This is a genomic window from Streptomyces sp. NEAU-YJ-81, assembly GCF_017592595.1.
GTDB lineage: Bacteria > Actinomycetota > Actinomycetes > Streptomycetales > Streptomycetaceae > Streptomyces > Streptomyces hygroscopicus_B.
The window spans coordinates 173,014-229,781 of record NZ_JAGFNO010000011.1 but is presented as its reverse complement, the minus strand read 5'-3'; the positions used below and the strand labels follow the sequence as shown (position 1 = coordinate 229,781).

General features: G+C 71.9%; 49 protein-coding genes and 1 riboswitch (2 of these 50 only partly in view). Of the genes, 26 read left to right on the top strand and 23 right to left on the bottom strand.

Annotated elements, in window-relative coordinates:
* The 3 genes from J5X86_RS50915 to J5X86_RS24505 all read right to left on the bottom strand — a co-directional run.
* On the bottom strand, positions 1-36 hold the beginning of the coding sequence (locus tag J5X86_RS50915; RefSeq protein WP_243981313.1) for a hypothetical protein. It extends 747 nt beyond the left edge of the window; 36 of the gene's 783 nt are visible here — the first part of the coding sequence; it begins with the start codon at positions 34-36; the stop codon falls past the left edge of the window.
* Positions 37-190: 154 nt separating this feature from the next.
* Entirely contained in the window at positions 191-1,006 is an 816-nt protein-coding gene (locus J5X86_RS24510) for a crotonase/enoyl-CoA hydratase family protein (RefSeq protein WP_308124708.1), read from the bottom strand.
* On the bottom strand, positions 1,003-2,649 hold the full coding sequence (locus J5X86_RS24505) for an acyl-CoA dehydrogenase family protein (RefSeq protein WP_208518899.1): 1,647 nt from the start codon (positions 2,647-2,649) through the stop codon (positions 1,003-1,005). The genes J5X86_RS24510 and J5X86_RS24505 overlap by 4 nt, the downstream gene beginning before the upstream one ends.
* 117 nt (positions 2,650-2,766) lie before the next feature.
* Here J5X86_RS24505 and J5X86_RS24500 point away from each other — a divergent pair, with 117 nt between their 5' ends.
* Positions 2,767-3,528 carry a PaaX family transcriptional regulator C-terminal domain-containing protein gene (locus tag J5X86_RS24500; protein WP_208518898.1) on the top strand — a complete coding sequence of 254 codons (762 nt, stop codon included), beginning with the start codon at positions 2,767-2,769 and terminating at the stop codon, positions 3,526-3,528.
* Between the two features lie 61 nt (positions 3,529-3,589).
* Here the strand turns inward: J5X86_RS24500 and J5X86_RS24495 are convergent, their stop codons facing one another.
* Positions 3,590-4,594 carry a LacI family DNA-binding transcriptional regulator gene (locus tag J5X86_RS24495; RefSeq protein WP_208518897.1) on the bottom strand — a complete coding sequence of 335 codons (1,005 nt, stop codon included), beginning with the start codon at positions 4,592-4,594 and terminating at the stop codon, positions 3,590-3,592.
* A 239-nt stretch (positions 4,595-4,833) separates the two neighbouring features.
* On the opposite strand from J5X86_RS24495, the gene J5X86_RS24490 reads away from it, so the two are divergent.
* The 5 genes from J5X86_RS24490 (at position 4,834) to J5X86_RS24470 (ending at position 8,879) form a co-directional block, all read left to right on the top strand.
* The gene (locus J5X86_RS24490; protein WP_078639040.1) at positions 4,834-5,256 is read left to right on the top strand and encodes a septal ring lytic transglycosylase RlpA family protein; all 423 of its coding nucleotides are present in this window, start codon (positions 4,834-4,836) and stop codon (positions 5,254-5,256) included.
* Between the two features lie 13 nt (positions 5,257-5,269).
* A complete protein-coding gene (locus J5X86_RS24485) occupies positions 5,270-5,965 on the top strand; it encodes a cell wall protein (protein ID WP_208518896.1) in 696 nt (231 codons plus the stop codon).
* The gene (locus J5X86_RS24480; RefSeq protein ID WP_208518895.1) at positions 5,962-6,885 is read left to right on the top strand and encodes a MauE/DoxX family redox-associated membrane protein; all 924 of its coding nucleotides are present in this window, start codon (positions 5,962-5,964) and stop codon (positions 6,883-6,885) included. Before J5X86_RS24485 ends, J5X86_RS24480 begins: the two co-directional genes overlap by 4 nt.
* Before the next feature lie 245 nt (positions 6,886-7,130).
* On the top strand, positions 7,131-7,991 hold the full coding sequence (locus tag J5X86_RS24475) for a ribonuclease BN (RefSeq protein ID WP_208518894.1): 861 nt from the start codon (positions 7,131-7,133) through the stop codon (positions 7,989-7,991).
* Positions 7,992-8,135: 144 nt separating this feature from the next.
* Positions 8,136-8,879, top strand: coding sequence for a Mut7-C ubiquitin/RNAse domain-containing protein (locus J5X86_RS24470; protein WP_208518893.1), 744 nt, complete (start codon positions 8,136-8,138; stop codon positions 8,877-8,879).
* A gap of 40 nt (positions 8,880-8,919) precedes the next feature.
* On the opposite strand, the gene J5X86_RS24465 is transcribed toward J5X86_RS24470, so the two are convergent.
* Positions 8,920-9,765, bottom strand: a complete 846-nt coding sequence (locus tag J5X86_RS24465) for a glutathione S-transferase C-terminal domain-containing protein (RefSeq protein ID WP_208518892.1) — start codon at positions 9,763-9,765, stop codon at positions 8,920-8,922.
* Between the two features lie 330 nt (positions 9,766-10,095).
* Positions 10,096-10,242: riboswitch (SAM riboswitch) on the bottom strand.
* Between the two features lie 86 nt (positions 10,243-10,328).
* The gene (locus tag J5X86_RS24460; protein WP_208518891.1) at positions 10,329-11,471 is read right to left on the bottom strand and encodes a PP2C family protein-serine/threonine phosphatase; all 1,143 of its coding nucleotides are present in this window, start codon (positions 11,469-11,471) and stop codon (positions 10,329-10,331) included.
* A gap of 83 nt (positions 11,472-11,554) precedes the next feature.
* On the opposite strand from J5X86_RS24460, the gene J5X86_RS24455 reads away from it, so the two are divergent.
* Positions 11,555-12,343 carry an Fpg/Nei family DNA glycosylase gene (locus tag J5X86_RS24455; RefSeq protein ID WP_208518890.1) on the top strand — a complete coding sequence of 263 codons (789 nt, stop codon included), beginning with the start codon at positions 11,555-11,557 and terminating at the stop codon, positions 12,341-12,343.
* A gap of 51 nt (positions 12,344-12,394) precedes the next feature.
* Here J5X86_RS24455 and J5X86_RS24450 read toward each other — a convergent pair whose 3' ends face one another.
* Together J5X86_RS24450 and J5X86_RS24445 are read right to left on the bottom strand one after the other, a co-directional pair.
* Positions 12,395-13,378, bottom strand: a complete 984-nt coding sequence (locus J5X86_RS24450) for a CU044_5270 family protein (RefSeq protein ID WP_208518889.1) — start codon at positions 13,376-13,378, stop codon at positions 12,395-12,397.
* Complete coding sequence (locus J5X86_RS24445) at positions 13,375-13,971, bottom strand: RNA polymerase sigma factor (RefSeq protein WP_208518888.1); 597 nt, start codon at positions 13,969-13,971, stop codon at positions 13,375-13,377. The genes J5X86_RS24450 and J5X86_RS24445 overlap by 4 nt, the downstream gene beginning before the upstream one ends.
* 104 nt (positions 13,972-14,075) lie before the next feature.
* Here J5X86_RS24445 and ctaD point away from each other — a divergent pair, with 104 nt between their 5' ends.
* Both ctaD and J5X86_RS24435 read left to right on the top strand, forming a co-directional pair.
* Positions 14,076-15,740: a cytochrome c oxidase subunit I gene (gene ctaD / locus J5X86_RS24440; RefSeq protein WP_208518887.1), complete on the top strand. Its 1,665-nt coding sequence runs from the start codon at positions 14,076-14,078 to the stop codon at positions 15,738-15,740.
* Between the two features lie 2 nt (positions 15,741-15,742).
* Positions 15,743-16,090, top strand: a complete 348-nt coding sequence (locus J5X86_RS24435) for a hypothetical protein (RefSeq protein ID WP_243981297.1) — start codon at positions 15,743-15,745, stop codon at positions 16,088-16,090.
* On the opposite strand, the gene J5X86_RS24430 is transcribed toward J5X86_RS24435, so the two are convergent.
* The 6 genes from J5X86_RS24430 to J5X86_RS24405 form a co-directional block, all read right to left on the bottom strand.
* The gene (locus tag J5X86_RS24430; protein ID WP_208518885.1) at positions 16,077-17,984 is read right to left on the bottom strand and encodes a transglycosylase domain-containing protein; all 1,908 of its coding nucleotides are present in this window, start codon (positions 17,982-17,984) and stop codon (positions 16,077-16,079) included. The genes J5X86_RS24435 and J5X86_RS24430 overlap by 14 nt on opposite strands.
* Before the next feature lie 138 nt (positions 17,985-18,122).
* The gene (locus tag J5X86_RS24425) at positions 18,123-19,391 is read right to left on the bottom strand and encodes a sensor histidine kinase KdpD (RefSeq protein ID WP_208518884.1); all 1,269 of its coding nucleotides are present in this window, start codon (positions 19,389-19,391) and stop codon (positions 18,123-18,125) included.
* Position 19,392: 1 nt separating this feature from the next.
* On the bottom strand, positions 19,393-20,166 hold the full coding sequence (gene cseB / locus J5X86_RS24420; protein WP_208518883.1) for a two-component system response regulator CseB: 774 nt from the start codon (positions 20,164-20,166) through the stop codon (positions 19,393-19,395).
* A complete protein-coding gene (locus J5X86_RS24415) occupies positions 20,163-20,945 on the bottom strand; it encodes a hypothetical protein (protein ID WP_208518882.1) in 783 nt (260 codons plus the stop codon). Before J5X86_RS24415 ends, cseB begins: the two co-directional genes overlap by 4 nt.
* Positions 20,946-21,092: 147 nt before the next feature.
* Positions 21,093-21,716: a LuxR C-terminal-related transcriptional regulator gene (locus J5X86_RS24410; protein ID WP_237298491.1), complete on the bottom strand. Its 624-nt coding sequence runs from the start codon at positions 21,714-21,716 to the stop codon at positions 21,093-21,095.
* Positions 21,717-22,015: 299 nt separating this feature from the next.
* Complete coding sequence (locus J5X86_RS24405; RefSeq protein WP_208518881.1) at positions 22,016-22,462, bottom strand: hypothetical protein; 447 nt, start codon at positions 22,460-22,462, stop codon at positions 22,016-22,018.
* Between the two features lie 10 nt (positions 22,463-22,472).
* On the opposite strand from J5X86_RS24405, the gene J5X86_RS24400 reads away from it, so the two are divergent.
* The 4 genes from J5X86_RS24400 (at position 22,473) to J5X86_RS24385 (ending at position 28,813) form a co-directional block, all read left to right on the top strand.
* Positions 22,473-22,763, top strand: coding sequence for a hypothetical protein (locus tag J5X86_RS24400; RefSeq protein WP_208518880.1), 291 nt, complete (start codon positions 22,473-22,475; stop codon positions 22,761-22,763).
* A 79-nt stretch (positions 22,764-22,842) separates the two neighbouring features.
* Positions 22,843-27,375, top strand: coding sequence for a cation-transporting P-type ATPase (locus tag J5X86_RS24395; RefSeq protein ID WP_208518879.1), 4,533 nt, complete (start codon positions 22,843-22,845; stop codon positions 27,373-27,375).
* Between the two features lie 92 nt (positions 27,376-27,467).
* Entirely contained in the window at positions 27,468-27,701 is a 234-nt protein-coding gene (locus J5X86_RS24390) for a DUF6296 family protein (protein WP_208518878.1), read from the top strand.
* Positions 27,702-27,811: 110 nt separating this feature from the next.
* The gene (locus J5X86_RS24385; protein ID WP_208518877.1) at positions 27,812-28,813 is read left to right on the top strand and encodes a sigma-70 family RNA polymerase sigma factor; all 1,002 of its coding nucleotides are present in this window, start codon (positions 27,812-27,814) and stop codon (positions 28,811-28,813) included.
* On the opposite strand, the gene J5X86_RS24380 is transcribed toward J5X86_RS24385, so the two are convergent.
* The 4 genes from J5X86_RS24380 to J5X86_RS24365 form a co-directional block, all read right to left on the bottom strand.
* Positions 28,712-29,164, bottom strand: a complete 453-nt coding sequence (locus tag J5X86_RS24380) for an STAS domain-containing protein (RefSeq protein ID WP_208518876.1) — start codon at positions 29,162-29,164, stop codon at positions 28,712-28,714. The two genes, J5X86_RS24385 and J5X86_RS24380, sit on opposite strands and share 102 nt — an antisense overlap.
* A 173-nt stretch (positions 29,165-29,337) precedes the next feature.
* Positions 29,338-30,039, bottom strand: coding sequence for a glycoside hydrolase family 75 protein (locus J5X86_RS24375; RefSeq protein ID WP_208518875.1), 702 nt, complete (start codon positions 30,037-30,039; stop codon positions 29,338-29,340).
* A gap of 147 nt (positions 30,040-30,186) precedes the next feature.
* On the bottom strand, positions 30,187-31,026 hold the full coding sequence (locus J5X86_RS24370) for a class II fructose-bisphosphate aldolase (RefSeq protein WP_059144588.1): 840 nt from the start codon (positions 31,024-31,026) through the stop codon (positions 30,187-30,189).
* Between the two features lie 95 nt (positions 31,027-31,121).
* Entirely contained in the window at positions 31,122-32,015 is an 894-nt protein-coding gene (locus tag J5X86_RS24365) for an SIS domain-containing protein (RefSeq protein WP_208518874.1), read from the bottom strand.
* Positions 32,016-32,142: 127 nt separating this feature from the next.
* Between J5X86_RS24365 and J5X86_RS24360 the strand changes: the two genes are divergently transcribed.
* Positions 32,143-32,928 carry a DeoR/GlpR family DNA-binding transcription regulator gene (locus J5X86_RS24360; RefSeq protein WP_208518873.1) on the top strand — a complete coding sequence of 262 codons (786 nt, stop codon included), beginning with the start codon at positions 32,143-32,145 and terminating at the stop codon, positions 32,926-32,928.
* A 12-nt stretch (positions 32,929-32,940) separates the two neighbouring features.
* Here the strand turns inward: J5X86_RS24360 and aroQ are convergent, their stop codons facing one another.
* Positions 32,941-33,414 carry a type II 3-dehydroquinate dehydratase gene (aroQ, locus tag J5X86_RS24355; RefSeq protein WP_208518872.1) on the bottom strand — a complete coding sequence of 158 codons (474 nt, stop codon included), beginning with the start codon at positions 33,412-33,414 and terminating at the stop codon, positions 32,941-32,943.
* Positions 33,415-33,491: 77 nt separating this feature from the next.
* Positions 33,492-35,297, bottom strand: a complete 1,806-nt coding sequence (locus tag J5X86_RS24350) for a coagulation factor 5/8 type domain-containing protein (RefSeq protein ID WP_208518871.1) — start codon at positions 35,295-35,297, stop codon at positions 33,492-33,494.
* 441 nt (positions 35,298-35,738) lie between these two features.
* Between J5X86_RS24350 and J5X86_RS24345 the strand changes: the two genes are divergently transcribed.
* The 3 genes from J5X86_RS24345 (at position 35,739) to J5X86_RS24335 (ending at position 39,799) form a co-directional block, all read left to right on the top strand.
* Positions 35,739-36,830, top strand: a complete 1,092-nt coding sequence (locus J5X86_RS24345; protein ID WP_208518870.1) for a DUF1996 domain-containing protein — start codon at positions 35,739-35,741, stop codon at positions 36,828-36,830.
* A gap of 84 nt (positions 36,831-36,914) precedes the next feature.
* Positions 36,915-38,663 (top strand): discoidin domain-containing protein, encoded by a 1,749-nt coding sequence (locus J5X86_RS24340; protein WP_208518869.1) that lies wholly within the window; start codon positions 36,915-36,917, stop codon positions 38,661-38,663.
* An 83-nt stretch (positions 38,664-38,746) separates the two neighbouring features.
* Positions 38,747-39,799, top strand: coding sequence for a LacI family DNA-binding transcriptional regulator (locus J5X86_RS24335; protein ID WP_208518868.1), 1,053 nt, complete (start codon positions 38,747-38,749; stop codon positions 39,797-39,799).
* A gap of 383 nt (positions 39,800-40,182) precedes the next feature.
* Here J5X86_RS24335 and J5X86_RS24330 read toward each other — a convergent pair whose 3' ends face one another.
* Entirely contained in the window at positions 40,183-41,490 is a 1,308-nt protein-coding gene (locus tag J5X86_RS24330) for an ROK family protein (RefSeq protein WP_208518867.1), read from the bottom strand.
* 183 nt (positions 41,491-41,673) lie between these two features.
* Here J5X86_RS24330 and J5X86_RS24325 point away from each other — a divergent pair, with 183 nt between their 5' ends.
* From J5X86_RS24325 to J5X86_RS24295, 7 genes are all read left to right on the top strand, one after another.
* Complete coding sequence (locus tag J5X86_RS24325) at positions 41,674-42,993, top strand: sugar ABC transporter substrate-binding protein (protein WP_208518866.1); 1,320 nt, start codon at positions 41,674-41,676, stop codon at positions 42,991-42,993.
* A 13-nt stretch (positions 42,994-43,006) separates the two neighbouring features.
* Complete coding sequence (locus J5X86_RS24320) at positions 43,007-44,005, top strand: carbohydrate ABC transporter permease (protein WP_119992965.1); 999 nt, start codon at positions 43,007-43,009, stop codon at positions 44,003-44,005.
* A complete protein-coding gene (locus J5X86_RS24315; RefSeq protein WP_208518865.1) occupies positions 43,998-44,894 on the top strand; it encodes a carbohydrate ABC transporter permease in 897 nt (298 codons plus the stop codon). The genes J5X86_RS24320 and J5X86_RS24315 overlap by 8 nt, the downstream gene beginning before the upstream one ends.
* A 29-nt stretch (positions 44,895-44,923) precedes the next feature.
* A complete protein-coding gene (locus tag J5X86_RS24310; protein ID WP_208518864.1) occupies positions 44,924-46,288 on the top strand; it encodes a GH1 family beta-glucosidase in 1,365 nt (454 codons plus the stop codon).
* 447 nt (positions 46,289-46,735) lie between these two features.
* Positions 46,736-48,634, top strand: a complete 1,899-nt coding sequence (locus tag J5X86_RS24305; RefSeq protein WP_208518863.1) for a discoidin domain-containing protein — start codon at positions 46,736-46,738, stop codon at positions 48,632-48,634.
* Between the two features lie 81 nt (positions 48,635-48,715).
* Positions 48,716-49,066: an L-rhamnose mutarotase gene (locus tag J5X86_RS24300; RefSeq protein ID WP_208518862.1), complete on the top strand. Its 351-nt coding sequence runs from the start codon at positions 48,716-48,718 to the stop codon at positions 49,064-49,066.
* Between the two features lie 346 nt (positions 49,067-49,412).
* Entirely contained in the window at positions 49,413-51,029 is a 1,617-nt protein-coding gene (locus tag J5X86_RS24295) for a S1 family peptidase (protein ID WP_308124707.1), read from the top strand.
* Between the two features lie 121 nt (positions 51,030-51,150).
* On the opposite strand, the gene J5X86_RS24290 is transcribed toward J5X86_RS24295, so the two are convergent.
* Together J5X86_RS24290 and polX are read right to left on the bottom strand one after the other, a co-directional pair.
* Positions 51,151-51,927 (bottom strand): uracil-DNA glycosylase, encoded by a 777-nt coding sequence (locus J5X86_RS24290; protein ID WP_208518860.1) that lies wholly within the window; start codon positions 51,925-51,927, stop codon positions 51,151-51,153.
* The gene (polX, locus tag J5X86_RS24285) at positions 51,924-53,669 is read right to left on the bottom strand and encodes a DNA polymerase/3'-5' exonuclease PolX (RefSeq protein ID WP_208518859.1); all 1,746 of its coding nucleotides are present in this window, start codon (positions 53,667-53,669) and stop codon (positions 51,924-51,926) included. Before polX ends, J5X86_RS24290 begins: the two co-directional genes overlap by 4 nt.
* A 131-nt stretch (positions 53,670-53,800) precedes the next feature.
* On the opposite strand from polX, the gene J5X86_RS24280 reads away from it, so the two are divergent.
* Both J5X86_RS24280 and J5X86_RS24275 read left to right on the top strand, forming a co-directional pair.
* Positions 53,801-54,955 carry a hypothetical protein gene (locus tag J5X86_RS24280; RefSeq protein WP_208518858.1) on the top strand — a complete coding sequence of 385 codons (1,155 nt, stop codon included), beginning with the start codon at positions 53,801-53,803 and terminating at the stop codon, positions 54,953-54,955.
* 373 nt (positions 54,956-55,328) lie between these two features.
* Positions 55,329-56,768 carry the 5' portion of an exo-beta-D-glucosaminidase gene (locus J5X86_RS24275; protein ID WP_208518857.1) on the top strand. 1,326 nt of this gene lie beyond the right edge of the window, so 1,440 of the gene's 2,766 nt are visible here — the first part of the coding sequence; the start codon lies at positions 55,329-55,331; its stop codon lies beyond the right edge, outside the window.

Here is a 56,768-nt window from a genome sequence, read left to right as displayed (position 1 = left end):
GACCCCCGCACGCCATACGCGCTGCCATCGCTTCACGAGGAGATGTTCCGCCGAACAGGCGCCCGCCAGCCGTGTGAACACCGGGATTCCCCCGAATAGGGGAATAGACCCGGACATTGGCGCTTCGAGGTTTACCGGAGGACATTCACCTCATGGCGTTCGGCTCGCCCTGCGGCGGCCCCGCCCCTGGTCACGGCGCGCCGAAGCTCCCATGCCGACCCGCGCCCGCCGCGAACCGCGCCGCGCCGTCCAGCCCCTCGGCCAGCGTGGCCTGACCGTGGCGCAGCTCCCGCGCCATGGCCTCGTCCTCCGGCAGCCCCTCCTGTTCCAGCAGCGAGGCCCGGTCCGAGCGCAGACACGTCTGCGGAAAGCCGGCGATCTGGGCCGCCAGCCGTTCCGCCTCCGCGCGCGCCCGTCCCGGTGGTACGAGGCGGTTGGCGAGTCCGATGGCGTACGCCTCGTCGGCCGGCACCGGCCGGCCCGTCAGCACCAGGTCCATCGCCCGGCTCGCGCCGATCAGCCGTGGCAGCCGTACCGTTCCGCCGTCGATCAGCGGGACGCCCCAGCGGCGGCAGAACACCCCGAAGACCGCGTCCTCCTCGGCGACGCGCAGATCGCACCAGAGCGCCAACTCCAGCCCGCCCGCCACGGCGTGGCCGCTGACCGCCGCGATCACCGGCTTGGACAGCCGCAGCCGGGTGGGTCCCATCGGTCCGTCGCCGTCCTCGGCCACCCGATTGCCGCGCGCTGTGCCGACCGCCTTCAGATCGGCGCCGGAGCAGAAGGTGCCACCCTCGCCCCACAGCACCGCGACCCGCGCCGCCGGGTCGGCGTCGAAGGCGCGGAAGGCGTCGGCCAGCGCCGTGGCGGTCGCGCCGTCGACGGCGTTGCGCACCTCGGGGCGGGAGAGCACGACCGTGGTGACCGGGCCCTCCCGCTCCGTGCGAACCGTAAGGGGCGCACCAGCCGCGTCCACGGCTTTCCCCGCGTCCTCCGTGGGCGTCACCGCGCGTCCTTCGGGCGGGCGCGCTCCAGGATCGGGCCGGTGTCCGTACCGGGCGGCAGGGTGCCGAAGGCATGCCCCCAGTCCCCGTCCAGCCGCGAGGCGCAGAACGCGTCGGCGACCGCCGGATGGCTGTACCGCACCAGCAGGCTGCCCTGCAGCACCAGCGTCATCTGCTCGGCCAGCCGGCGCGCCATCAGCTGCGCCCGCTCGGGGTCGGCGAGCTGCGGCAGCAGCCCGCGCAGCCGGTCCACGGCCGCGTCCAGCCGGGCGTCGGCCCCGGCCGCGGCGTCGACCTCGGCCAGGAACGCCTCCAGCGCGCCCGACTCCCGGCACAGCGCGCGCAGCACATCGAGCGCCGCGACATTCCCCGAGCCCTCCCAGATCGACAGCAGCGGCGCCTCGCGATACAGGCGCGGCATGCCGGACTCCTCCACATAGCCGTTGCCGCCCAGGCACTCCAGGGCCTCGGCGGCGTGGGTGGAGCCGCGCTTGCACACCCAGTACTTGCTCACCGCGAGCCCCAGCCTGCGTAGCGCCGCCTCGCCCTCGTCCGCCGCCTCCGCGCGGTCCAGGGCGGTCGCGAGCCGCATCGCGAGCGTCGTGGCCGCCTCCGACTCCACCGCCAGATCGGCGAGCACATTGCGCATCAGCGGCTGGTCGACCAGCTCGGCCCCGAACGCCCGGCGGTGCTCGGCGTGGTGCAGCGCCTGCCGCAGCCCGGCCCGCATGCCCGCCGCCGAGCCGATGACACAGTCCAGCCGGGTGACGTTGACCATCTCCACGATGGTCCGCACCCCGCGGCCCGGTTCGCCGACCCGCCAGGCCACGGCGGACTCGTACTCGATCTCGGCCGACGCGTTCGAGCGGTTGCCCAGCTTGTTCTTGAGCCGCATCAGCCGCAGCGGGTTGCGGCTGCCGTCCGGCAGTACCCGGGGCACCAGGAAGCAGGTGAGCCCCTCCTCCGTCTGGGCCAGCGTCAGGAAGACATCGCTCATCGGCGCGGAGGTGAACCACTTGTGGCCGGTGAGGACGTAGCCACCGGCACCGTCCGGTACGGCCTGGGTGGTGTTGGCGCGGACGTCCGAGCCGCCCTGCTTCTCCGTCATCGACATGCCCGCGATCAGGCCCCGCTTGGCGAGCGGTGGCCGCAGCCCGAAGTCGTAGGTGCGGGCGGCCAGCAGCGGTTCGTACACGGCGGCGAGCTCCGGTTCGGCGCGCAGCGCCGGGACCGCGGCGTACGTCATGGAGATCGGGCAGCCATGCCCGGGCTCGGCCTGCGCGAAGGCGTAGAACTTGGCCGCGCGCACCAGATGGGCGCCGGGGCGGGTCTCGCTCCAGGCCGCCGCGTGCTGGCCGCTCGCCACGGCGACGTCCATCAGCCGGTGGTAGGCGGGGTGGTACTCGACCTCGTCGATGCGATGGCCGTAGCGGTCGTGGGTGTGCAGCACCGGAGAGTGCTCCTCGGCCATCCGCGCCCAGTCCTGGACCTCGGCGGAACCGGCCCGCGCGCCCAGGTCCCGCACCTCCGGCTCGCCCCAGCCGCCGCCGTCCCGCCGCAGGGCCTCCAGCAGGGCGGGGTCGTCCGCCGTGCTGAAGCCGACGAGCGGCGGGGCCTGGTTGAGGACCTCGTGCGTAGCGCTCATGGCAGACATCTCCTCGTTCGCGGTGGTCTCCCGGGACCGGGCGGCCGGTGGGGCGGGCGGCCTTACACTTCCATCATGCGCGATTGGGAACTGTAATGGATAGGGTTTCGCGTAGCCATGGACGACACCGACACCGACACCGACACCGGAACGCTCACCCTGCGGCCGCTGACCGCGCGCTCGATCGTGCTCAGCACCCTGCTGGGCCATCACCCGCCCCAGCTTCCCGCCCGCGCGCTGGTGCGCGTCGGCGCGCTCTTCGGCACCGCCGAGGGCACCATCCGGGTCGCGCTCACCCGTATGGTCGCGGCCGGTGACCTGGAGCAGAGCGACGGCACCTACCGGCTCACCGACCGCCTGCTGGCCCGCCAGGCGCGGCAGGACGACAGCCGCGCCCCCCGCACCCGGCGCTGGGACGGCGGCTGGGAGATCGCGATCGTCACCTCCGACCGCCGCGAGGCGGCCGAGCGCGCCGCCCTCCGCCAGGCCATGGCCGCCCTGCGCCTGGCCGAACTGCGCGAGGGCACCTGGATGCGCCCCGCCAATCTCGTCCATCCGCGCCTGGATGTCGCCGCCGAGCAGTGCGGCTGGTTCACCGGCGCGCCGGAGGGCGATCCGGCCGCGCTCGCCGCGCGCCTGTGGGACCTGGACGGCTGGGCCCGCCAGGCCAGGCTGCTCGGCGCGGCGCTGGACGACGCGGATGAACCGGCCGAACGGTTCACCGTGGCGGCCGCGGCCCTCCGGCACCTCCTTGCCGACCCCGTCCTTCCCGCTCGGCTGCTGCCGCGGGACTGGCCCGGTGCTGAGCTACGGCGTCGCTATGACGGGTTCGAGCGGGACTTTCGGGCGTGGCTGCCGCGGTATGCGGGTGGTGGCTGAGCCGTGGCGGTGCCTCCGCCGGGGGGCGTGGTGCGGTGCGGGCACCCCGTCATGCCCTCGGCTACGCCGACTCGCGAATCACCAACTCGGTGGGCAACACCAGCGCCGGTTCGATCGTCTCCCCGGCCGTCAGCCGCAGCAGCTGGCGGGCCAGCCGGCGGCCGATCCCGCCGATCGGCTGGCGCACGGTGGTCAGCGGGGGTTCGGTGTAGCGCGCGGGCTCGATGTCGTCGAAGCCGACCACCGCCACGTCGTCCGGCACCCGTCGGCCGGTCCGGCGCAGCGCCCGCAGCACCCCGATCGCCATCAGGTCGGAGGCCACGAACACCCCGTCCAGCCGGGGCTCCCGGTCCAGCAGCTCCCGTATCGCGACCGCCCCGGACTCCTGGGTGAAGTCCCCGACCGCGACGTACGCCTCCAGCCGCGCCCCGGACAGCGCCGTCCGGTAGCCCGAGAGCCGGTCGATCCCGGCGACCATGTCCTGGGGGCCCGCGACCGTGGCGATACGGGTGCGCCCGGAGCGGATCAGGTGCTCCACGGCCAGCGCCGCGCCCGCCGCGTTGTCCACCCCTACGTACGGTGGCGAGGCCGGGCTCAGCACCCGCTCGTTGCAGACCACCGGGATGCCCATCCGGGCCAGCGCGGCCGGCAGCGGATCGGCGCCGTGCATCGAGGCGACCATGACCCCGTCGACATGGCGGGCCAGGGCGAAGCGCTCGATGCGGTCACGGCTGGCGGGGGAGCGGGCCATCATCAGCACGAGCTGCTTGTCCGCGGATTCCAGCTCCTGGCTGACCCCGCGCACCACGCCCGGGAAGAACCGGTCGTCGGAGAAGACCCGGCCCGGCTCCTCGGGGAGGACCAGCGCGAAGGAGTCGGTGCGCTGGGTGACCAGGCTGCGGGCCGCCTGGTTGGGGACGTAGCCCAGCTCCTGGATCGCGCCCAGCACCGCCTCCCGGCTCTCCTCGGCGACCTTGGTGGAGCCGTTGACGACACGGGAGACGGTGGCGCGCGAGACACCCGCGCGCCGCGCCACGCTCTCCAGGGTGGGCCGGGGACGGTGCATCCGCGCATACCTCGCTGTGTGCTCACTGATGGTCGGTACAGCATGGATCAAGACCGGTCAGGGCGCGAGAACGCGGGCACGGCAGATCGACGGAGAGCACGTCACGATCGTCGAGCGGTTGTAGAGCCCCGCGCCGCTGACGCGGACTCCGACCGGACGCCTTCCCGTGGCGGCCGTTCCCGGCCCCACGGATGATGGTGCTGCTCCGAGGGCCGGACCGAAGCCGGGAGGACAGTGGCATGGCGTGCGGATCGACCAAGCTCTGGAACGGCGAGGCCACCTGGTTCTGTTGTGGCAACGCCTGGGGTCCGTGCGCCTCGGCGGGCGGTGGAGCGTGCGGCACCTGCCGCTCCAGCGCCCTGCAGGCGGCCTGGCCCAACGCCTCCAAGGCGTGCTGGGACCTCACCCGGCCGGACCTGTGCGGCGAGGACATACCCCGGCGCGGCTGCGGCTCCGTGATGAAGGTGCGCCATGACTGCTCGGGCGCGAGCGTCTGTGTCACCGTCAGCGACTGCGGCCCGCGCACCCGCAGCTTCTGCTCCGAGTCCACCTGCTGCGACGGGGTCTGCCGCACCAACCGCGTCATCGACCTCACCCCCGCCGCCTTCTCCGCCATCGGCAGCCTGAGCTCCGGCACCCTGCCGGTCTCCATCTTCGAATGAGACGGGCCCGGCCATGAGCGCGTACCGAACCGGCGACCCCCTCGGCCGCCGTCGCTTCCTCACCGCCGCCGCCCTCCGCGGCGCCACCGTCATCGGCACGGGAGCCCTGAGCACGGGAGCCCTGAGCACGGGAGCCCTCGGCACCGGAGTCATCGGGGCGACCGCCCTGGGCGCCGTGGACGCCGACGCCGCCTTCGCCGCACCCATACGCCCCCTGGACCCCGCGGTCGCCGAGAGCGCCTTCGCCGAGGGGCGGATCACCGCGATCAACCACGACGTCCTGGAGGTCGCGGGCTCCTACGGCGACCACTCCCGCGTGCGGGTCACGAACGCCACCAGCGTCTGGAAGGCCCGGGCCACCACCGCGGCCGACATCGAGACCGGCGACGGGCTCTACGCCCGCGGCCTCCCCCTGCCCGACGGCACCCTCGCCGCCGATGCGGTGTGGGTCAACATCGTGAACCTCCACGCCACCATCCGCGGTATCGAGAAGACCCGGCTGCATCTCGCCCACGGGCAGCACGAGATCGTCGGCAACCTCATGGCGCAGACCACCAGCGCCTCGTACGGCGACGCCTCGCCCACCGCCGATCTGTCCCGGCTCACCATCGGGCAGAGCGCCCAGGTCCTGGGCGCGTGGCGGCCGTCCGACGGCTCTGTGGATCTCGTCCGGGTCGCGGTCGCGCCCGGTGCGGGGAGGCGGCGGTGAGCGCCCTGGTCTGCGCCCTCGCCCCGCTGGTGCTCGCCGGGGTGCTCGGACCGGCCGGGGCGGGCAAGCTGTTCGGCCGGGGCACCGCCCGGCAGGCGCCCCGTACCGCGCTCGCACGGCTGCTGCGCGACGGCGGCCGGGCCGCGCTCGTCCTGCGCGCCCTCGGCGCGGTCGAACTCCTCGTCGCCGCCGCGCTGCTGGCGCCGCCCGCCACGCCGCTCCCGGGAGCGGCGGCCGCCCTCCTCGGCGCGGGCTTCCTCGGCTATCTCGGCTACGCCCGCGCCGCCGCGCCCGGCTCCTCCTGCGGCTGTACGGCACGGCAGGACGCCCCCCTCACCTGGCGCGCCTTCGTCCGCGCCGCCGCGGTTCTCGCGGGCGGGGTCGCGGCGGCCCTGGCCCAGCAGCCCTGGTGGACCGCGGCGGCCCGCCGTCCGGCCGCGGCGCTGTGCCTGGTGCTGGCCGCGGCGGCGGCCCTCACGGCCCTCTCCGCCGATCCGGACCGCCGCTGGCGGATGCCGCTGCGCCGACTGCGGCTGCGGATCGCCGGACACCCCCTCGCCGCGACAGGTCACCCGCTCGCGGCGACCGGACACCCCCTCGCCGCGACCGGACACCCCCTCGCCGCGGCCGGAGCCCCGGCGGCGGTCCCGGTCGCCGCGACCGTCGAACTGCTGGAGCGCTCGCGTGCCTGGCAGAGCGCCTCCCGCGTGGTGCGCTCCGCGCTGCTGGACCACTGGGACGACGGCGGCTGGCGCATCCTCCAGTTCGCCGGGGTGCACGGCGGCGGCGCGGCCGCGAGGCCGGTTCTGGTGCTCTTCGCGGTGGACGCCGCGGCCAGCCTGGACACGGTGCGCGAGCCCGCCGTCCGGGTCAGCGTCATCGACGCGGACAGCGGGGCTCCGGTCATGGCCACGGCGTGAGAGGCCGGCGCTCGGCGGGTAATCTGGATCAAACGAAAATTTCCTGGACAAAACGATCGAACCGCGGGGCGTCCAGCGTAGATGGGTGCCGAGGCGTACCAGGCATGGATGGACAAGCCCGGCCGACACCCGTACCCGTACTGACCGACACCCCTGCCGAGGGGGGCCCGCGGCGCGCGCGCCGCCCGGCGCGCGTTCCCGCCTGCCGGGGGCTGAGCCGGTGGCGCCGGTAGGGGAGTGGGTGTATGTCCGAGCATCGGTCCGCGTCCGGCTCCCGGGGGCCCAGGTGGTGGCGGCGGCTGGAGGACGCGTTCCACCGGTCCGCGATCGGACGCGGATGGCGGCGGGGCAGTGATTTCGAGCTGCTGCACCGCGCGATGGGCTTCGCCGCCCTGGGCTTTCTCACCCTGGTGCCCCTGCTGATCGTGGTCGCGGCGGCCGATCCGGTGGACCGGCTCGGTTTCGCCCAGTGGCTGGCCGAGGGCCTCGGGCTCTCCTCGACCTCGCGGGACGAGGTGCAGGAGCTGTTCGCCCCGCCCAAGCAGGCGCTGGAGTCCACCACCGCCTTCGGTCTGGCGACGCTGGCCGTCTTCAGCCTGCGCTTCGGCACGGTGCTGCAGGTCGGCTACGAGAAGGTGTGGGAGCTTCCGGCCGGCCGCTGGCACACCGCCTGGCGCCATCTGGTGTGGTTCGTGGTGCTGATCTGCTATCTGCTGCTCTCCGCCCATCTGGAGCCCGGCATCTCGCGGGTGCTGGTGGCGGTGCTGGGCACAGTGCTGTTCTTCTGGTGGTCGCAGCGGCTGCTGCTCGGCGGGCGGATCAGCTGGGGCGCCCTGCTGCCCGGCGCGCTGGCCACCGGCGTCGGGCTGCTGGGGCTGCGGGTCTTCTCCCAGCTGGTGTTCTCCCCGCTGATCGCCTCCAACGCCGTCTCCTACGGCCCGGTCGGCACCGTCCTGGTCGTCCAGTCCTGGCTGGTCGGCGTCGGATACGTGGTCTTCGGCGGTGCGTTGCTGGGCCGGGTGCTGTACGAGGAGTATCTGCGGATGGTGGCATGGCGCCGCAAGCGGCGGCGCGACCGGGCCAAAGCGGCCCCACCGGCGGACTGACGCCCCGGCCGACGATCACGCGGGAGTGGCCCGCGAACCCTGGCGCGACGCCTCCCGCCGGTGGTCGCTTCCATGATCGTCAAGCCCGGGGCCGGACCCGAAACGCCGTCGCCCCGGGCCGGGCGCGCCTGGCATGCTGGCGGTGTGAACGGACCCGAGATCCACCTCAGTCTCGCCCCTGAACTGCGATTCTTCGCCGTCCAGGAGCGGCGCCGCCCCTGGACGGCCGTGGTCACCGACGGCGTCTCCACCCTCGGCCATGTCGTCGAGTCGCTCGGGGTCCCGCTCACCGAGGTCGGCCGGCTGGTGGTGAACGGCGAGGAGACCCCCGTCTCGCATGTGCCGGGCGCGGGGGAGACCGTGGAGGTCCATCCGGTCGTCCGCCCGCAGCGGGTGCCGGGCGCCCCGCTGCGCTTTCTGCTCGATGTGCACCTGGGCACGCTCGCGCGCCGGCTGCGGCTGCTGGGCGTGGACGCCGCGTACGAGAGCGAGGACATCGGCGACCCCGAGCTCGCCGCGCGCTCCGCCGCCCAGCGCCGGGTGCTGCTCTCCCGCGACCGGGGGCTGCTGCGCCGCCGTGAGCTGTGGGCCGGGGCGTATGTCTACAGCGACCGCCCCGATGAGCAACTGCGGGACGTCCTCGGCCGGTTCACCCCGAGCCTCGCGCCCTGGACCCGCTGTACCGCCTGCAACGGCCCGCTGGAGGACGCCGACAAGGAGTCGGTCCGGGAGCTGCTCCAGCACGGCACCCGGCGTACGTACGAGGTCTTCGCCCGCTGCACGGTCTGCGAGCGGGTCTACTGGCGTGGCGCCCACCACGCCCGGCTGGAGGCCATCGTGGCCGGGGCGATGGACGAGTTCGGCGACGCCCGGGCCGCCCTGCCCTGAGCGGAGCCGCCGGGCAGGGCGCCTGGTCCTGGGCGCGAGCTCAGGACACGTCGTCCTGGAGGGCCTCCGGAATCGCGGTGTGAAAGGCCGGATGGGCGTGCAGCCGCCGCACATAGGCGCGCAGCCGCCCATGGCGGGAGACCCGCTGGGCGGCGTCGGCGTCCAGGCGGAGCCGGTGCTCGGTGTCGAGCTGGACGAGGGCCACCCACAGGTCCACATCGGCGGCGGTCAGCTCGTCTCCCAGTGCGTATGGCGCGGCCGCGAGCCTGCGGTCGAGCCGGCCGAGGGCGGTCAGCAGCCGCTCCAGCGCGGCGTCCCGGCACTCCGCCTCGCGCGCCGTCCCGGCCTGCCGCGCCGCGTGGGTGATGTCGTCGTCGAGGAGTTCGCGGAGGGCGTCGATGTCCGCGGCGCGGGGCGCCGGGCGCAGCCGGGGACGTCCGGGTCCGCTGTGGTCGCTCAGGTGGCCGGCGAGGTCGCGCAGGATGTCGGGCGTGTGGTTGCTGACGACACGTCCGGTCCAGCCGTCGCACAGCGCGGGCGCGTCCACCGGTCCGCCGTAGCGGTGCCAGGTGGCCTCGTAGGCCCCGCGCAGTGCGGCGAACGCTTCGGGGGTGTCGTCCGGGAGTCCGACGAGGGTGGTGGCGACGGTGTCCCGCAGCCCGAGCAGATCGAGGGTGATGGAGACGCGCAGCGAGAGGGGACAGCTCGCGGAGAGATAGAGCCGGTAGCGATGCGGCACCGGATAGAAGCCACCGGCGAGGTCGACGCCGATGCGGCTGCGGAAGCGGTGCGGCGGAGTGGGCGGGGCGATCCGGGGGCGGGGCGAGCAGGGGTCGGGGTCGAGAAGAGCGGCAGGACCTGAACTGACCGGAAACGTCTCGGACATGGCTCTCCAAGGCAAGGACGGAGCCCCGGCCCGCCGGTCTGGGCGGCGCCGATGGCGCAACGGAAGGGAAGCCCGCGCGGGGCGTTCGCCGGGACGGTGCCGGGACACACCGGACCCCGGCGCGCTGGGCCGCGCTCGGTGACCGCGTCGATTCAGCCGGCTGGACTGGCGGCGCTGCAGATGCGCAGCAGATCGATGTGCAGACGCCTGGTCAGGAGGTGGCGACGGCGGAGCGGGGACCACGGCCGGGGACGCCGACGGGCGCAGTCCTCGTCGCTGTCGGTCCTGGGCATCTCACCGATCCCATCATCGGGGGCTCGCGAAGCAGCGAGACCGCGCTTGTCCCGTCCACACCGACGGAACCTGGTCGTCACCCGGGGGCACCCCGTCGCGGGAGAAGGGTTGCCTGTCAGCGAGCCGGGGCCGATGACCCACCTGAGCGGGGATTCCGCACGGTGGGCACTGACAATCGTGACCGTCCCTGACAGTGTCGTCGCGCTCCGCGAGGGCGTCAACCCATGCCGGGATGGCCAACGCGGGCCGACGGCACGGTGGATGCCCGCTCAGCGGAACGGCCGCCGCGCGCCGCCGGTGGCCCGCTCGATGAGGACCATGGCCGCGTCGTCCGCCAGCCGTCCCTCGGCATGCCGGACCAGGGCGTGGCGCAGCCGGTCCAGGTACTCGCCCGGGGTGGCGCCGTCCAGCGTCTCCATGGTCCGGTGCAGCGGAAAGAACTCGTTGTACTGGTTGCGGGCCTCGACCACGCCGTCGGTGTGCAGCAACAGCCGGTCACCGGACAGGAACGGAAAGGTCTCGACGCAGATCGGGGGAGGGCTGAGGAACTCCTCAAGGCCGAGCGGCGGCAGCGGGCGCGCCGGGTCCAGGGAGCGCACCTTGTGCTCGCGCATCACCAGGGGCGGCGGATGCCCGCGGTTGATCAGCTCGACCGACTCGTCCGACACCTGGGCGAGGAGCACGGTGACGAACTGCTCCTCCAGCTCCTGCGGGTCCTGGAGCTGGGAGCGGTCCAGCAGCTGGTACTCGCGCGCCAGCGCGGCCGCACAGCGGTGCATCACCTCGGCCAGGTCCTGCTCGTAGTGCACCGCCTCCCGGAAGGCGCCCACCACGGCCGCGGCGGACCGCACCGCGGCCAGCCCCTTTCCCCGCACATCGCCGACGATCAGCCGCACTCCGTAGCGGGTGCACATCGCCTCGTAGAGGTCCCCGCCGATCTGCGCGTCGCGCTCGGCCGCCATATAGACGCTGGCGGTGTTCACGACACCGATCCGGGCGGGCAGCGGCCGCAGCACCACGTTCTGGGACACCTCGGCGATCCGGCGGACATGGGCCAGCTCGCGGTCCCGGCGCACCCGCACCGCGCTGGTCGCCACGCTCGCGAGCGCCACCACCAGCAGGGCCAGCAGATTCGCGTACACCATCTCGCTGCCCCAGACGTTGTTGTGGGTGGCGGTGATCGCACTCACCGCCATGGCGAGCAGCGCCACCCCGCCGGTGCCGAACGGCCCCATGGTCACCGCCGCCAGCGCCGGCGCCGGGGAGAGCAGGGGGCCGGTGTAGACGGTGTGCGCGGGGGAGAGCTCAATGCTGAGCACCGCCGCCAGGTCCAGGAACGGCAGACACCGTGTGACCGCGAACAGCGTATGGCTGCGACCGCTCGCCCCCGGGGCGAAGCGCATGAATCGCATAACTTGGACCTTATCCGATGAAAGCCGCCAAAGGAGTGGTTCTCTGTAACGCGCGACGGAGACCCCGGGCGTAGCCTGACGCTATGCCCGAGCTACCGGATGTCGAGGGGTTCCGGCGAACGCTGGCCTCCTGCGCCCAGGGCCACCGCGTCGAGCGGGCGGAGGTCGCCGACGCGGGGGTGCTGCACGGGGTGACCGCGCAGCGGCTGAAGCGCGATCTCAAGGGCCGCCGCTTCGCCGCACCGCGCCGCCACGGCAAGTGGCTGATCGCCCCCACCGACGGGCCCACGGTCGTGGTGCACTTCGGCATGACCGGGCGGCTGGTCTGCGGGGCGGACTCCGAACCGGGCGGCCGGTTCGAGCGCGTCGCCTTCGACCTCGACGACGGCCACCGCCTCGGCTACGAGGACCAGCGCAAACTCCAGGGCATCTGGCTCGCCGCCACCGAAGCCGACGTCGACCGGATCCTCGGCGATCAGGGCCCGGACGCGCTCTCCCTGAGCCGGGCCGATCTCGACCGGCTGCTGGCGGGGCGGCGCGGACGCGTCAAGGCCACGCTGACCGACCAGACCGTGATCGCCGGGCTCGGCAACCTGCTCGGCGACGAGATCCTGTGGCGGGCCCGGATCCATCCGCAGCGGCCGGCGAACGCGCTGACCGACGACGAACACGAACGGCTCCACACCGCGATACGCGAGGTCCTGCGCGCCTCGGTGCGGGCGGAGCGGGTGCCGGACGACCCGGACTGGCTCACCGGACAGCGCGACGACCCGGACCCGCACTGCCCCCGCTGTGGCCATCCGCTGCGCCGTGGCCGGATCGCGGGGCGGACCAGCCTGTGGTGCCCCCACTGCCAGCGGGACGGCGGCTGACGCCCGCCCGGGGTGACCCGTGGCCCGCTTGGCGCCCTCGCGTCCGATCGATCAGGACACCCATGCCTTGTACGACATCACGTCGCCCGCCTTCAGCTTGTACTCCGGATCGTCCCGGGTGACGGTCTCCTCGACGTCCAGCACGTTGCCGTCGTCCGGATCGAGGACGATCAGGTACCGCATCCCGGAGGAAGCGGGGGTGAACCGGAACGCCTGCCCCTCCCGGCCGAGCCGGTCGGTGACCTTGCCCGCCGGGCGCAGCCCCTCGATCCGGGACAGCAGGGTGACGATGTCCGCCCGCTGGCGCGGACCGGGAGTCCACACCGCGAGAAACGCCTCGATGGCCGAGATCAGCTCCGCCGGGTCGTCGTCCGCGCCCGGGGACCAGACGGCGAGATAGGCGCGCAGTGCCGAGGCCCCGGCCGGAGGATCCTCGAAGTAGCTCTCGTTGGCCCCGTTGATACCGGCCGGATACTTCTCCTCGCGCAGCACCTTGCCGTCGTGGACCGCACGTGGCGGCGTACCGTCGGCGATCACCGGGCGGTCCGGGTGGCGCGGATCGATGGCCACTTCCAGGAGCGAACCGCTGCCGTCGGGCTTCCAGCGGGTCAGGGACTCCTGCGGAAGAGTCACCGCGTCCTTCCCCGACTCCATGCTCAGCGACCAGGTCCGCAGATGGCTGCCCCTCCTGCTCTTCTCGGCGGAGCTCTCGGCCGCGGCCCGCGCCTGCCGGACGATCTCGGCCAGCGATACGTCCGCCCGGGAGGCATGCGCCACCAGCGGCAGCGGCCTGGACGCGGCCACGGCGGAGGGGGAGCCGGTGCCCGAGACGGTCAGCGCGAGGGCGAGGATCGTCGCGGCCGCCAGGGCCTCCAGGCTCCAGACCGCGCGCCGGACGGTACGGCGCCCCCGGTCCCGGGACGGCAGCCGCCACAGCAGCAGCTCGGCGCGCGCGTCCAGCGGCCGGTCCCGCCAGGGGCCGGTGTCGGCGGACACGGGGTTGGCCTCGCGGAGCAGATCCAGTTCGTCGGTCATGCGTGTCCATCCTTGTGGGCCTTGCCGGCCCTGTCAGCCCAGTCGGCCATGTCGCCCTTGCCGCTCGTGCACCCCAGCGAGACCCGGTCGTCCCGGCGCGGGGTCTCTATCTGCTCGCGCAGCCGCCGCCGTGCCCGGTGCAGCCGCATCGCCGCGGCGGACCGGCCGCACCCCAGCACGACGGCGAGCTCCTCGACGGTCAGCTCCTCCCACGCCGTCAGCCGCAGCACCTCCTGGTCGGCCTCGGCGAGCCGGGACAGCGCCTCCAGCACCCAGGAGCCCGGCCGTTCCGCGTCCGGGCTCGCCACGGTGCGCCCACCGCGCGTCACCTCGTGGTGGCCCAGCTTGGCCAGCAGCCTGCGGTAACGGCCCTTGCCGCGCACGGTGTTGGCCAGACAGTGCCGGGCCACCCCGTACAGCCATGGCAGTGGTGACTCGGGCAGTTCGGCCCGGCGCCGCCAGGCCACCGCGAAGACCTCGGCGACGACTTCCTCGACCTCCCATGCCTGGTCGTCCAGCCGCCGTGCCACAAAACGGCTGACCGCCCAGTAATGCTCACGGTAGGCGGCGTCGAAGGCGTCGTCGGTGCTCATGATCCGAAGGTGTCCGGCATGCCTCGGATCATCACACCCCGGAGCGAGAAATAGGCAACAGCTGTCGGAGTGACGGTTCGAGGGGTGCCGGACACCTAGCGGTCATGAGGAACAACACCGTTGTCGCGGCGGCGCCGGCCGCCCCGCCGTCGCGCCGCCCCGGACCAGGGTCTACCGCCGTCAGATGGCTGACCACCACCGATCACAAGACGATCGGCACGCTCTACCTGATCACCTCGTTCGCCTTCTTCTGCATCGGCGGGGTGATGGCGCTGCTGATGCGCGCCGAACTGGCCCGACCGGGTTTGCAGATCATGTCGAACGAGCAGTTCAACCAGGCGTTCACCATGCATGGCACGATCATGCTGCTGATGTTCGCCACCCCGCTGTTCGCGGGGTTCGCCAACTGGATCATGCCGCTGCAGATCGGTGCGCCCGATGTGGCGTTCCCGCGGCTGAACATGTTCGCGTACTGGCTGTATCTCTTCGGCTCACTGATCGCGGTGGGCGGGTTCCTGACCCCGCAGGGCGCGGCCGACTTCGGCTGGTTCGCCTACTCCCCGCTGTCGGACGCGGTGCGCTCACCGGGGGCGGGCGCGGACATGTGGATCATGGGTCTGGCCCTCTCCGGCTTCGGCACCATCCTCGGCTCGGTCAACTTCATCACCACGATCATCTGCATGCGCGCTCCGGGCATGACGATGTTCCGGATGCCGATCTTCACCTGGAATGTGCTGCTGACCGGTGTGCTGGTGCTGCTGGCCTTCCCGGTGCTGGCCGCCGCGCTGTTCGCCCTGGAGGCGGACCGCCAATTCGGCGCGCATGTCTTCGACGCGGCCAATGGCGGGGCGCTGCTCTGGCAGCATCTCTTCTGGTTCTTCGGCCATCCGGAGGTCTATATCATCGCCCTGCCGTTCTTCGGCATCATCTCCGAGGTCATTCCGGTCTTCTCCCGGAAGCCGATGTTCGGCTATATCTCGCTCATCGCGGCGACGATTTCCATCGCGGGTCTTTCGGTCACCGTCTGGGCGCACCATATGTATGTCACCGGCGGAGTGCTGCTGCCGTTCTTCTCGTTCATGACGTTCCTGATCGCCGTGCCGACCGGTATCAAGTTCTTCAACTGGATCGGCACGATGTGGAAGGGGTCGCTGAGCTTCGAGACCCCGATGCTCTGGGCGATCGGATTCCTCATCACCTTCGTCTTCGGCGGTCTGACCGGCGTGATCCTGGCCTCGCCGCCGATGGACTTCCATGTCTCGGACACCTACTTCGTGGTGGCCCACTTCCACTACGTCATCTTCGGCACCGTGGTCTTCGCGATGTTCGCCGGATTCCACTTCTGGTGGCCCAAGTTCACCGGAAAGATGCTCGACGAGCGGCTGGGAAAGATCACCTTCTGGACCCTCTTCCTCGGCTTCCACGGCACGTTCCTGGTGCAGCACTGGCTGGGCGCCGAGGGAATGCTCCGCAGAATTCCCGACTACCTGGCGGCCGATGGCTTCACCACCCTGAACACCATCTCGACCATCAGCTCCTTCGTCCTCGGCCTGTCGTTCCTGCCGTTCCTCTACAACGTCTGGAAGACTGCCAAGTACGGCGAGAAGGTCGTCACCGACGACCCCTGGGGATATGGCCGTTCCCTGGAATGGGCGACCTCCTGCCCGCCGCCGCGCCATAACTTCGTCAGCCTGCCGAAGATCCGTTCCGAATCCCCCGCGTTCGACCTGCACCATCCCGATGTCGGCCAGAAGGAGAGTGTGGCGTGAGTATGGCCAGAGCCGCCGAGCCCCCCGGTATCGCCGCCGGAATCAACCAGATCGAGGGCTATCTGCTGCTGCAGACGGAGCGGGACGCGGCCCGGGAGCGGGCCTGCCGCCTCACCGCCCGGCTCGACTGGCTGACCTCCGCCCAGCGGGCGGAGGTCGAGCGGCTCTACATCCAGGACCAGCTGGCCGTCACCGAGCAGACCCTGCGCAAGGTGGTGCGGCGCTGTGAGGAGCTGCGGGCGGAGTACCAGGAGGTCTACCGCACGCTGCGCCGCCGGCTGCTCCTGGTCTGCCTCCTCGGGGCCGCCGCCCTCGCCGGCGGCTTCGCCGCCGCCCTCACCGTCCGGTAGGCGCCATCCGGGTCGGGTTCGGAATCGCCCCGGCCTCGGAGCCGGAGTCGAACCAGGTCGCGGGTACATTGCGCAGCGCCTGGTCGGTGTAGTCGCTCCAGAGGTCGGCGACCCGCTGGGCACTGGCGTTCTTGAGCGGGATCTGCTTGCGCTTCTCGGCGTCCTCGCCGAAGAGGGCGACCGCGGTGACCAGGTCCGGGGTGTAACCGACGTACCAGGCCGCCCTCTTGTCGTCGGAGACCCCGCCCTTGCCCGCCGAGGGGCGCTTGACGGTGCGTACCGCGTCCGTTCCGCCGGCCATGACGAGATTCCGGGTGACCAGCTGGGCCGCCGCGGGGGCGATCGCCTGATCGCCCACGGCCTTCGGCAGCCCGGCCGTTTCGTCGCCGCGCCGTGCGGACTTCACGATGCTCGGGGTGACCCGCTTGCCCTGGTGGCTGAACGAGGCGTAGACACCGGCCATCTTCAGCGGGCTGGAGCCCATCAGCCCCAGCCCGACCGACTCCTTGGTGCCGAAGCCGCCGTCGGTGTCCATGCCGAGGGCCCGGGCGGTGCGCTTGATCTCCGGCAGTCCGCCGGCGTCGGGCCCGTTGCGTATCTTGGCCTCCATGGAGGCGGCGTCGGTGACCGGCTGGAAGGCGGAGCCCACCTGGTAGTCGCCGCGCGTCGCATTGGACAGATAGTGCCGGGTGTAGTCCCGGCCGCCGTAGAGCGCGAGGATTTGTCCGTTCCTCGGGTCCAGCGAGACCGCGCCGCCCTGGGTGGCGGCGGCGTCCGCACGAGCCTGCTTCTTCTCGGCGGAACCGTCCGCCCGGGGCTTCCCCTTGGCGGAGCCGTCGAGGCCCTGCCGCATCGTCTTCTCCAGCGCCCGCTGTTTGGCCGGGTCGACGTTGAGGGTGATGGTCCAGCCGCCCGCGGCGAGTTCCTGTTCGCTGACGCCCGAGGCGATCAGCTCATTGCGGGCCGCGTCCACGAGATAGCCGGCCTGGCCGTCGAGACCGGGGGCGGGCTTGGGGTCGACCGGCACGGGGAAGCGCATGTCCTTCCGCTGCGCGGGGTCCAGCCAGCGCATGTCGACCATGTTGTCCAGCACATAGTTCCAGCGCCGGGTGACCAGACGCTTCGCCTTGGGGCTCGCGACGGCCCAGTCGTACTGGCTGGGGGCCTGCACCAGCGCCGCCAGATACGCGCCCTCCTCGACCGTGAGGTCGTCGACGTCCTTGTCGTAGTACGCGCGGGCGGCGGCCTGGATGCCGTAGGCCACGCGGCCGAAGAAGCTGGTGTTCAGATACCCCGCGAGGATGTCCTCCTTGGAGTTGCGCTGGTCGACCTTGAGGGAGATCACCAGCTCCTTGATCTTGCGGCTGGCGGTCTGTTCCTGGCTCAGGTAGTAGTTCTTGACGTACTGCTGGGTGATGGTCGAGCCGCCCTGGGTGCCCTTGCCGGCCACGGTGTTGACCAATCCCCGCAGAAGGCCCATCGGGTCCACGCCCCGGTCCTTGTAGAAGGACTTGTTCTCCGCCGCGACGAACGCGTGCTGCACGCCCGTGGGTATCCGGTCGAGGGTGACCATCTCGCGGTTGATCTCGCCGGTGCGGGCGAGGATCGTGCCGTCGCTGTACTTGTAGACGTTGCTCTGCGCCTTCGCCTGGGCGTTGGCCTTGGGAACGTCGATGGAGTAGTAGAGCACGGTGAACGCCCCGATCAGCAGGGCGCACAGGCAGGCCACATAGGCGATCAGCTTCCGCCAGGTGAAGAACCGCCGGATGCCGGTCCGCTTCCGCCTTCCGTGTCTCTTCTCACCGCGCTGTCGGCTCGGGGGTCTGGTGTCCCGCGGCGCCTGCTCCGAGTCCGGGGTGAACCGATCGCGTAGTGCCGTGAGGGGACCTGCCATGCCGATTGCTCCTCCATCGATCCCGGCCGCGAGGATTCGCGGGGGTCGGCGCCATCCTCCTCAGCGAAGATCTTCGGAACGGCAACGGGCGATCTCGGCCGGGGCTCGACCGCTTCTCGACTTCCGCTCGATGATGTATCAGCCGTGTATCGGTCCGGGCTCGGGCCGCTCCGGCAGGTGCAGCGTGGCGACCGCGCCGCCGTCCGGTGCGTTGCCGAACGTGAGCGTGGCGCCGAGGACCTGAGCCTGTCCCGCCGCGATGGTCAGTCCGAGACCGTGGCCCCGGCCCCGCTCCCGGACCCCGGTGCGGAACCGCTGCGGACCCTTCTCCAGCAGATCGTCCGGATAGCCGGTTCCATGGTCGCGGACGGTCACGGTCCGGCCGTCCGCCGCCACCGTCACCTCGACCGGTTCACGGCCGTGGCGATGGGCGTTGACCACGAGATTGGTGACGATGCGGGTCAGCCGGCGGGGATCCGTCCACACCTTCGGGCCGTCCTCGGGGGCCTGAGGCCCGCTGTCCTCCGCGTCGCCGGTGCGCAGGCACGCCGACAGCCCGGTGCCGGCGATGGCATCGTCGAGCACGGGTCCCAGCGGGCAGGGCGACAGATCGGCCTCCTCGGCCCCCGCGTCCAGCCGGGAGATCTCCAGCAGATCCTCGACCAGTGTGCTCAACACCCGCACCCGGTCGCGCACATACCCGGCCGCCTCCCCCGGCGGGAGCAGCTCGGCGGCGGTGACCAGGCCCATCAGTGGAGTGCGCAGCTCATGCGCCACATCGGCGGTGAACCGCTGCTCGTCGAGCAGCCGCTCCTGCAGCGCGGCGGCCATCGAGTCCACGGCCCCGGAGATCTCGGCGATCTCGTCGTGCGGGCGGGCGGCGGCGGAGATCCGGGCGTCCAGGTCCCCGGCCGCGATCCGCCGCGCGGTGGCCGCCGCGAGCCGCAGCCGCCGGCTCATCCGCTCGGCGGTCAGTACGCCCAGGGGCAGCACCACGGCGGTGGTCATCAGTCCGGCCAGGATGATGTTGGTGTCCAGCGCGCCGATGTTGCGCATCGCGGTGCTCATGTCGACGCGTACGGACAGGACCTGGCCATCGGCGGGCCGGGCCGCCCACATCGCGGGCCCGTCCGGGCCGGTGGTGAACTCGGTGCCCTGATGCCCCTTCTTCACCAGCCGCCGCAGACCCTGGGGCAGCCCGGGTGCGTCCATCACCGCACCGGAGCCCTGGACGCCGCCGGTGCGGGCGTAACTGAGCGCGGCACGGTCGAGCGTGGTCCGTGCCCCTTCGCGCGCCTGGGACAGTTCGCGGTCGCGTGAGGCATGGTGCACCAGCACCCCCACCGCGGCCGCGGCGGCACAGGTCGCCGCCGCCACCAGGGCCACGATCCGCCATCTCAGCGTCATATCAGCGCCGCAGCTTGTATCCGAAGCCGCGGACCGTCTCGATCCGTTCGGCGCCTATCTTCGCTCGCAGCCGCTGCACATGGAGGTCGACCACCCGGGTGTCGCCCTGCCAGGCGTGGTCCCAGACCCGGCTGAGCAGCGTACGGCGCTCCAGCACCACACCGGGTGAGCCGGCGAACTCCAGCAGCATCCGCAGTTCGGTGGGGGTCAGGGCGAGCGGCTCTCCCGCGCGGCGCACCTCCATGCCGAGGGTGTCGATGGTCAGATCGCCGAAGACGAGGGTGTCCGGCCCGGCCGCGCCGTCCGGCTCCGCGGCCCCGTTCCGCGTCTCGGCGTGCGGGGCGCGGGCCGCGGGGGTGAAGGAGGCGCGGCGCAGCAGCGAGCGGATACGGGCCACCAGGACCGCGCTCTCGCACGGCTTGATCACATAGTCGTCGGCACCCGCTTCGAGACCGGAGACGACGTCGAGGGTGTCCCCGCGCGCGGACATCATCAGGATCGGCGCCAGGCTGAACTCGCGGACCCTGCGGCACAGTCCGATGCCGTCCAGCTCGGGCAGCATCACATCCAGGAGGAGCAGATCGGGCTGCTTCTCACGGAAGATCTCCAGGCCGGTGAGACCGTCGCCCGCGGTGAACACCGTGAAGCCGTACCGCTCCAGGGCCATCCGCACCGTATTGCGGATCACCTCGTCGTCCTCGACGAGCAGCAGATGTGCCTCGGTCGGGGAGCCGGTGCCCGGGGCGGGGCCGGGCGGGAGGAAGCCGGTGGTCATCGCGTCGTCCTCGTCTTCGTACGGGGGCCCGGGGCCGCCGTGCTGCTGCTGTCCGGCGTTGGTTCCGGTACGACAGCCGGGTCGGCCCCCGGCTCCTTCGCCCGGGTGTCCGCGTCACCCTCGGGCGTCACGGCCGCCATGACGCGGCCGTTCCAGCGGAAGCGCGTGGTGACCCGCCCGTCCTGGCCGGTCGCGCTGATCAGCAGATCGCGGCCGAAGGTTTCGCCGGTGAGCCCCGGCGGGCCCCAGTAGATCAGCACGGGGCGGACCGTGCGGCCCGAGGCCGTGTAGACCTGAAGCAGCGTCCGCTCGAGTCTCGGCAGATCGACCGCCACCACCTGTTCGTCCTTGCCGTCGCCGGTCAGATCGCGGTGGACGGCGCCCCGTAGCGGGCAGTCGCCACTGCCCGGGCACACGGAGATCTCCTTCTGCACCAGCGCCGGCACATTGGGGTCGTTGAGCAGCAGGTCCTGCGCCGAGACGGCGGTCAGTCCGCCCGAGGGCAGTCGGAGTCTGCTCACCGGCAGATAGCGGTCGAAGTCCGGCTTCTGACGGGGCGACGACGTGGCCGAGGGAGTGTACTGGGGCCACAGCGGAACCGCGCTGGCCGGCGCCGACAGTGTGGGCGCCGCGCCGTCGTCCCGCACCCCGGACTGGGCCGCGCACCCCGCGGCGGTCACGATGGCGCACGCGGCCGCCACGGCGGACAGAAGGCCGCGTGGCAGCCGAGGGCGGGGGCGTCGTCGCGCGGTGCGCGACGCGTGGGGGAGTGAACGCATGGCCGTCCCAGACTACTGAGCGGCGGACGCGTTTCACGCCGGGCCCGTGGAGTACCGGCCGGTAGGGGTGGGGGCGGCCGAAGGCGACGGGCCCGGGGCATGCCGCCCCGGGCCCGTTCGGAGTGACGTGGTGTCACATGACCGGCCTCATTTGACGAATTCCGGCCGCACCCGGGCCGGCCAGGTGCCCACGGTCAGCATGCCTGCCGCGTAGGCGCGCGAGACCAAGGCGGCCCGGTTGGGTGCCTTCATCTTCCGCAGCATCGATCCCACGTGGTATTCGACGCCCTGTCTGCTCAGGTAGAGCTTGGCGGCCATCTGTACGGTCGACGCGCCGGTGGCCACTCCCTCGAGTATCCGGGCCTCCAGCGGCGAGAGCAGCTTCTGGCTGGTGGGGGCGGGTGCCTCCTCGGGTCGTTCGTCATCCGGTTTGACCATGACGACGATGGCCGAGAGGCGGTCGGACCGGCCCTGGATGGCCGTGCCGGTCAGCTTGCCCGAGAACACCTGGCCGCGTGAGTGGCAGCCGAGGACGCGCTCGGTGAAGCGGGTGCGCCGTCCGTCGTGCAGCCGCGAGAAGTGTTCCCGCAGGACGGAGGAGGTGCTGGGGTGCAGCAGGTCGAACAGGCTGCGGCCGCACAACTCAGCAGAGGATGCGCCGAAATGTCGGCAGAAGTCCTCGTCCCCGGCCACCACATGGAGGTCGGGGGCGAGTGTGGCCATTCCGGTGGCGTGCCGCGAGGCGGCGGCGGGCACTGCCTGTCCGGGCACTCGAGGGGCACTCTGAGCGCTGTGGGGGAGGGCCAAGAGGAGTCACCGCTTTCAGTCGGTTCGTGACGGAGTGGTCAGTCCGTCTCGGGTCAACCCCCAGGTGACGGAGGGTCGGCGCACAGCGGGCCACGCAATGCGCCGTACCCCAGGGGGAATTCAGTGACGGGTGTTAGATCCGCTTCCTGGTGTATACCAACGCTACAGTGACTGTGGGGTGCCCGTTTCCAACAGAGTCGTGCCCGCTTTTTGCCCGCTTTGCTGACGGAACCGGCGGGAGGCGGGAGCCGCTGGTGGGAGCGCTACGCCGCGGCCTTGGCCGACTTGCGCGTCTTGGCGCGACTCCCCGAGCGGCTGCTCTTCGAACGGCCCGTGCTGCGGCCTTCGGTGCCCTTCTCGGCCGGCGGGGCCATGATGCCGCCCTTGCGCAGCACCGCATAACCTACCCCGATGCCGACGGCCACCGGCCATTCGATGACCTCCACGGCACCCAGCGCGCCGAGCCCCACGTACAGCGGGAGTCCGCCCTTGGCGGGCAGCACCCGGCGGGCCATCTCGACCGGCTTCAGGGCAACCCTCGCCGCACCCCCGGTGGCACGGGTGGTGGCGTGGCCGACTGTGTCGAAGGTCTCCTTCGTGGCGTGACCCATGGTGTCGAGGGTGCCCCTGGTGGCGTGGCCGACGGTGTCGAGGGTGCCCCTGGTGGCGTGGCCGACGGTGCCGAGGGTTTCCTTCGTCGCGTGGCCCATGGTGTCGAACGTGGGCACCGTAAGGGTCAGGCTGCGCCTGCCGTCACTGCGCGACGTCTCCATGGCGCCCTTGGCGCCCTTGGCGGCCTTCGCCGTCCGCTGTCGCTGCGTGGTCTTCGATGGCCTGGTGGTCTTCGTCGCCTTCTTCGGCTGCGAAGACTTCGACGTGGCCGACGTGGCTGCCGCGGCGGACTTCGTCGACTTGCCGCCGCGCCCCGGTGCCGTCTTCTTCGCGGCTGTCGAGGAGCTGCGCTTGCGTGAAGTAGCGGGAGTGGTCACTGGTCTCACGTCCACACGGTGATGACGGATTGAATCTTCTTCCTATTTAAGGGTAATAGGGATGAACCGGGCAGGCCGCCCGGGGAGCGGAGGTTCCCTCGATGTCACCGCTGTCACCGCTGCATCTGCCCCTGGCGACGCTGAAGCTGCTGCCCCTGCCACCTCTGCAGCTCCTCGCGCCCATCAAGGCCGGTGTGGCCGCGGGTGTGCGGGATGCCGCCGGAGCCGTCGGGCGCCTGGTCCAGCCCTCCCAGCGCGGGATCTGGTCCTACCCGGGGCGGTACTACATCGAGGTCCGCGGGGTGCATGGGATCGGGGGCGAGCAGGTGGCCCGCCGGGTGGAACGGGTCCTCGAGGAGCATCCGCGGGTGCAATGGGCACGGGTCAACGCGCCCTCCGAGCGGGTCGTGGTGGCCGTGCGCAAGCCGCCCCCGTCCGAGCAGGACCTGATCGCACGGATCGAGCGCGCGGAGGTCCAGGAGCCCGTCGCGCCCACCGAGGAGTTCGACGAGTGGGCCCCGGAGCCGCGCCATCCCTCCGGCGGCGCGAAGGAGGCCCAGTCGCTGGCCGTCGTGGCGGCGGACGTCGTGGGGCTGAGCGTGGCCACCGCCCTGCGTCTCACCCCGTGGCTCAAACTGCCGAACGAGGTGGCCGCGACCCTGTCCATCATCCAGCACCACCCCCGCCTGCGGCGGCTGGCCCTGGCCATCACCCGCGGGCAGCCCACCGAGGCGGCATTGCCGGTGCTGACCGCGCTGACCCAGGGCGTGGCCACCCGGGGCGGCGGCCTCGCGCTCGACCTCGTCCAGCGGGCGGCCCTGTGGCGGGAGGCGGAGGCGGAGGGCCGGGCCTGGGCGGCGATGGAGCCACAGCTCGTGCACGGCCCCCAGGACGTGGTGGCCGAGCCGATCGTGGTCGAGCGGCCCGGAAAGCCCCCCCAGGACACCGTGGAGCGCTTCGCGGAGCGCTCCATGGCCGCCGGGGCCGCGGCCGGCGTCCTCGCGGCCCCGTTCGCCGGTCCGCGTCGCGGATTCGCGGTCGCGTTCTCGTCCGTGCCCAAGGCGCCGGGGGCCGGCCGGGAGGGGTTCGCGACCAGCCTCGGCCAGTTTCTCGCCCTGCGCGGCGTCCTCGCCATGGACCGCAGCAGTCTGCGGCGGCTGGGCCAGGTCGACACCGTGGTGCTGGACGAGGCGGCGCTGCGCGGCGACCGCTACGAGCCCATCGACCTGGAACTCCTCGGCGGCGCCGACCCCGAGCCGACCGCCGAGCGGCTCTTCGGCCTCTTCGACCCCGATGAGCCCCTGGAGACCCGCCACGACAACGGATGGGTACTCGGCTCCCTGGACCGGCTGGAGCTGACGGGCCGCACCGGGCAGCAGACCGCGGCGCGGCTCCGCCGCAGGGGCAGCGAGCGGGTGCTCGGCCTGGCCCGGGGAAGCACGCTCCAGGCGGTGGTGGGCCTCGCCCCGCAGACCGTGCCGGGCGCCGAGGCCGTGGCGGCCGCCGCCCGCCGGGCAGGATCCCGCATCGTCCTGGCCACCGACCGGCCCCATCCCACGGGCTTCACCTTCGCCGACGCGGTGGTGCCCTCCGGCCGCCGCCTCGTGGCCTCCGTACGGTCCCTGCAGGCCGACGGCGCCGTGGTGCTGCTGCTCTCCGGCAACCGCCGGGCCCTGGGAGCGGCCGACTGCGGCGTCGGCGTGCACCGCGACGGCGAGCCCCCGGCCTGGGGCGCCCATCTGCTCGTCGGCGCCGACCTGGAGTCGGCCGGGCTCATCGTGGACGCCGTGGGCGTGGCCGCGCGGGTCGACCGGGAGAGCGCCCTGCTGTCCGCGGGCGGCAGCGCCGTCGGCGCGGTGGCCGCCCTCCAGGCAGCCCCGAACCAGGCCACCGCCCGCGCCGCCGCGGCGGGTACCACCGCGGGGACCCTGGCCTTCGCCCTGGGCCACTGGCGGGCGCGCCAGCTCCTCGCCCGCCCCATGGACCCGCCGGTGACCACCACCCCCTGGCATCTGATGCCCGTCCCCCGGGTGCTGGAGCGCCTGGAGGCCGACCACGACGGCCTCACGCCGGAGGAGGCGACCGCCCGCACCGCGCTGGGGCCGCGCCGCGGCGAGCCCACCCGCACCACCCTGCCCGCCGCGTTCATCGAGGAGCTGGCCAACCCCCTGACCCCGGTCCTCGCCGCCGGGGCCGCCCTGGCCGCCGCCGTGGGCTCGCGCACCGACGCCGCGCTGGTGGCCGCCATCACCGGCATCTCCGCCCTGGTCGGCGGATTCCAGCGGGTCAGAACCGAGCGGGCGCTGTCCGAGCTGTTCGCCCGATCGGCGATCGGCGCCCGGGTCCGCCGGGGCGGTACGGAACGCCTCGTGACCGCCGGGGACCTCGTCCCCGGCGACATCGTCATGCTGGGCCCCGAGGACGTGGTGCCCGCCGACTGCCGGCTGCTGGAGGGCGAGGGGCTCGAGGTCGACGAGTCCTCGCTGACCGGCGAATCGCTGCCCGTGAGCAAGGATCCGGCGCCGGTCGTCGGCGCGCACATCACCCAGCGCCGGTCGATGCTCTACGAGGGCACCACCGTCTCCGCGGGGCGCGCCGTGGCCGTCGTCGTGGCCACCGGACCGGCGACTGAGGTCGGCCGGAGCCTGGCCACCGCCCGCCAGGCAGCCCCCGTCACCGGTGTCGAGGCGCGGCTGACCTCGCTCACCCGGTCCAGCGTGCCCATCGCGCTCGGGTCCGCCGCCGCGGTCGCCGGCGCCGGACTGCTGCACGGCCTCCCGCTCACCGAGAACCTCGCCTCCGCCGTCAACCTCGCCGTCGCGTCCGTCCCCGAAGGGCTCCCGTTCCTGGTCAACGCGGCCCAGCTGGCCGCCGCCCGCCGGCTGGCCGACCTCGGCGCCCTGGTCCGCAACCCCCGCACCATCGAGGCGCTCGGCCGCGCCGACGTGCTGTGCTTCGACAAGACCGGAACCCTCACCGAGGGCAACCTCCAGCTCGCGGCCGTCAGCGACAGCGGCGGCCCGCTCCCAGCCGACCGGCTCGACGCGCGCCGTAAGGCAGTGCTCGCCGCCGCCCTGCGCGCGACCCCGCCGGCCCGCCAGTCCGAGCCCATGGCGCACCAGACCGACCGCGCGGTGAGCGTCGGGGCGCGCCGGGCCGGGGTCGGGGTGCGGCGCGGAGCGCCCCGCTGGCGCCGTACCGACGCGCTGCCCTTCGAACCCTCCCGCGCCTACCACGCCACCACCGGGCGCACCGTGCACGGTCCGCTGCTCAGCGTGAAGGGCGCGCCCGAGGGCGTCCTGGACCGGGTCGCACGGCGGCGCACCCCGGGCACCGGCCAGGCCACCGAACTGGACGCGGAGGGGATCAGGAAGCTGGGCGAGACCGCTGAGGAGCTGGCCGGCGCCGGACGCCGGGTGCTGGCGGTGGCCGAGCGGCGGATGCGGGAGGGCGAGGAGCTGTCCGACGAGGCCGTACGGGACCTGGACTTCCTCGGCTTCATCGCCATCGCCGACCCCGTGCGCACCAGTGCCGCCCCCGCCCTCGCGCGGCTGCGCGAGTCGGGTGTGCAGACCATGATGCTCACCGGCGACCACCCCGCCACCGCGGACGCCATCGCGGCCCCCATCATGGATCTCCCCGAGCCGAAGGTGTGCACCGGTCCGGAGCTGGACGAGATGGACGACGCGGAGCTGGACGAGCTGCTGCCGACGGTGGACGTGATCGCCCGGTGCAGCCCGCACCACAAGGTCCGCATCGTCCAGGCGTATCAGCGCCTCGGCCGGGTGGTGGCGATGACCGGGGACGGCGCCAACGACGCCCCCGCGATCCGGCTCGCGGACGTCGGGATCGCCCTGGGGCGGCGCGGCACCCCCGCCGCGACCGCCGCGGCGGACCTGGTCGTCACCGACGACCGCCTGGAGACGATCGTCTCGGCCCTGATGGAGGGGCGCGCCATGTGGGCCTCGGTCCGGGCGGCCCTCGCCATCCTCATCGGCGGCAATTTCGGCGAGGTCACCTTCAGCGTGGCCGCCTCCGCCCTGACCGGCACCACACCCCTGAGCGCCCGTCAGATCATGCTGGTCAACCTGCTGACCGACCTCGCGCCCGCGCTCGCCATCGCGGTGCGCGAGCCGACCGGGCACACTGGCGAACGGCTGCTCAAGGAGGGCCCGAGCCGCTCCCTGGGCGCGGCGCTGACCAAGGAGATGCTGCTGCGGGGCGTCATCACGGCCGCCGGGGCCGGACTGGCGTGGACCGGCGCCCGGGTCACCGGCAGAAGCCGCCGGGCCGGTACGGTGGCGCTCGCCGCCCTGGTCGGCACCCAGCTCGCGCAGACCCTGACCACGGGCGGCCTTGACCGGCACGTCCTGGTCGCGGGCCTCGGCTCCGCCGCGGTGCTCGCCGCCATCATCCAGACCCCGGGCGTCAGCCAGTTCTTCGACTGCACCCCGCTCGGCCCGGTCGCCTGGGCCATCACCCTGGGGTCCATCACCGCGGCCACCCTCTTCGGCCCCATCCTGGCGCCGCTGCTGCGCCTCGAGAGCACGCCCCTCGAAGCGGATCAGGCGGAGGGCTCGGCGGAGGGTGCGGACGCCGCCGACGGGGCGGGGGTCGCCGCCGCATCGCGGTGACCACCGAACCTCTTGCGCCACCCGGCCCGAGCGATAGTGTTGAATGTCCCGGTTTGAGATGACGGGGGCGGGTCGGTGCTGAGGAGGGCGTGATGCGGAGCCCAGAGAGGTATGAGCTGATCTTCGCGGATGCGGCCGTCCCGGGGGCCGAGGACGTCGTGGTGGTGCACCGTACGGACAGCAGCGGTCCGGGCGGGCACCCCGTGTACGCGGACGACACCGGCATCGTGCGGGCGGAGATCAGCGACCGTGCGGAGGTGCGGATGATCGCCAGCGGCGGCCAACAGGTGTACGCCGCCGCGGTCAGTGCCCGCCCGGTGGCCTGAATCACCCGTCCGGTGCCCGATGCGTCTGTCGTCTCCGCAGGTCGGCGCCATTGTCAGTGGTGCCCGCTACGTTTGCCCCATGGGAGTCCGAAGAGCGATGAGGTGCGGCGATGAGTGATGTGGCGGCGGTGGACGGCGCGACCGGTGTCGAGCTCCAGCTGGAGCCGTACCGCACGCAGCTGACCGGTTACTGCTATCGGATGCTGGGCTCGGCCTTCGAGGCCGAGGACGCCGTCCAGGAGACGATGGTGCGCGCCTGGCGGGGCCTGGACCGCTTCGAGGGCCGCTCCGCGCTGCGGTCCTGGCTCTACCGCATCGCCACCAATGTCTGCCTGGACATGCTCAACGGGAGCAAGCGCCGGGCCCGGCCCATGGATCTGACCTCCGCGGCCACCCCGTTCCCGGCCGCGCTCGCCGAGCAGCCGGAGGCCACCTGGATCGGGCCGGTCCCGGACGGCCAGGTGCTGCCGGACGGGGGAGACCCCGCCGAGGTGGCGGCCCAGCGGGACGCGGTGCGGCTCGCGTTCATCGCCGCGCTGCAGCATCTGGCGCCCCGCCAGCGGGCGGTGCTGATCCTGCGCGAGGTGCTGGCGTGGAAGGCGAGCGAAGTCGCCGAGCTGCTGGGCACCACCGTCGCGTCCGTCAACAGCGCGTTGCAGCGCGCCCGGGCCACCCTCGCCGCGAGCGAGATCAGCGACTCCGACCCGGTCAAGCCGCTGGACGAGGAGCAGCGCGCCCTGCTGGCCCGCTATGTGGACGCCTTCGAGCGCTATGACCTGGACTCCCTCACCGCCCTGCTGCACGAGGACGCCACGCTCTCCATGCCGCCGTACGAGCTGTGGCTGCGCGGCCACGAGGACATCCGCCAGTGGCTGCTGGGCCACGGCATCGGCTGCCGCGGCTCCCGTCTGGTCCCGACCGTGGCCAACGGCCTGCCCGCCTTCGGCCAGTACCGTCCGAGCGGCCCCGACGGCCGTCATGAGGCCTGGGCGCTTCAGGTCCTCGAGATATCAGGGGGCCGGATCACCGGGCTCAACTCCTTCCTGGACACCGAGCGCCTCTTCCCGCTGTTCGGCCTCCCCGCCCAGCTCGAGCCCCAGGGCGTGGCCTGACGCCAGGGCGTGCCCTGACGCCGCGGGGGTCGTCAGGGCCTCGTCCAGCCCCGTCCAGGCGAGCAGCCGCCGCAGTTCGCCGCAGGCGTTGCGGAGCTGGATCCCGCGCCCCAGTCGGCCGGCGGTCAGCCGCAGCCGGGCCAGGGCCTCGACCACGGCCAGGTCCGGCCGGCCCACCCCGCCCACGTCCACGGTGACCGGTCCAGGACCGGCCCGGCGCGCCAGCGCGGACAGCCGTTCGCACAGCCGCTCCACCTCGGCGCGGGTGACCGGCCGCCCCAGGAGCAGCACGGCCGGGGGCGGCGGGGCCGGGGGCGGCGTGGGCGGCTTCTCGGGCTCGGGACGGGCCAACGTCCACCTCCTGTCGTGGTGTTCACCGGTGAAGACCGCCCGGCTGAGGAAAAGTCATCGGCCGCGTCCCTCCGGCCGCGCCCCGCGATGCCGCCGCCTCGCGGACGCACAACTGTGGTGCACGGCCGTCAGGGGCCGTGCACCACAGTCCGTTCGCCGCCGGGGCGGCGGGGTCAGTTGTTCTGGATGAACTGCTTCGCCAGACCGTCGCCGACCGACACGGCCTTGTCGTGGTTCTCGATGGGGGAGACGGAGGAGTTCTTGAAGACGATGTACGTCACCCCCGATTCGGCGCCGCCGGTCTCCGGGTCGGGGTCGATGCCGAGCGCGTTGGCCGTGGCGTAGGACGCCTCACCGATGATGTTCGTCGGCCCGGTGTCGCCCACCACCGCGTACTGCACCTTGTTGTTGTAGATGACCGCGACCACACCGCCGCCCTTGATGCCGGACTTGGTGTAGTCCCAGGTGGAACTCGGGCTCGGCACCACGACATACGGCAGCTTGTCGGCGATGAGGGGCTTGCCGTCCGACTGGTGGAAGGCGGTGTCGTCCTGGAACCACGGGTCGGTGTCCTCGTTGCACCGGGAGGTCACCTGGCCATCGCAGTCGATGTCCATGTCGGCCTTCCAGAAGACCGCCCCATTGGCACCGCAGACCGGGATGTTGGCCGATGTCTCGTCGTCGGTGCGGTACTTGCCACTGGATATCTGTGAACAGCCCTGCACCTTGGCGAGGAGCTGCGCCGCGGTGACCGTGCCCTCCTTGGTGGACGCGGGGGCCGGCGCGGGGCCCCGGGTGGTGGCATGGGCGCCGGCGGTGACGGAGCCGGCCAGCAGTCCGGCCGCGGCGAGTACGAAAGCGAAACGCTTGCGCATAGGACACCCCTTTGTTAGGAACCTTTCCTAACCTCGTCGGGCATCCTGGCGAGTTGATAAGCTCATGTCAATACACCCGCCCGGGGAAAGCCGATGCGTGATACCGCGTGAATCGGCGGCGTTCGGAACATCTTCCGGCAGGCGCCCTCAGTGCGTGGCCCGCACCAGCTTCAGCAGCCGGGTCACCTCGCGCGCCACCGCGTCACGCGCGGCCGCGACATAGCGGCGGGGGTCGACCACCTCGGGGTGGCCCGCTAGATGGTCGCGGATCGCCCGGGTGAAGGCCACGTTCAGATGGGTGGCGATGTTCACCTTCGTCAGCCCCGCCTCCACGGCCCGGGTCAGATCCGCCTCGGGCACCCCGGAGGAGCCGTGCAGCACCAGCGGTACGGGCACGGCCGCGCGCAGCGCCGCGACCAGCGGCAGATCCACCACCGCGGCCTTGACGACCATGGCGTGCGAGGTGCCCACCGCGACCGCGAGCGCGTCCACACCCGTCGCCGCCACATAGGCGGCGGCCTCGGCCGGATCGGTCCTTGCGCCCGGTGCGTGGACGCCGTCCTTGCCACCCACCTCGCCCAACTCGGCCTCCACCCACACCCCGTGGGCATGGCAGTCGGCCGCCACCTCGGCGGTCGCCGCCACATTGCCGTCGTACTCCAGGGCCGAGGCGTCGAACATCACCGAGCCGAAGCCGAGGTCCACCGCCTCCCGCACCAGCTCCGGCCCGGTGGCGTGGTCCAGATGTACGGCCACCGGCACCCGCGCCGCGCGGGCCACCTCCACGGTCGCCCGGCCGATGGCGGCCAGGGCGCCGTGATACCGCACCGCGTTCTCGCTGATCTGCAGGATCACCGGCGCGCCCGCCGCCTCCGCCCCGGCCACGATCGCCTGGGCATGCTCGATCTGGATGACATTGAACGCACCCGCGCCGAGCCCGGCGCGTGCGGCCGTCCCGACGATCTCCCCGGTGGCCACCAGCGGCATCTACCGGCTCCTTCCGCCCGTTTCCATGTTCTGGCCGTTCCCGTGTTTGTTCGGTTTCTGTCTTCGTTCGGTTCGCGTGTAGCGTCCGCCCCGGCTCAGCCGAGGATCACCGAGCGGGTGAGATGGCGCGGCTCGTCGGGGTCGAGCCCGCGCGTCGCCGCGATCGCGACCGCGAGCCGCTGCACCACCACCAGTTCGGCCAGCGGGTCGCGGCCGAAGCCGGCGACCCGGCCGCCGGTGCGGGTGATCTCCTGGTCCGCCACATCCGACGCCCCCTCGCCCAGCCACCACACCACGCTCCGCGGGCCGGTCACGCTGATCGGGCCGTGCCGGTACTCCTTGGCCGGATATGCCTCGGTCCACGCTCCCGCCGCCTCGCGCATCTTGAGCGCGGCTTCCTGGGCGACCCCGTAGGTCCAGCCCCGCCCGAGGAAGGTGAACTGCCCGGCGTCCACGAGCGCTCCGGGCAGCGGCTCGGCGAGCGCCGCCTCGCCGTCCGCCTCCAGGTGCTCCAGCGGTGCGCCCAAGTGGGCGCGGAGCAGGGCGAGTTCGCTGGTGGCCCAGCGGGTCTGCACCACGGACCGCTCATCGGCGAAATCGAGCACGACCGCGGCGTCCGCGGCGCGCACGACCGGGGAGTCGGGGACCGCCGTGATGACGGTGGTGGGCACCCGGCCGCGCACCGCGCCGAGCAGCTCCAGTACCTCGGTCGTGGTACCGGACCGGGACAGTGCCACCACCCGGTCGTAGGCGCGGCCGGCCGGCATCTCCGACGCCGCGAAGGCGTCCGTCTCGCCCTGGCCGACCGCCTCGCGCAGCGCCGCGTACGACTGGGCGATGAACCACGAGGTGCCGCAGCCGACGACGGCGACCCGCTCACCCGGCCGGGGCAGCGCCGCCCGTACGGGCCCCTCCGGATCCCGGGCCAGGGCGATGGCGCGCCGCCAGCAGTCGGGCTGGCTCGCGATCTCGGCCTCGGTGTGGCTCATGGGACTCCCCTCGTCGCACGGATGACCCGAGCACTTCTCATGCGCGGAGTTGTTTCGTACGAGCAGATAATGCGCAGGATCACGCACGAAAGTCCAGAGCCGATGTGTGCGAGGTAGGGTGATCGACGTGAAACGGCCCGAGCGCTGGAACGCCCTGCTGGATCTGCTGACCAGGGACGGCAGGATCGATGTGGAGGAGGCGGCCGCCGAACTGGCGGTGTCCGCCGCGACCATCCGCCGCGACCTGGATGAGCTCGCTCAGCAGCAGATGCTGACCCGTACCCGGGGCGGCGCGATCGCGCAGAACCTCTCGTACGACCTTCCGCTGCGCTACAAGACCGCCCGGCGCGCCTCGGAGAAGCAGCGGATCGCCGCGGCCGCGGCCCGGATGGCCGAACCGGGCTCGATCGTGGGTCTCAACGGCGGGACGACCACCACCGAGGTCGCCCGCGCCATCTCCCTGCGCGGCGATCTGTCCGCCCCGGGCGGCGGCCCGGCCGTCACGGTCGTCACCAACGCCCTGAACATCGCCAGCGAGCTGGCGGTGCGCCCCCAAGTCAAGATCGTGCTCACCGGCGGGGTGGCCCGTCCGCAGTCCTTCGAGCTGATGGGGCCGCTGGCCACCGGAGTGCTGGGCCAGGTGTCGCTGGATCTGGCGATCCTCGGCGTGGACGCGCTGGACACGGTCCAGGGCGCGACCGCCCACCATGAGGGGGAGGCCAGCATCAACCACCTCATGGCCGGCCGGGCGGCCCGGGTGGTGGTCGTGGCCGACAGCTCCAAGCTGGGCCGCCGGGCGTTCGCCCGGATCTGCGCACTGGAGGAGATCGATGTGCTGATCACGGACACCGGCGCCGATGCGGAGCTGGTCGCTCCGTACACCGAGGCCGGTGTCCAGGTGATCAGGGCCTGACGCGCCGGACGTCTACGCCTTGGCGGCGGCCAGCAGGCCGGCCACCCGCTCGACGGCGAACGCGTAGCCCTGGACACCGCATCCGGCGATCACCCCGTTGGCCAGCGCGGAGACATAGGAGTGGTGCCGGAACGTCTCCCGCTGGTGGATGTTGGAGATGTGCACCTCCACGATCGGCAGACCGTCGCAGGTCGCCAGGGCGTCGCGCAGCGCGACGGAGGTGTGGGAGTAGCCCGCGGGGTTGATGATGACCGCCGCGTGGTGCTCACGCGCCTCATGGACCCAGTCGATGAGCTGCCCCTCGTGGTTGCTCTGCCGGCAGTCGGTCATCAGACCGTGCGGCGCGGCTGTCACGGCGACCAGCTTCTCGATGTCGGCCAGGGTGTCCGTCCCGTAGATCTCGGGTTGCCGACGGCCCAGGAGATTCAGATTCGGCCCGTTCAGGACCATGATCGTGGAACGGTCGCGCACGGGGGTGGTCGCCATGGCGTGGTGGTCCTTCCTGGGCGGTCGGTACATCGAGGGCGGTTCACCGGGGACACCCGCCCGCGACGCATCGTAGATCAGGGATATGACACCACGGTCGACGGCACGGTGGTGGTGCCCGACGTGGGGGATCCGATGTCATTGATGACGCGTTCGTACTGGCCCTGGCCGCCGAGCGAGACGACCAGCAGATTGTGGAACTTCACCCCCGACGCGTTCGGGGCGGCGAAGCCGTGGTGCTGCACGATGCTCGGGTCGACGTTGTAGTAGCAGTAGCTGCCGAGCCCCCATCCCTCGTGCGTGGTCACCGAATCGGCCACCTTGTAGGCCGCGTAGCCCTTGATGGAGCCGTTCTGGATGGCCGCCTGGTTCGGGGCGTCGTACGCCTTCTCGTTCTGGAAGAAGATGGTGCGGCCCCGCTGCCCGTACCACTGCACGTCGTACTTGTTGAAGTGCTCCACGAACAGCCCCGTGGCGAGGACGTCGTCGCCGTTGACCCGGACTCCGTAGTCGGCGCGGTTGGTCTCCCAGCCGACCCCGTCACCGTGGTCGGCGCGCCAGACCCAGGTGTGGTCGACGATGGTGTGACGGCTGTTGATCACCATGCTGGTGGTGGCCTTGCCGGGGCCCGCGCCGCCGATGCGGATGAACACGTCCTGGACGGTGGTGGGGTTGGCGGAGTGGTCGGCCGAGGCTCCCTGCGGGCCGACTTCCAGCAAGGTGGTCGAGTTGACCGATCCGGCGTCGATGAGGAAACCGGCCAGCCGCACCCCGTCCACATCGGCGACCTTGACCGCGGTGGCGCCGTTGTCGGGGATGAGCGTGGCGTAGCCGAGCCCGAGGACGACGGTGTTCGCCCGGTTCACCTGGATCGGCTGGTCGAGGTGGTAGATCCCCGGGGTGAGCAGTAGCTGGAGCCCCTGGGTGAGCGCCTCGTTGAGGGTGGCCGCGGTGACGCCGGGCTTGGCCACGTAGAACTGCGACAGCGGCAGCGAGGTGCCTCGGGGGGTGCCGTTGCCCCAGGTGACCCCGCGGGCGTTGGTCCGCTTCTCGGGCAGGAAGACCCGGTACTCGCTGCCGTCGAGGTACAGGAAGGGCTTCTCCCGGGAGACGGGGGTGGTGTCGAGCGTGGTGTACGGCGGGTTGGGGAAGCTCTGCCCGGGGGCGCCCTCCACACCGGAGAACACCATGTTCCACACGCCGTTGAGCCAGCTGCCGATCGCGCTGTCGCGGGTGTACCACTGCTGCTGGGAGTATGGTCCGACCTGGCCGTCGATGCGGCTGTCCGCGATGTAGCCGCCGCTCGCCCAGCCGTAGCCGTCGGGGGAGAGGTTGAGCCCGCCGCGGACGTGCATCCGCCGGAAGGGCGCCGCCTGCGCCACCGCCCAGCGGTTGGTGCCGTTGACGGGGACGACCGCGAGGTTCTCCGCCGAACGCCAGAAGTTCTGGGTGGCATTGCCGTTGAACCACCCGGCGTCCACCGTGATGTCGCCGTTGATGGTCGTGTCGTCGGGGGACAGCCCCAGCCCGGCGATGGAGGTGTAGAAGCCGATCTGGGCGTTGAGCCCGCTGTAGGAGCCGGGCTTGAACAGCAGGGCGTAGCGCCCGGTGCCGAACTGCGCCGACTCCTGCTTCTTGAACACCTCGTCCAGCTTGGCCTGGATGCCGGGCGTGGACGGGTCGAAGACGATGACGTTCGGGCCGAGGTCGCCGCCGCCCGGCAGGGCCCGCGGGCTCTTTCTCCGGCCCGCGGGGGCGGCGGACGCGGGAGTGGCCAGGCCGGCGAGGGCGGGGGCCGATGCGACGGCGGCCGCGGCCCCGAGCACCGCCCGGCGGCCGACCGGGGAGCGGCCGGAGGAAGAAGGCGTGGGGGAAGGCGTCATGGGGGCGTCTCTCCTGGTTCAGTAAATGAACGGGATGGGGGTGAGGGAGCGCTCTCTTGCCGTCGCATGCTTCAGCCATGTGAACGACTCGTCAAGAGTTGTGACCGCAGTCTGTGCGTGTTGTTGCCTTTTGAACATCAACTGGCCTGGAAATTCAGCTAGTTCGGGCGCACTTGGGGCGGATTCGCGGCCGCTCGTGTCTATGGATGTTGTGTTCAAGAGGTAAGCGGAGTCGGCGTCTGATCCTTTCCGCTCGACGCCTTGACACCTTTGCCTCCCCGCCCGGACACTCCGGTCTTGGAGAGCGCTCTCCCACTGTTGTCGCGGGCCCATGACGGCCCGTCATGCGGGCGGCCCGGCCCGCACCCACGGCGCCGCGAGTCCTCGCCGTGTACGGCCGCCCGGCCACCTTCACCCTCTCTCCACGTGGCAGGAGTCTCCATGGCACGGAGATCGAAGATCGTTTCAGGAACCCTGATCGCAGGCGCGTTACTGCTGACCTCGCTCGGGCTCGGTGGTATCGCGATGAGCGCCGAAGCGCCCCCGGCGAAGCCCGCGAGCGGCGGTGTCACGGCCGCCCACGCGGGGCATGTCATGGCGGCGCCGTCGTCCTCCTCGCCCGAGGACCCGGACGGCGACGGTTACATTCCCGCGAACCCGCCGGTCACCGGCGTCACCCCGTCCACGCAGGAGCCGCCGCACCGCTATTTCCACGAGTTCCAGGCCAACTGCTCGGTGAGCCACACCAAGGCGGACGACCCCATCGTGTACCCGCAGCAGCCGGGCGCGTCCCATGACCACACCTTCATGGGCAACACCACGACCGACGCGGCCAGCACCACGGCCTCCCTGGACGCCGGCCGCACCACCTGCAAGGCGCCGGGGGACAAGTCGGGCTACTGGATGCCCACGCTGTTCAACGACGACCGGCCGGTGCTGCCCATCGGCCCGCAGACCATCTACTACAAGGCGGGCGTGACCGACTACACCAGTGTGCGGCCGTTCCCCAAGGGGCTGCGCTTCGTGGTGGGCGACCCGATGCAGACCGCCGAGGAGTTCCGCCGTCACCCCGGCTTCGTGGAGGGGTGGGAGTGCGGCGACAGCTTCTTCAACGTCGAGTTCCCCAAGGACTGCCCGAGCCGGCCCGATGTCCAGCTCAACATCCGTTTCCAGGCGCCCAGTTGCTGGGACGGCAGGTATCTGGACACGCCCGACCACCGCAGCCATATGGCCTACCCCGTGGTCAACCCCGGGACGAACAACAACGTGTGCCCGGCCGACCACCCGGTGGCGCTGCCGATGGTCGAGTTCAAGATGGCCTTCCCGGTCAACGGTGACCTCTCGCGGGCGAGGCTGGCCAGCGGCCCGAGCTGGTCGTTCCACTACGACTTCTTCAACGCCTGGGACGCGCCCACGCTGAAGGCGCTCGTCGACCACTGCGTCGTCGGGGCGCTGCAGTGCGACGCCCGCGGCTACGACCAGACCCACCCCGAGGCCGGAGCGGCCCTCGACGAGAACTACGAGCTGCCGTGAACCACGGCCCGGCCACCGGTGCGCACACCACCGCGGCCGGGCCGTTCGCACGCCACTTCCCCCGACACACCGAAAGACACCACCATGACCCGGACCCGTACCGCCCCACGCCGTATCGCGGCGCCCCTCACCGCCGGTCTGCTGGCCGCCGGCGCCCTAGCGCTGCCCGGCCAGCAGGCACACGCCGCCGGAAGCGTCGTCAAGGTCACCGGCACCCAGGGCGACTGGCGGCTGACCGTGGACGGCCAGCCCTATCAGATCAAGGGCCTGACCTGGGGCCCCGCCATCGCGGACGCCGACCGCTATCTGCCCGATCTGCGGTCGATGGGCGTCAACACCCTCCGCACCTGGGGCACCGACGCCACCAGCAAACCCCTCTTCGACGCCGCGGCCGCTCACGGCGTCAAGGTGATCGCCGGTTTCTGGCTGCAGCCCGGTGGCGGCCCGGGCAGCGGTGGCTGTGTGAACTACCGGACGGACACCGCCTACAAGGACCAGATGCTCGCCGAGTTCCCCAAGTGGGTCGCCACGTACAAGGACCACCCGGGCGTGCTGATGTGGAACGTCGGCAACGAGTCGGTGCTCGGCCTGCAGAACTGCTACAGCGGCGATGAGCTGGAGCGGCAGCGCGACGCCTACACCACGTTCGTCAACGACATCGCCAAGAAGATCCATGGTGTCGACCCCGACCACCCGGTCACCTCCACCGACGCGTGGACCGGCGCCTGGCCGTACTACCAGCGGAACGCCCCCGACCTGGACCTGTACGCCGTCAACTCCTACAACGCCGTCTGCGACATCAAGGCCACCTGGGAGCAGGGCGGTTACACCAAGCCGTACATCGTCACCGAGACCGGCCCGCCGGGGGAGTGGGAGGTCCCCGACGACGCCAACGGCGTGCCGGAGGAGCCCACCGACCAGGCCAAGGCCGCGGGCTACACCAAGGCGTGGAACTGCGTCACCGGCCACCAGGGCGTCGCGCTCGGCGCCACGATGTTCCACTACGGCACCGAGGACGACTTCGGCGGCGTCTGGTTCAATCTGCTGCCCGCCGGCCAGAAGCGGCTGTCGTACTACGCGGTGAAGAAGGCGTACGGCGCGGACACCTCGCACGACAACACCCCGCCGGTCATCTCCTCACTGGCCGTGGACGGCGACCCCGCCAAGGTGGAGGCGGGCCGCGACCTGACGCTCACGGCCAAGGCCACCGACCCCGACGGCGACGCCCTCTCCTACCAGGTGCTGGGCAGCAGCATGTACCTCGACCAGGACAAGAAGCTCACCCCGCTGCCCGCCACCGACCTCGGCGGCGGCCGGCTGAGGGTCACCGCGCCGGACCGCCCCGGCGTGTGGAAGGTCTACGTCAAGGCCACCGACGGCAAGGGCAACGTGGGCATCGAGACCCGTTCCGTACGGGTCGTCCCGCCCGCCGTGAACGGCACCAATGTGGCACTCGGCAAGCCGGCCACCGCCTCCTCGTACCAGACGGGCAGTGGCGACTGCCCTTGCCCCGCCGCCAACGCCGTGGACGGCAAGGCGGACACCCGTTGGGCGGCCGACTGGAGCGATCCGCAGTGGCTCCAGGTGGACCTCGGCGCGTCCACCCCCCTCACTCACGTCCAGCTGGTCTGGGAGGCCGCCTACGCCAAGGCGTACACCCTCCAGACCTCCGACGACGGCCAGAGTTGGCGCACCATCCGTGAGGTGACCGACGGCAACGGCGGTGTCGACGATTTCGACGTCTCCGGCACCGGCCGCTATGTCCGCGTCCACGGCACGGCCCGCGGCACCGGATACGGCTACTCACTCTACGAGTTCGGTGTCTACCGCTGATCCATGACCGGTCATGATGTGCCCCTGGTGGTGGCGGGAGAGCGCTCTATGCCCTCGGGGCGCGCTGCCACTAGGGTGCGGGCATGAACCGACACGCCCCGACCTTGGAGGATGTCGCCCGGGAGGCCGGTGTCTCCCGGGCGACGGTGTCCCGGGTCGTCAATGGCGTCCGCAACGTGGATCCGGCCATCCAGGACCTGGTCCGCGTCGCGATCGAGAGGACCGGCTACGCGCCCAATCGGGCGGCCAGATCGCTGGTGACCCGGCGCACGGGCACCGTGGCGCTCGTCGTCTCCGGGGCCGGGGACGGCACCGGGGACACCTCGGAGGAGGAGCAGAACGCCTTCGCCGCGCGGGTGTTCGCCGATCCGTTCTTCGGCCGGGTGGTCGGCGGGGTGGTGGGATTCCTGCGGCCGCGCTCGACGCACCCGGTGCTGATGTTCGCCGAGTCCCCCGAGGCCAGGCAGGAGGTGCTGAGGTATCTGCGGCAGGGAAACGCGGACGGGGCGCTCGTGGTGTCCACCCACCCCGACGATCCGCTGCCCGCGCTGCTGGCCGAGGCCGGACTGCCCGCCGTGCTGTTCGCCCGTCCTGTGCGGCCGGTCGCGCTGAGCCATGTCGACCTGGCGCACTGGGACGGTGGCCGCCTCGCGGCCGAGCGTCTGCTGGCCCGGGGGTGCCGGAAGGTGGCCACCGTGTCGGGGCCGTGGGCCGTGGCGGCGAGCCAGGAGCGGCTCGCCGGGTTCCGCGACACCATGGCCCGCGGCGGCCGTCCGTATGTGCCTATGGCCGAGGGGGGCTTCACACTGGACAGCGGGGTGGCGGCGATGACGGAGCTGCTGGCCGAACACCCCGACGTGGAGGGCGTGTTCGCCGCCAACGACCTGATGGCCCAGGGGGTCTGCCAGGTGCTGCGGGAGCGTGGCCGGCGGGTGCCCGACGATGTCGCGGTCGTCGGCTTCGACGACTCCAGCGTGGCCGCCACCTGCCGGCCGCCGCTGACCTCGGTGCGCCAGCCGGTGGAGGACATGGCGGCGGCGATGGCCCGGCTGCTCGACGAGCACGTCCGGGGCCTGCGCACCGAGCCGGCCTCGGTCCTCTTCGAACCGGAGCTGGTGCTACGGGAGTCGGCGTAGCCTTCGCGCCCGGACGGTGCGTGTGGCCCCTGCGCGGGAGGTGCCGGTAGCCGTGCGCGGGAGGTGTGTGTGGCCCTCGGGCCCGGACGTGTGTGGCCCCTGCGGGGGAGGTGCCCGTGGCCGTGCGCGGTAGGTGTGTGGCCCTCGGGCCCGGACGTGTGTGTGGCCCCTGCGCCGGACGTGCCGGTAGCCGTGCGCGGGACGTGCGTGGGGCCCCTGCGCCCGGACGTGCGTGTGGCCCCTGCGCAGGACGTGCCCGTAGCCCTGCGCGGGACGTGCGCGTAACCCCCGCGTCCGACGTGCCCGCAGCCCTGCGCGGGACGTGCGTGGAGTCCCCGCGCCCGGACGTGCCCGTAGCCCTACGCCAGCCGCGCCCGTACCCCCTACGCCAGCCGTGTGCCCAGGGTGGCGCGCCATGCGGGGGACGGCTCCGGTGCGGGAGTGGGCGGCAGACGGCGCCCGCCGCGGGCGAAGAACGCGGCGAGCGGCAGGATCGCGGCGCCCACCGTGACCGCGTCCGGCCCCAGCGCGCCCAGGTCGATGCCGACCCGCCCGGAGGGGTACGGCAGCGCGTAGGACACCGCGTGGCCGCGCACCGAGTCCAGGAAACGCGCGCCGAGCTGGAGCCCGGCCCAGCCGCCGACGAGGATGCGCTCGGGCTGGAAGAGGTTGATCAGGTCGGACAGCCCGGCGCCCAGGTACTCCGCGGTCTCGGCGAGGACGGCGGCCGCCACCGGGTCCGGGGCGTCGCCGTCCGCGGGGTAGGCGGCGGCCAGCATCGCCGTCAGGGCGGTCTCCTCGTCGGTGTCGGGCGGCGGCTGCCCGCCCGCCTCCTGCCAGCGTTCCAGCAGCGCCTCCGCGCCCGCGTACGCCTCCAGACAGCCCAGTGCCCCGCAGCGGCACCGGCGGCCCCGCACCCGCACGGTGAGATGGCCCCACTCCACCGCCCGGCCGTGCTCGACGTCGTCGGTGACGACGCAGGCGCCGACGCCCGACCCGAAGAGCACGACCACCGCGTTGCGCGCACCGCGCCCGGCGCCGAACCACATCTCGGCCTGCCCCAGCGTCTTGGCGCCGTTCTCGATGAAGTACGGGACCTCGTCGGGGAGATGGCCCGATCCGCGCAACATCCGTTCCAGCGGCACCGCCTCCCAGCCGATCGGCTGGCCGTGCACCACCGCACCGTCCTCCTCGGAGTGTTCGACGATGCCGGGGACGCCGATGCCGACGCCGAGGATCCGCGCGGGGTCGCGCCCGGCAGCCTCCAGGACCTCGGCGATGCCGTCGCGGATGTGGCCCGCGATCAGTTCGCTGTCGTAGCGCACCCGGCGCCCGGCCCCGCGGGTGGGCAACGGCCGGTCGGCGCGCGCCCGTTCGGCCAGCGAGAGGTCGAACAGCTCGACGCGGACCCGGGTCTCGCCGACATCCACCCCGATCATGTGGCCGCTGTGTGGCGTGATCCGCAGCAGGGTGCGGGGACGGCCGCCGTCGGAGTCGATGCTTCCGGCCTCCTCCACCAGCTCCTCGGTGAGCAGTTCGGCGACCACATTGCTGATGGAACCTGAACTCAGCCCGGTCGCGGGGGCCAGCGAGAAGCGGCTCATCGGCCCGTCGAAATACAACCGACGCAGCACGGCGGCGCGGTTCTCCCGCCGCAGGTCACGAACGTTACGCCCGTTGTGCGCTGCCACCTGGCCTCCTCAAGTCCCGGCTCCGCGCCGCAAGATACCTCCGCCGGATCTCTTGACGCGACCTTCTCTTGAGGTTTAACTCACGTCCTAAATTAAGCCGTGAGCGGCTTCGGGAGTTGAACGCGGTTGGCGTGCCCGGGCCCTTCTTGGCATTCACCCCTCCCGGAAGGGACACCTGGAGCCATGCGCAGGATCCGAGCCGCGGCCATAGGCGCCGTCACCTTGTCACTCGCCCTTGCCGCCTCGGCGTGCGGAGGTGGTTCCTCGACGGACGGCGGCGGTTCCAACGACTCGCCGAAGACGCTCACGTACTGGGCCTCCAACCAGGGCGCCAGCATCACGGTGGACAAGAAGGTCCTGAAGCCCGAACTCGACAAGTTCGAGAAGCAGACCGGGATCAGAGTGAAGCTGGAGGTCATTCCCTGGTCCGAGCTGCTGAACCGGATCCTCACCGCGACCACCTCCGGCCAGGGCCCCGACGTCCTGAACATCGGCAACACCTGGAGCGCCTCGCTGCAGGCGTCCGGGGCGCTGCTGCCGTGGGACACCAAGAACTTCGGCAGCATCGGCGGCAAGGACCGCTTCGTGGCCTCCGCGCTCGGCTCGACCGGTGCGCGGGGCGAGGACCCGGCCGCGGTGCCGCTGTACTCGATGGCGTACGCGCTCTACTACAACAAGAAGATGTTCGCCGACGCGGGCATCTCCAAGCCGCCCGCCACCTGGGACGAACTGGTCGCCGACGGCAAGAAGCTCTCCAAGGGCGGCAAATGGGGCCTCGGCGCCGAGGGCGCGAACCTCTCGGAGAACATCCACCAGGTCTTCGTCTTCGCCAAGCAGCACGGCGCGGACTTCTTCACCGCCGACGGCAAGCCTGACTTCACCTCCGACGGCGCGGTCACCGCCATCAAGCAGTACGTCGACCTGATGGCCAAGGACAAGATCATCGCCCCGGGCAACGCCGAGTACGCGCAGAACCAGTCCCTCAGCGACTTCGCCAAGGGAAAGACGGCGATGGTCCTGTGGCAGACCGCCTCCGCCACCCTCACCTCGCTGGGCATGAAGGACGACGAGTGGGGCGTGGCCCCGGCGCCCGTCCGCTCCGGCACCCCCGGCTCCGGCACCTCCGTCAACTCGATGGTCGCCGGCATCAACCTGGCCGTCTTCAAGAACACCGACAACCACGACGGCGCCCTGAAGTTCGTGAAGTTCATGACCAGCGACGCCGAGCAGAAGATCCTCAACAAGGCGTACGGCTCCATTCCGCCGGTCAAGGCCGCCCAGTCCGACCCCGCCTTCAACACCAAGGCGACGGCCGCCCTGCGGGACACCCTCGCCAAGAGCGCCGCGGCGCTGCCGCAGGTGGCCGACGAGTCGCAGTTCGAGACTGGCGTCGGCACGGCCGTCAAGGAGCTGCTCGCCGACGCCGCCGGCGGACGCCCGGTGACCACCGAGTCGGTGAAGGCCAAGCTGGAGAAGGCCCAGCAGCAGATGCCGGCGAAGTGAGTGCGGACACCTCATGACCACCACGACCGCGACCGCTGAGAAAGACCGGCGGACGGTGTCGGGGAGCACCCCCGGGGCGGCGCGAGGCCCGCGCCGCCCCGGGCGGATCCGCCGCATCGGACTGCCGTACCTGCTGCTCCTGCCCGCCCTCGTCCTCGAGCTCCTGGTCCATCTGGTGCCGATGGTGATCGGCATCCTGATGAGCTTCAAGGCGCTCACCCGGTTCTCCATCCGGGACTGGGGCGCCGCGCCCTGGTCCGGATTGGACAACTACAAGATCTCGGTGGACATCAACGCCCCGGCCGGGGAGGCGCTGCTCCACTCGTTCTGGGTCACCTGCGGCTTCACCGTGCTGTCGGTCGGGCTGTGCTGGCTGCTGGGCACCGCCGCCGCCATCTTCCTGCAGGACACCTTCCGCGGACGGGGGCTGCTGCGCACCCTGTTCCTGGTCCCGTACGCGCTGCCCGTCTACACGGCTGTCATCACCTGGGCGTTCATGTTCCAGCACGACAACGGGCTGGTGAACCACGTCCTCCACGACCAGCTGGGCCTCACCGACAAGCCCTCGTTCTGGCTGATCGGCGACAACAGCTTCATCGCGCTGCTGACCGTGTCGGTGTGGAAGGGCTGGCCGTTCGCGTTCCTCGTCGTCATGGCCGGTCTGCAGAACATCCCCAAGGAGCTCTACGAGGCGGCGGCACTCGACGGCGCCGGGATGTGGCAGCAGATCCGCCGCATCACCCTGCCCTCGCTGCGCCCGGTCAACCAGGTGCTGGTGCTGGTGCTGTTCCTGTGGACGTTCAACGACTTCAACACCCCGTACGTGCTGTTCGGCAAGGCGGCGCCGGAGGCCGCGGACCTCATCTCCATCCACGTCTACCAGACGACATTCGCCACCTGGAACTTCGGCACCGGCTCCGCCATGTCCGTGCTGCTGCTGCTCTTCCTGCTCGTGGTGACGGGCCTGTACCTCCTGCTGACCTCCCGACGAAGGAAGACGGCCGATGTCTAGCACCGCTCCGGCGCCGCCCCGCTCACCGGTGGCCGCTCCCCGCTCACCGATGGCCGCCCCCCGGTCCTTCCTGTGGGCCCGCCGGATCTTCCTCACCCTGCTCACCGGCTTCGTCCTGCTGCCGGTGTACGTCATGGTCTCCAGCTCCCTGAAGCCACTGCAGGACGTCTCCGGGACGTTCCGCTGGCTGCCGAGCGGACTGACCATCCGCCCCTACATCGACATCTGGTCGACGGTCCCGCTCGCGGACTACTTCGTGAACTCGGTCATCGTGGCGGGCGCCGCGACCGTCTGCTCGGTGGTGATCGCCGTCTTCGCCGCGTACGCGGTCAGCCGCTACCGCTTCCGGGGCAAGCGGGTGTTCACGGTCACCGTGCTGTCCACCCAGATGTTCCCCGGGATCCTCTTCCTGCTGCCGCTGTTCCTCATCTACGTCAACATCGGCAACGCCACCGGCATCGCCCTCTTCGGCTCCCGCGGCGGCCTCATCCTCACCTATCTCACCTTCTCGCTGCCGTTCTCGATCTGGATGCTCATCGGGTACTTCGACTCGGTGCCGCGCGATCTGGACGAGGCGGCGCTGGTGGACGGCTGCGGACCGCTCGGCGCGCTGTTCCGGGTCGTCGTCCCGGCCGCGATCCCCGGCATCGTCGCCGTCGCCGTCTACGCGTTCATGACCGCCTGGGGCGAGGTGCTCTTCGCGTCCGTGATGACCAACGACACCACCCGCACCCTCGCCGTCGGCCTCCAGGGGTACGCCACCCAGACCGAGGTGTACTGGAACCAGGTCATGGCCGCCTCGCTCGTCGTCAGTGTCCCCGTGGTCGCGGGCTTCCTGCTCCTCCAGCGCTACCTCGTCGCCGGACTCACCGCCGGAGCCGTGAAGTGACCGGCCTTCCCACCTCTGAAAGGACGTACGTGTCCGAACTCCTGGACCTCACAGCCTTCCCGCACGACTTCCTGTGGGGCACGGCCACCTCGGCCTACCAGATCGAGGGAGCCGTTGCCGAGGACGGACGGTCGCCCTCGATCTGGGACACCTTCTCGCACACCCCCGGCAGAGTCGCGGGCGACGACCACGGCGACGTGGCCTGCGACCACTACCACCGCTGGCGCGCGGACATCGGGCTGATGAAGCGGCTGGGCACCAACGCCTACCGGCTCTCCATCGCGTGGCCACGGGTGGTGCCGGGCGGCGACGGGCCGGTCAACGCCAAGGGCCTGGCCTTCTACGACGAGCTGATCGACGGTCTGCTGGAGGCGGGCATCACCCCGTCCGTCACCCTGTACCACTGGGACCTGCCGCAGGTGCTCCAGGACCGGGGCGGCTGGCCCGTGCGCGACACCGCGGAACACTTCGCCGCGTACGCCTCGGTGGTGGCCGACCGCCTCGGCGACCGGGTGCACCATTGGACCACCCTCAACGAGCCGCTGTGCTCGGCCTGGATCGGCCACCTCGAGGGCGTGATGGCGCCCGGGCTCACGGATCTGACCGTGGCGGTCCGCGCCTCGTACCATCTGCTGCTCGGCCACGGCCTCGCCGCCCAGGCGATCCGGGCCGCCGCACCGGGCGCCGAGATCGGCATCGTCAACAACCTCAACACCGTCGAGGCCGCGAGCGACCGGCCGGAGGACCTGGCGGCCGCCCGGCGCATGGACGGCCACACCAACCGCTGGTGGCTGGACCCGGTCCACGGCCGCGGCTTCCCCGCCGACATGCGCGAGGTGTACGGCGTCGAACTGCCGGAGCGCCCCGGCGACCTGGAGACCATCGCCGCACCCCTGGACTGGCTGGGCCTGAACTACTACTTCCCGGCCACCGTCACCGACGACCCCACCGGCCCGGCCCCCCACGCCCGCGCCGTCCGCCGCCCGGACGTACCCCGTACGGGCATGGACTGGGAGATCGACGCCACCGGTATCGAAACCCTCCTGCTGCGTCTGACCGGCGAATACGGCGCCCGCAAGCTGTACGTCACCGAGAACGGCTGCGCCTACCCCGACGTCGTACGCCCGGACGGGACCATCGACGACCCCGAGCGCCAGGACTACCTCGTCCAGCACCTCGCGGCCTGCGCCTCGGCGGCCCGCAAGGGCGCCCCGCTGGCCGGCTACTTCGCATGGTCGCTGCTCGACAACTTCGAGTGGGCCTACGGATACGACAAGCGCTTCGGCCTCGTCCACGTCGACTACCGCACGCAGACCCGCACCATCAAGGGCTCCGGCCACCGCTACGCGGAGATCATCCGCGACCACCGGGGCCGAGCCCGCCGCGCGGCGTAGGGGGTGCCGGACGGATAGTTCCGCCTGCGGCGGGCTGCTCCCCTCCCCGCCCCTTCCCGAAACTGGGGCTCTGCCCCAGACCCCGGTCCGGGGCTTCGCCTCCGACCCCGAACCGGGGCTCCGCCCCTGGCAACGCAATCCAGCCCCTCCGGCGTTTGAGGAGCGGGGTCCAGGGGCGGAGCCCCTGCCACGCGGCGGAGCCGCATATCGATGCCGTGGGAAGGGGCGGGGAGGGGAAAGCACCGATATGCGGCTCCGCCGCGTGGCCCGCCGGACGCCCCCAGGGCCCGTACAGACGGCACTACGCGCACCACAGCACGCAGGCACGACGGAAAGCACATCGGCACTACGGCACATCGGCACACGGCACACGGCACGAAGGCACTTCAGCACCACCGCACTTCGGCACCACACGTGTACCCCCACGACCTCCTCGAGGAGAGCCGCATGCCATCCCGTACCCACCGCCACCGCACCCTGCTGAGCGCCCTCGCCACCCTGGCCACGGTCGCGCTGCTGTCCACGGGCCCGGCCCTCGCCACGCCCGCGTCCCACTCCAGCAAGGCCGCCGCCGAGGCGACGTGGGACACCGACCGCGCGGCGGCCGCGTACGCCGCCAATCACAACGCCGTCACCGCCTCCGGCAGCGAGAACGACGGCACCGCGCCGGGCCTGGCCTTCGACGGCAACGGGTCGACCCGCTGGGCCAGCCCGTTCAGCGACGACGCGTGGATACGTGTCGACCTCGGCGCCACCATCCGGATCGACCGGGTCGTCCTGGACTGGGAGGCCGCCTACGGCAAGAAGTACGTCCTGGAGGTGTCGAAGAACGGGACCGACTGGACCCCCTTCTACACCGAGAACGCCGGCACCGGAGGATCCCTCACCGCCCACACCTATCCGCAGGACGTCACCGGCCGCTACGTACGGATGCGTGGCATCGAGCGTGGCACGCCCTACGGCTATTCGCTGTTCTCGTTCAAGGTCTACGGCGGAGAGCCCGTCCCGGCCTCCACGACCCGCACCAACCTCGCCCTGAACCACCCCGCCTACTCCAACTACTACCAGCACGCGGGCAATTCACCCGCCTTCCTCACCGACGGCGGCTGGCCCGCCAACCTCAAGGACGACCAGACCCGCTGGTCCAGCGACTGGAACGCCGACCGCTGGGTCTCGGTGGACCTCGGCGCCACCTCCACGATCGACACCGTCGACCTCTACTGGGAGGCGGCCTACGCCGTCGACTACCAGGTGCAAGTGTCCGACGACAACCGCACCTGGCGCACGGTGTACCAGCCCTCCGCCGCCGAGGTGGCCACCCGTCGCGCGGACGTCAAGTCGCCCGCCGACGCGGTGGGCCGCCGTGACACCGTGAAGTTGTCGCAGCCCGCCACCGGCCGCTATGTGCGGATGCTCGGCAAGGAGCGCCGCTCCTTCTACAACCCGGCCCCGGCCACGGCCCAGTTCGGCTACTCCCTCTACGAGTTCCAGGTCTGGGGCACCGGCGGGAGCGCCTCCGCCGCCTACCCCGCCCTCCCCGGTGAACAGTCCGGTGCGTACCGGACGACGTTCCTCGATGACTTCACCGGTGCCACCCTCGACCGCTCCAAGTGGCGTGTGGTGCGGACCGGCCAGGAGATGGGGTCGGTCAACGGCGAGTCGCAGGCGTATGTCGACTCCTCCGACACCATCCGCACCGAGAACGGCAATCTCGTCCTCAGGGCGAAGTACTGCAAGGGCTGCACTCAGGCGGGCGGCGGCACCTACGACTTCACCTCCGGACGCATCGACACTCACACCAAAATGGACTTCACCTACGGGCGGGTCAGCGCCCGGATGAAGCTGCCGGTCGGCGATGGGTTCTGGCCCGCGTTCTGGCTGCTGGGCAGCGATGTGGATGATCCGTCGGTGTCCTGGCCGTCCTCCGGCGAGACCGACATCATGGAGAACATCGGCTACGCGGACTGGACCAGCACCGCCCTGCACGGCCCCGGCTATTCGGCGGACGGCAATATCGGCGCCCGCCAGATCTACGAGGGCGGCGGCCGCGCCGACCAGTGGCACACCTACGCGGTGGAGTGGACACCCACCGTGATGCGCTTCTTCGTCGACGACCGGGTGGTCCAGGAGACGACCCGCAACAAGCTCGAATCCACCCGTGGCCAATGGGTCTTCGGCCACAACCAGTACGTCATCCTCAACCTCGCCCTGGGCGGGGCGTATCCGGCGGGGTGGAACAAGGTCACCACCCCCTACTGGGGCCTGCCGCAGTCCAGCGTCGACCGGATCGCGGGGGGCGGAGTGCAGGCGGAGGTGGACTGGGTGCGCGTCGAACAGAAGGGCTGAGCGCTGCATTATGGGACGTTGACGGGCGGCCACCGTGGCCGCCCGTCAACGGAAGCGGCAGCGGAAGAAGGAGGAGCGTCCATGCGGGTGGCGTTGCACTCGGTTCTCAAGGAGGGCCAGGAGTCCGGTTATGAGCAGGCGCACGCCACGGTCCCGGAGGACCTGCTGGAGGCACTGCGACGGGCCGGGATCACCAACTGGCGGATCTGGCGCAGTGGCCGCCATCTCTTCCACCTCGTGGACTGCGAGGACTTCGCGGCCGCCATGGCGGCGCTGGACAAGGATCCGGCCAACCAGCGGTGGCAGGAGTTCATCGGCGCCTATGTCGACCACTTCGAGGACACCGGCGGTTCCCCCGCCGAGTCGGAGCGGATGACGCTCGGCGAGGTGTGGGAGCTGAGCGCCCAGGCGGAGGCGGCCGAGGGCCGCTAATAGGAGGTGTCCGGCGGATCGTGACGCCTGCGGTGGGCTGTTCCCCTCCCCGCCCCTTCCCGCGGCATCGATATGCGGCTCCGTCGGCAGCATCGATACGCGGCTCCGCCGCGTGGTCCGCCGGACACTCCGTAGGCGGGAACGACCGGCCGAACCGGCGGAGCCTACCCATCCGGATCGTTCGGCGCAGCTATTCATCAGACCTTGAGTACGGGTGAGAACGGGGCGAACGCGTCCGCGTACGACGTGGTGGCCCCGCGCGGGGGCGTGGCGGAACGCGACAAGCGCTCCGTACGCGCCTGCCGCGCATCCCCGACTGGAGGTCAGTGAGTTGAGCCACCGACGTGTGAACAAGCGGACCCTCGCCATTTCCGGAGCCGCCGTCGCCGCGCTCGGAGCAGCGGCCATTCTGCTGCCCAACGCGAATGCGAACCCGGACGAGACGTCGGGCGCCAAGACCTTCTCGTCCCCGGTCGCGGTGAAGCTCGCGAGGAGCCTCGCCGCGGACCTCGGTGACAACGGCGCGGGCTGGTACTACGACAACGCCAACCGCCAGCTGGTCATGAATGTGGTGGACGAGGACTCCGCCGAGGGCGTCCGGGCCAAGGGCGCCGTGGCGAAGATCGTGACCAACAGCATGGAAGACCTGAAGGCCGCCACCAAGACGCTGAGCAGCGACGCGTCGGTGCCCGGCACCGCCTGGTCCATCGACCCGGTCACCAACAAGGTCCAGGTGACCGCTGACCGGACGGTGACCGGCGCCAAGTGGGCCACGCTGACCAAGGCCACGGACCAGATGGAGGGCACGGTCAGCGTCAAGCGCAGCCAGGGCGAGTTCAAGAAGTTCGACGGCGAGGAGGCGGCCCAGCCCGGCGACAACGGCGGCGCGGGAGCAGGGGATGCCGCGGGTGACGCGGGTGACGCGGGTGACGCGGGTGCCGGGGATGCCGCGGGTGACGCGGGTGCGGCAGGCGGTGCTGATGATGCGGGCGCGGGCGGTGCGGGCGACGCGGGCGCGGGCGGTGCCGGTGATGCCGGTGCCGGAGACGCCGCCGGCGGGGAGCAGGGCGCGGGTGGTGCTGGTGACGCCGGTGGCGGCGGTGACGCCGCGGCCGGAGGGCTCGACGGCGGCGATGCCATCTTCGGCGGTGGCGCCCGCTGTTCGCTGGGCTTCAACGTCAGCGTCGACGGCGCGCCGGGCTTCCTGACCGCCGGCCACTGTGGCAACGCATCCCAGACCTGGACCTCGGACGAGGCCGGCGCCCAGCAGGTGGGCACCGTGCAGGACTCCCAGTTCCCCGCGAGCGACTTCGCGCTGGTGATGTACGACGACGCCACCACCCAGGCGTCCAGCACGGTCGACCTCCAGGACGGCAGCACCCAGGAGATCGGGCGTGCCGTCGAGGCGAGCGTGGGCCTGAAGGTGCAGCGCTCCGGCTCCACGACCGGGGTCACCGACGGCACGGTCACCGGCCTCAACGCCACGGTGAACTACGGCAACGGCGACATCGTCAACGGCCTCATCCAGACCGATGTGTGCGCCGAGCCCGGCGACAGCGGCGGTGCGATGTTCGCCGAGGACGCGGCGGTCGGGCTGACGTCCGGCGGCAGCGGTGACTGCACCCAGGGCGGCGAGACGTTCTTCCAGCCGGTGACCGGCGCGCTGGAAGCCACCGGCGCGGTCATCGGCGCAGGCGACGGCGGCGCCGGTGGCGGCGACGCGGCGGGCGGCGCTGGTGATGCGGCCGGTGGCGCCGGTGATGCGGCTGGCGGTGCCGGTGACGCGGCCGGTGGTGCTGGCGACGCGGCTGGTGGTGCCGGTGATGCAGCCGGTGGCGCCGGTGACGCCGCCGGTGCGGGCAACGCCGGAGCGGGTGACGCGGGTGACGCGGGCAATGCGGGTGCCGGTGCCGCCGCCGGGGCCGGTGACACCGGCAGCGATGCGGGCCAGGGGCTCAACTGATCCGGCCCACCCCATGATCGGAGGCCCCGGGCGCCCTCCTGCCCCAGTGCCCGGGGCCTCCCCTTCCCTCCGCCCGCTGATGGCCCCTGATGGAATCCCGCCCGACGGAATCCCGCGGTGGTCAGGACGGTTCCGGGCCGGAGACCGGAAGCCCGGCCGCCTCCGCCGCTGCGCCGAGCACTTCGCGCAGCATGGCCGGGGTGAGCCGTCCGGTGAAGGTGTTCTGCTGGCTCACGTGGTAGCAGCCGAAGAGCGTGAGCGGCGCCCCGCCGTCGGCCGCCCGCAGTGTGCTTCGCGCGCCGTGCCCGAACACGGGCCGCGGCCGGGGCACGGCCCATCCGGCCGCCTCCAGCGCGGGCAGCACGGCCTGCCAGCCGAACGCGCCGAGCACCACGGCGGACCGTACGGTCGGCCGCAGCAGCCGCAGCTCCCGGGCCAGCCACGGGCGGCAGGTGTCCCGCTCCCCGGGGGTGGGGCGGTTGGCGGGCGGGGCGCAGTGCACCGGTGAGGTGATCCTGACCCCGCGCAGCTCCAGCCCGTCGCCGCGATGGGTGGCGGTGCGCCGGTTGGCCAGCCCCAGGTCGTACAGCGCCGAGTACAGGAAGTCGCCGGCGCGGTCGCCGGTGAACATCCGGCCGGTGCGATTTCCACCGTGGGCGGCCGGTGCGAGGCCCACGATCGCCACCGAGGCGTCCGGTGGCCCGAAGCCGGGCACCGGCCGCCCCCAGTAGTCCCAGTCGGCGTAGGCGCGGCGCTTGGTGCGCGCGGTCTCCTCGCGCCACTCGACCAGCCGTGGGCAGGCACGGCAGTCGATGAGCGCTTCGTCCAGCTCGGCGAGGGTTTCGGCGCCGGGGGCCCGACGGGCGGGGTAGGAGGGCGCGGGTTCGGAAGTGGTCATGTGGAAGGCTGCTGCCCCTTGTCCTTGCGCAGAAAACGCCGCAATCGGGTCAGCGGCCAGGTGTTGATGATGTCGTCCGGGGTGAGCCAGCCCCGCTGCGCCACGCCCACCCCGTATCGCATGTTGTCCAGATCCCGGGTCGAGTGGGCGTCGCTGTCCAGGGCGAACACCACTCCGTACGACTTCGCCCGCAGGATGTTGTCGTCCGACAGATCGAGCCGGTCCGGATGTGCGTTGATCTCCAGCGCGGTGCCGGTGCGGGCGCAGGCGGCGAACACCTCGTCCAAGTCGGCGTCGATACCGGGCCGTTTGCCGATCAGCCGGGTCGTCGGATGGCCGATGACATGGACGTACGGATTCTCGCAGGCCCTCACCAGCCGCCGGGTCATGGCCTTGCGGTCCAGGCCGAACTGGGTGTGCACCGAGGCCACGCACACGTCGAAGCCCTCGAGGAACTCAGGCGGCCAGTCCACGTCTCCCTCGGTGTCGATGTTCAGCTCCACACCGTGCAGCAGCCGGGTGTGCCCGCGTCCGCGCCCCCGGTCGAGCTCGCGCACCCGCTCCCGCTGGGCCAGCATCTTCTCCTCGGTCATCTGCTGCATATACAGCTTGGGCGCGTGATCGGTGATGGCGTAGTACGCGTATCCGCGCCGCTCCGCCTTGGTGATCATGTCCTCCAGCGGTTCCAGCCCATCGGTGAGGTTGGTGTGGGTGTGCAGATCGCCCCGTAGGTCGGACTCCGTGACCAGCTTGGGGAGTTGGCCTTCGAGGGCGGCCTTGACCTCGCCCCGGTCCTCGCGCAGCGTCGGCGGGATCCAGTCCATGCCGAGCCGAGCGTAGACGTCCTCCTCGCTGCGTGAGGCGATGGTCTTGCCGCTCTTGGTCTCGAAGAGGCCGTACTCGGAGAGTTTGAGGCCATGGCGCACCGCGATCGCGCGGACGCGGATGTTGTGCGCCTTCGAGCCGGTGAAGTAGAGCAGCCCCGCGCCCCATGAGTCCAGGGGCAGGACCCGCAGATCCACCTGCAGCCCCTTCGTGGTGCGGATCGATGTCTTCTTCTGGCCGTGTGCGATCACCTCGGAGGTGAGCGGAAGCCCGGTGAACGCCTCCATGAACGGGCCGGATTCCTCCGCCGCGACCAGGATGTCCACATCGCCCACGGTCTCCTTCATCCGGCGCAGCGACCCGGCGTACGCACACCGCCGGCAGCCGCGCACCTTGGACAGGGCGGAGACGATGTCATCGGCCACGTCCATGGCCTCGTCGAGCGGGATGCGGTCGCCCGCGGCGCGCATCAGCGCGATGCCGTGGAGGATGTTCTCCTCCGATTTCGGCCCGAAGCCCTTGAGGTCGCGCAGCCGGTGCTCCTCGATCGCCTGGGCCAGCTGGTCGACCGAGGAGATCTGCAGCTCCTCGTAGAGGATCATGGCCTTCTTCGGCCCGAGCGCCGGGATGGCGGTCAGCTCCCGCACCCCGGCCGGGATCGCGGCGCGCGCCTCCTCGACGGCGGGCATGGTCCCGGTGCGCAGATACTCGACCACCTTGTCGGCGATCGACCGGCCCACATTGGGGATGTCCCGCAGCGCCTTCGCGTCGAACTGCGAGATGTCGGCCGCATGGCCACCGATCGCCCGGGCGGCCTTCTCGTACGCACGCGCCCGGTACGCGTCCCCGCCCGTGATCAGGAGGAGATCGGCGTACTCGCGCAGGAGGGCTTCGACCTCCTCATTGGAGCGAGCCATGCCAGCGATTCTAGTCGTCTCTGGCGAACCCGGTGAGGTGGAGGGATCCTGGTGTCAGGAGCGAAACGGCGATCCGCGGAATTCGGGTCGGCCGGTTCCTGCCCTGTGTGTCCCCGGGTTTGGGGGAGGTCATGGACGTTGGATTCCTGAAGCCGTTGTTCGACCGTGCCGGTCCATGGGCCGGTGTGTACATGGACACCTCCCGCAGCACGGAGGACGCGCCCAGACGGCGCACGCTGCGGGAGCGGTTCGTGGCGGATCAGCTCGCCGAGCAGGGTGCCGACCGCGCCACCTGTGACGCGGTGATCGAGCGGCTGGCCGGTGAGCAGGTGGCCAGGGCGTCCGCGGGGCGGGCGCTGTTCGCGGCGGATGGCGAGGTGGTGCTCGACCTGCCGCTCGCCACGTCCCCGATCGATGTGGTGACGTCCTGGTCGATGCTGCCGCGGGTGGCGCCACTGGCCGCGTTCCGTGGCGAGTGGCCGGCCTGTCTGGTGGCCATCGTCGACCAGGCGGGCGCCGATCTGGAGCTGCGGGACGACACCGGGAGCCGCCCGGCGGGCCGCGCCGCGGGGAGGCGAGCGCATGGCCGGGGCCACCGCTCGGTGCCCGCCGACCGCCACGAGTGGCACTACCGCAACCGGGTCGGGAACACCTGGGAGCTGACCGCCGATCGCGTGGCCGACGAGCTGGTGCGGCAGTGGTCGGACGGCGACGCCGAGTTGCTGATCCTGGCCGGTGATCCGCGCGAGCGCCGGGCCGTACGCGACCGGCTGCCCGAGCCGCTACGGGCCACGACGGAGGAAATGCGCCACGGCAGCAGGGCCTCCGGCTGCTCCGAGCTGCTGAACGTGGAGATCGACCATGCCCGGGCGGAGTACGCCCGCGCCCATCTGGAGTCGGTCCTCGATCTCTTCCGCGCCGGTCGGGGCCGCCCCGGAGGGCCGGGCCCGGGCGGGCACGACGGCAACGGACCGTCGAGCAGCGGGGCCGCGGAGGGGGTGCCCGCGGTCGTGGAGGCCATGCGCAGCCATCAGGCGGCCACGCTGCTGCTGGGGACCGCGGGGGGCGATATGCGCCATGAGGTGTGGATCGGCCCCGACGCCGATCAGCTGGCCGTGCAGCGCTCCCAGGCGCGTGCCATGGGCGTCAGAACACCCGAGGCCGCCCGCGCGGACGACGCGCTGATGCGGTCCGCGGCCGTGGCCGACACCGAGGTGCTGGTGGTGCCCGAGGGACTCCAGGGACCGGCCGGGGGCCTGGGCGCGGTGCTGCGCTGGCACGCCTGAACGAGGCGCGGGGGCCAGGCGCGGAGCGTCAGCGCTCCGCGCCGGTCGTGCTGCGCCGGTCGTGCTGCGCCGGTCGTGCTGCGCCGGTCGTGCTGCGCCGGTCGTGCTGCGCCGGTCGTGCTGCGCCGGTCGTGCTGCGCCGGTCGTGCTGCGCCTGGCCGGTCTGGCCGTGCCGTGCTTGGCCCGCGCCTGGCCGGGCTGACCGCGCCGTGCGTGACCGCGCATGACTGTGGCACCGCGCCCCACCGCGCTATCCGCCGGAAGGGCATTTCTCGGCGGGGCTGGTTGACATGCCTCCCTCAGCTCTCTACCGTCCCTAGATTGTTAGGAAACCTACTTAACCAATGCTCTGCCTGCCTTCAGGGAGACATCCGTGGTCCTCCGTCCGGCACCATCCCGGCGGCGGGCGCGAGCCCGCGTCCGCCGCGCCCTGACCGCCTCGCTCGCCGTCGGCGGCCTCCTTCTCACCGTCTCCCTGACCACGGGCGCCGCGCCCCCGCGCCCCGGGACGGCGGCGGGCGCCCCGGCCCCGGTGACCCGGGTGGGCGGGGCTCCGGGCACCGCGACTCCGCTCGCGGGCTTCGCCACGCAGTCCTCGGCCAAGGTGTCGGACACCCCCGCGGCCATCTCCACGCCCGGCTACCCCACGTCCGGCTGGCACCCCGTGGGGCCCCGGTCGACGGTGCTCGCCGGGCTGCTCAACGCCGGCACCTACCCGGATCCGTTCTACTCGACCAACCTCGAGAAGATCCCGGCCGCCGACTTCGCCGTCCCCTGGTGGTACCGAAGCGACTTCACCGTGGCCGACCCCTCCCGCCGCACCTATCTGGACGTCAGCGGTGTGGTGTCCGCCGCCGATGTGTATGTCAACGGCGTCCAGGCCGCCACCAAGGAGCGGATCGCCGGCGCGTACACCCACCATGAGCTGGACGTCACCGACCTGGTCAAGGCGGGCACCAACACCGTGGCGTTCCGTGTCCAGCCCAACGATCCGCGCAAGAACCTCACGATGGGCTGGATCGACTGGCTGCAGCCCCCACCGGACGAGAACATGGGCATCGTCCGCGATGTGCTGATCCGCCGCGGCGGCCCGGTGGCCCTGCGCGACGCGCATGTGACGACCCGGCTGGACACCGACTCGCTCGCCTCCGCCGAACTCACCGTCAAGGCCCAGGTCCGCAACGACTCCGGCTCCCCGGTCACCGCCACGGTCTCCGGTACGGCCGGCCCCGCGGCCATCAGCCGCACGGTTTCGCTCGCCCCGCACGAGACCAAGGCCGTCACCTTCACCCCCGACGACGTTCCGGAGCTGCGACTGGACCGGCCCAAGGTCTGGTGGCCCGCCGGGATGGGCGATCAGCCGCTGTACGACCTCGGCCTGACCGCCACGGTCTCGGGCACTCCCTCCGACACCGCTCACCACAGCTTCGGCATCCGCGACGTCAAGGCGCCGCTGAACGCCGACGGTGCCCGCCAGTACCGCATCAACGGACGCCCGCTGCTGATCAAGGCGGGTGGCTGGTCGCCCGATGTGTTTCTGCGCTGGGACGCCCGCTCGGTGGAGGACCGGCTGAAGTACACCCTCGACCTGGGCCTGAACACCGTCCGCCTCGAAGGCCATATCGAGCCGGACGAGTTCTTCGACCTCACTGACCGCTACGGCATTCTGACCCTCCCCGGCTGGGAGTGCTGCGACAAGTGGGAGGGCCAGGTCAACGGCGATGAGACGGGGGAGAAGTGGAGCGCCGCCGACTACCCGGTCGCCAAGGACTCGATGGCCGCCGAGGCCGCGCGGCTGCGCGACCACCCCAGC

What these genes read in the sequence shown, in the direction of transcription:
- J5X86_RS24395 (WP_208518879.1), top strand. Translation starts at nt 22,843, where the DNA reads ATGTCACCGCTGTCACCGCTGCATCTGCCCCTGGCGACGCTGAAGCTG.
- J5X86_RS24390 (WP_208518878.1), top strand. Translation starts at nt 27,468, where the DNA reads ATGCGGAGCCCAGAGAGGTATGAGCTGATCTTCGCGGATGCGGCCGTC.
- J5X86_RS24375 (WP_208518875.1), bottom strand. Translation starts at nt 30,039, where the DNA reads ATGCGCAAGCGTTTCGCTTTCGTACTCGCCGCGGCCGGACTGCTGGCC.
- J5X86_RS24505 (WP_208518899.1), bottom strand. Translation starts at nt 2,649, where the DNA reads ATGAGCGCTACGCACGAGGTCCTCAACCAGGCCCCGCCGCTCGTCGGC.
- J5X86_RS24495 (WP_208518897.1), bottom strand. Translation starts at nt 4,594, where the DNA reads ATGCACCGTCCCCGGCCCACCCTGGAGAGCGTGGCGCGGCGCGCGGGT.
- J5X86_RS24450 (WP_208518889.1), bottom strand. Translation starts at nt 13,378, where the DNA reads ATGACCGACGAACTGGATCTGCTCCGCGAGGCCAACCCCGTGTCCGCC.
- J5X86_RS24315 (WP_208518865.1), top strand. Translation starts at nt 43,998, where the DNA reads ATGTCTAGCACCGCTCCGGCGCCGCCCCGCTCACCGGTGGCCGCTCCC.
- J5X86_RS24405 (WP_208518881.1), bottom strand. Translation starts at nt 22,462, where the DNA reads ATGGGCCACGCGACGAAGGAAACCCTCGGCACCGTCGGCCACGCCACC.
- J5X86_RS24340 (WP_208518869.1), top strand. Translation starts at nt 36,915, where the DNA reads ATGACCCGGACCCGTACCGCCCCACGCCGTATCGCGGCGCCCCTCACC.
- J5X86_RS24325 (WP_208518866.1), top strand. Translation starts at nt 41,674, where the DNA reads ATGCGCAGGATCCGAGCCGCGGCCATAGGCGCCGTCACCTTGTCACTC.
- J5X86_RS24350 (WP_208518871.1), bottom strand. Translation starts at nt 35,297, where the DNA reads ATGACGCCTTCCCCCACGCCTTCTTCCTCCGGCCGCTCCCCGGTCGGC.
- J5X86_RS24460 (WP_208518891.1), bottom strand. Translation starts at nt 11,471, where the DNA reads ATGCGATTCATGCGCTTCGCCCCGGGGGCGAGCGGTCGCAGCCATACG.
- J5X86_RS24305 (WP_208518863.1), top strand. Translation starts at nt 46,736, where the DNA reads ATGCCATCCCGTACCCACCGCCACCGCACCCTGCTGAGCGCCCTCGCC.
- J5X86_RS24465 (WP_208518892.1), bottom strand. Translation starts at nt 9,765, where the DNA reads ATGTCCGAGACGTTTCCGGTCAGTTCAGGTCCTGCCGCTCTTCTCGAC.
- J5X86_RS24365 (WP_208518874.1), bottom strand. Translation starts at nt 32,015, where the DNA reads ATGAGCCACACCGAGGCCGAGATCGCGAGCCAGCCCGACTGCTGGCGG.
- J5X86_RS24280 (WP_208518858.1), top strand. Translation starts at nt 53,801, where the DNA reads ATGGACGTTGGATTCCTGAAGCCGTTGTTCGACCGTGCCGGTCCATGG.
- J5X86_RS24300 (WP_208518862.1), top strand. Translation starts at nt 48,716, where the DNA reads ATGCGGGTGGCGTTGCACTCGGTTCTCAAGGAGGGCCAGGAGTCCGGT.
- J5X86_RS24445 (WP_208518888.1), bottom strand. Translation starts at nt 13,971, where the DNA reads ATGAGCACCGACGACGCCTTCGACGCCGCCTACCGTGAGCATTACTGG.
- J5X86_RS24435 (WP_243981297.1), top strand. Translation starts at nt 15,743, where the DNA reads ATGGCCAGAGCCGCCGAGCCCCCCGGTATCGCCGCCGGAATCAACCAG.
- J5X86_RS24455 (WP_208518890.1), top strand. Translation starts at nt 11,555, where the DNA reads ATGCCCGAGCTACCGGATGTCGAGGGGTTCCGGCGAACGCTGGCCTCC.
- aroQ (WP_208518872.1), bottom strand. Translation starts at nt 33,414, where the DNA reads ATGGCGACCACCCCCGTGCGCGACCGTTCCACGATCATGGTCCTGAAC.
- J5X86_RS24425 (WP_208518884.1), bottom strand. Translation starts at nt 19,391, where the DNA reads ATGACGCTGAGATGGCGGATCGTGGCCCTGGTGGCGGCGGCGACCTGT.
- J5X86_RS24370 (WP_059144588.1), bottom strand. Translation starts at nt 31,026, where the DNA reads ATGCCGCTGGTGGCCACCGGGGAGATCGTCGGGACGGCCGCACGCGCC.
- cseB (WP_208518883.1), bottom strand. Translation starts at nt 20,166, where the DNA reads ATGACCACCGGCTTCCTCCCGCCCGGCCCCGCCCCGGGCACCGGCTCC.
- J5X86_RS24500 (WP_208518898.1), top strand. Translation starts at nt 2,767, where the DNA reads ATGGACGACACCGACACCGACACCGACACCGGAACGCTCACCCTGCGG.
- J5X86_RS24415 (WP_208518882.1), bottom strand. Translation starts at nt 20,945, where the DNA reads ATGCGTTCACTCCCCCACGCGTCGCGCACCGCGCGACGACGCCCCCGC.
- J5X86_RS24320 (WP_119992965.1), top strand. Translation starts at nt 43,007, where the DNA reads ATGACCACCACGACCGCGACCGCTGAGAAAGACCGGCGGACGGTGTCG.
- J5X86_RS24345 (WP_208518870.1), top strand. Translation starts at nt 35,739, where the DNA reads ATGGCACGGAGATCGAAGATCGTTTCAGGAACCCTGATCGCAGGCGCG.
- J5X86_RS24430 (WP_208518885.1), bottom strand. Translation starts at nt 17,984, where the DNA reads ATGGCAGGTCCCCTCACGGCACTACGCGATCGGTTCACCCCGGACTCG.
- J5X86_RS24485 (WP_208518896.1), top strand. Translation starts at nt 5,270, where the DNA reads ATGAGCGCGTACCGAACCGGCGACCCCCTCGGCCGCCGTCGCTTCCTC.
- ctaD (WP_208518887.1), top strand. Translation starts at nt 14,076, where the DNA reads ATGAGGAACAACACCGTTGTCGCGGCGGCGCCGGCCGCCCCGCCGTCG.
- J5X86_RS24475 (WP_208518894.1), top strand. Translation starts at nt 7,131, where the DNA reads ATGTCCGAGCATCGGTCCGCGTCCGGCTCCCGGGGGCCCAGGTGGTGG.
- J5X86_RS24335 (WP_208518868.1), top strand. Translation starts at nt 38,747, where the DNA reads ATGAACCGACACGCCCCGACCTTGGAGGATGTCGCCCGGGAGGCCGGT.
- J5X86_RS24290 (WP_208518860.1), bottom strand. Translation starts at nt 51,927, where the DNA reads ATGACCACTTCCGAACCCGCGCCCTCCTACCCCGCCCGTCGGGCCCCC.
- J5X86_RS24385 (WP_208518877.1), top strand. Translation starts at nt 27,812, where the DNA reads ATGAGTGATGTGGCGGCGGTGGACGGCGCGACCGGTGTCGAGCTCCAG.
- J5X86_RS24490 (WP_078639040.1), top strand. Translation starts at nt 4,834, where the DNA reads ATGGCGTGCGGATCGACCAAGCTCTGGAACGGCGAGGCCACCTGGTTC.
- polX (WP_208518859.1), bottom strand. Translation starts at nt 53,669, where the DNA reads ATGGCTCGCTCCAATGAGGAGGTCGAAGCCCTCCTGCGCGAGTACGCC.